51 protein-coding genes and 3 pseudogenes (1 of these 54 cut by a window edge) are annotated in these 57,671 nt (G+C 72.5%); 22 read left to right on the forward strand and 32 right to left on the reverse strand.

Annotation, left to right across the window (positions count from 1 at the left end):
* Window positions 1-59: 59 nt before the first annotated feature.
* The 4 genes from O7605_RS27030 to O7605_RS27045 form a co-directional block, all read right to left on the reverse strand.
* Entirely contained in the window at window positions 60-737 is a 678-nt protein-coding gene (locus tag O7605_RS27030) for a hypothetical protein (RefSeq protein ID WP_269741778.1), read from the reverse strand.
* Window positions 738-904: 167 nt separating this feature from the next.
* Window positions 905-1,729, reverse strand: a complete 825-nt coding sequence (locus O7605_RS27035) for a sugar phosphate isomerase/epimerase family protein (RefSeq protein ID WP_269741779.1) — start codon at window positions 1,727-1,729, stop codon at window positions 905-907.
* Window positions 1,726-2,883: a dihydrodipicolinate synthase family protein gene (locus O7605_RS27040; RefSeq protein ID WP_443083970.1), complete on the reverse strand. Its 1,158-nt coding sequence runs from the start codon at window positions 2,881-2,883 to the stop codon at window positions 1,726-1,728. Before O7605_RS27040 ends, O7605_RS27035 begins: the two co-directional genes overlap by 4 nt.
* Window positions 2,880-4,031 carry a Gfo/Idh/MocA family protein gene (locus O7605_RS27045; protein WP_269741780.1) on the reverse strand — a complete coding sequence of 384 codons (1,152 nt, stop codon included), beginning with the start codon at window positions 4,029-4,031 and terminating at the stop codon, window positions 2,880-2,882. Before O7605_RS27045 ends, O7605_RS27040 begins: the two co-directional genes overlap by 4 nt.
* Window positions 4,032-4,222: 191 nt before the next feature.
* On the opposite strand from O7605_RS27045, the gene O7605_RS27050 reads away from it, so the two are divergent.
* The 4 genes from O7605_RS27050 (at window position 4,223) to O7605_RS27065 (ending at window position 8,716) form a co-directional block, all read left to right on the forward strand.
* On the forward strand, window positions 4,223-5,062 hold the full coding sequence (locus O7605_RS27050) for a class I SAM-dependent methyltransferase (protein WP_269741781.1): 840 nt from the start codon (window positions 4,223-4,225) through the stop codon (window positions 5,060-5,062).
* Between the two features lie 95 nt (window positions 5,063-5,157).
* A complete protein-coding gene (locus O7605_RS27055; RefSeq protein WP_269741782.1) occupies window positions 5,158-6,174 on the forward strand; it encodes a LacI family DNA-binding transcriptional regulator in 1,017 nt (338 codons plus the stop codon).
* 113 nt (window positions 6,175-6,287) lie between these two features.
* Complete coding sequence (gene arfA, locus O7605_RS27060) at window positions 6,288-7,817, forward strand: arabinosylfuranosidase ArfA (RefSeq protein WP_269741783.1); 1,530 nt, start codon at window positions 6,288-6,290, stop codon at window positions 7,815-7,817.
* 32 nt (window positions 7,818-7,849) lie between these two features.
* Window positions 7,850-8,716, forward strand: a complete 867-nt coding sequence (locus O7605_RS27065; RefSeq protein WP_269741784.1) for an aminoglycoside phosphotransferase family protein — start codon at window positions 7,850-7,852, stop codon at window positions 8,714-8,716.
* Between the two features lie 27 nt (window positions 8,717-8,743).
* On the opposite strand, the gene O7605_RS27070 is transcribed toward O7605_RS27065, so the two are convergent.
* Complete coding sequence (locus O7605_RS27070) at window positions 8,744-10,450, reverse strand: NAD-binding protein (RefSeq protein ID WP_269741785.1); 1,707 nt, start codon at window positions 10,448-10,450, stop codon at window positions 8,744-8,746.
* Between the two features lie 130 nt (window positions 10,451-10,580).
* Between O7605_RS27070 and O7605_RS27075 the strand changes: the two genes are divergently transcribed.
* Together O7605_RS27075 and O7605_RS27080 are read left to right on the forward strand one after the other, a co-directional pair.
* Window positions 10,581-11,792: a hypothetical protein gene (locus O7605_RS27075; RefSeq protein WP_269741786.1), complete on the forward strand. Its 1,212-nt coding sequence runs from the start codon at window positions 10,581-10,583 to the stop codon at window positions 11,790-11,792.
* 181 nt (window positions 11,793-11,973) lie between these two features.
* Window positions 11,974-13,011: a phosphotransferase family protein gene (locus tag O7605_RS27080; protein WP_269741787.1), complete on the forward strand. Its 1,038-nt coding sequence runs from the start codon at window positions 11,974-11,976 to the stop codon at window positions 13,009-13,011.
* A gap of 96 nt (window positions 13,012-13,107) precedes the next feature.
* On the opposite strand, the gene O7605_RS27085 is transcribed toward O7605_RS27080, so the two are convergent.
* The 6 genes from O7605_RS27085 to O7605_RS27110 all read right to left on the reverse strand — a co-directional run bounded on the left by O7605_RS27085 (window position 13,108) and on the right by O7605_RS27110 (window position 19,781).
* Window positions 13,108-13,263: a hypothetical protein gene (locus tag O7605_RS27085; protein ID WP_210828710.1), complete on the reverse strand. Its 156-nt coding sequence runs from the start codon at window positions 13,261-13,263 to the stop codon at window positions 13,108-13,110.
* Between the two features lie 85 nt (window positions 13,264-13,348).
* Entirely contained in the window at window positions 13,349-15,151 is a 1,803-nt protein-coding gene (locus tag O7605_RS27090) for an IucA/IucC family protein (protein WP_269741788.1), read from the reverse strand.
* Entirely contained in the window at window positions 15,138-15,749 is a 612-nt protein-coding gene (locus O7605_RS27095) for a GNAT family N-acetyltransferase (RefSeq protein ID WP_269741789.1), read from the reverse strand. The genes O7605_RS27090 and O7605_RS27095 overlap by 14 nt, the downstream gene beginning before the upstream one ends.
* A complete protein-coding gene (locus O7605_RS27100) occupies window positions 15,746-17,026 on the reverse strand; it encodes a lysine N(6)-hydroxylase/L-ornithine N(5)-oxygenase family protein (RefSeq protein ID WP_269741790.1) in 1,281 nt (426 codons plus the stop codon). The genes O7605_RS27095 and O7605_RS27100 overlap by 4 nt, the downstream gene beginning before the upstream one ends.
* Before the next feature lie 35 nt (window positions 17,027-17,061).
* Window positions 17,062-18,606, reverse strand: coding sequence for a pyridoxal phosphate-dependent decarboxylase family protein (locus O7605_RS27105; protein WP_269741791.1), 1,545 nt, complete (start codon window positions 18,604-18,606; stop codon window positions 17,062-17,064).
* A 146-nt stretch (window positions 18,607-18,752) separates the two neighbouring features.
* Window positions 18,753-19,781, reverse strand: coding sequence for an ABC transporter substrate-binding protein (locus tag O7605_RS27110; RefSeq protein ID WP_269741792.1), 1,029 nt, complete (start codon window positions 19,779-19,781; stop codon window positions 18,753-18,755).
* Between the two features lie 234 nt (window positions 19,782-20,015).
* Between O7605_RS27110 and O7605_RS27115 the strand changes: the two genes are divergently transcribed.
* From O7605_RS27115 to O7605_RS27135, 5 genes are all read left to right on the forward strand, one after another.
* Entirely contained in the window at window positions 20,016-20,960 is a 945-nt protein-coding gene (locus tag O7605_RS27115; RefSeq protein ID WP_443084008.1) for a FecCD family ABC transporter permease, read from the forward strand.
* Window positions 20,957-21,979 (forward strand): FecCD family ABC transporter permease, encoded by a 1,023-nt coding sequence (locus tag O7605_RS27120; protein ID WP_269741793.1) that lies wholly within the window; start codon window positions 20,957-20,959, stop codon window positions 21,977-21,979. Before O7605_RS27115 ends, O7605_RS27120 begins: the two co-directional genes overlap by 4 nt.
* A 77-nt stretch (window positions 21,980-22,056) precedes the next feature.
* Window positions 22,057-22,866, forward strand: a complete 810-nt coding sequence (locus O7605_RS27125) for an ABC transporter ATP-binding protein (protein WP_269741794.1) — start codon at window positions 22,057-22,059, stop codon at window positions 22,864-22,866.
* Entirely contained in the window at window positions 22,863-24,905 is a 2,043-nt protein-coding gene (locus tag O7605_RS27130; RefSeq protein WP_269741795.1) for a penicillin acylase family protein, read from the forward strand. Before O7605_RS27125 ends, O7605_RS27130 begins: the two co-directional genes overlap by 4 nt.
* Entirely contained in the window at window positions 24,898-25,446 is a 549-nt protein-coding gene (locus O7605_RS27135) for a GNAT family N-acetyltransferase (protein ID WP_269741796.1), read from the forward strand. The genes O7605_RS27130 and O7605_RS27135 overlap by 8 nt, the downstream gene beginning before the upstream one ends.
* A gap of 66 nt (window positions 25,447-25,512) precedes the next feature.
* Here the strand turns inward: O7605_RS27135 and O7605_RS27140 are convergent, their stop codons facing one another.
* From O7605_RS27140 to O7605_RS27170, 7 genes are all read right to left on the reverse strand, one after another.
* The gene (locus O7605_RS27140; RefSeq protein ID WP_269741797.1) at window positions 25,513-26,229 is read right to left on the reverse strand and encodes a RibD family protein; all 717 of its coding nucleotides are present in this window, start codon (window positions 26,227-26,229) and stop codon (window positions 25,513-25,515) included.
* On the reverse strand, window positions 26,226-26,867 hold the full coding sequence (locus O7605_RS27145; protein ID WP_269741798.1) for a GTP cyclohydrolase II: 642 nt from the start codon (window positions 26,865-26,867) through the stop codon (window positions 26,226-26,228). The genes O7605_RS27140 and O7605_RS27145 overlap by 4 nt, the downstream gene beginning before the upstream one ends.
* Before the next feature lie 11 nt (window positions 26,868-26,878).
* Window positions 26,879-27,841 carry a lysylphosphatidylglycerol synthase transmembrane domain-containing protein gene (locus tag O7605_RS27150; RefSeq protein ID WP_269741799.1) on the reverse strand — a complete coding sequence of 321 codons (963 nt, stop codon included), beginning with the start codon at window positions 27,839-27,841 and terminating at the stop codon, window positions 26,879-26,881.
* A 62-nt stretch (window positions 27,842-27,903) separates the two neighbouring features.
* A complete protein-coding gene (locus tag O7605_RS27155) occupies window positions 27,904-28,728 on the reverse strand; it encodes a methyltransferase domain-containing protein (protein WP_269741800.1) in 825 nt (274 codons plus the stop codon).
* Window positions 28,725-29,759, reverse strand: coding sequence for a glycosyltransferase family 4 protein (locus O7605_RS27160; protein ID WP_269741801.1), 1,035 nt, complete (start codon window positions 29,757-29,759; stop codon window positions 28,725-28,727). Before O7605_RS27160 ends, O7605_RS27155 begins: the two co-directional genes overlap by 4 nt.
* Window position 29,760: 1 nt before the next feature.
* On the reverse strand, window positions 29,761-30,192 hold the full coding sequence (locus O7605_RS27165) for a 6-pyruvoyl trahydropterin synthase family protein (RefSeq protein WP_269741802.1): 432 nt from the start codon (window positions 30,190-30,192) through the stop codon (window positions 29,761-29,763).
* A gap of 3 nt (window positions 30,193-30,195) precedes the next feature.
* Complete coding sequence (locus O7605_RS27170; RefSeq protein WP_269741803.1) at window positions 30,196-31,176, reverse strand: zinc-dependent alcohol dehydrogenase; 981 nt, start codon at window positions 31,174-31,176, stop codon at window positions 30,196-30,198.
* A gap of 97 nt (window positions 31,177-31,273) precedes the next feature.
* Here O7605_RS27170 and O7605_RS27175 point away from each other — a divergent pair.
* Together O7605_RS27175 and O7605_RS27180 are read left to right on the forward strand one after the other, a co-directional pair.
* A pseudogene (locus tag O7605_RS27175) lies at window positions 31,274-32,029 on the forward strand (CDP-alcohol phosphatidyltransferase family protein); the annotation flags it as partial.
* Between the two features lie 302 nt (window positions 32,030-32,331).
* Window positions 32,332-33,960: pseudogene (locus O7605_RS27180) on the forward strand (sulfatase-like hydrolase/transferase); the annotation flags it as partial.
* 11 nt (window positions 33,961-33,971) lie between these two features.
* Here the strand turns inward: O7605_RS27180 and O7605_RS27185 are convergent.
* Complete coding sequence (locus O7605_RS27185; protein WP_269742765.1) at window positions 33,972-35,000, reverse strand: TRM11 family SAM-dependent methyltransferase; 1,029 nt, start codon at window positions 34,998-35,000, stop codon at window positions 33,972-33,974.
* Window positions 35,001-35,120: 120 nt separating this feature from the next.
* Window positions 35,121-36,389: a snapalysin family zinc-dependent metalloprotease gene (locus O7605_RS27190; RefSeq protein WP_332317154.1), complete on the reverse strand. Its 1,269-nt coding sequence runs from the start codon at window positions 36,387-36,389 to the stop codon at window positions 35,121-35,123.
* A 142-nt stretch (window positions 36,390-36,531) separates the two neighbouring features.
* On the opposite strand from O7605_RS27190, the gene O7605_RS27195 reads away from it, so the two are divergent.
* The 5 genes from O7605_RS27195 (at window position 36,532) to O7605_RS27215 (ending at window position 41,310) form a co-directional block, all read left to right on the forward strand.
* On the forward strand, window positions 36,532-37,110 hold the full coding sequence (locus O7605_RS27195) for an AMIN-like domain-containing (lipo)protein (protein ID WP_269741807.1): 579 nt from the start codon (window positions 36,532-36,534) through the stop codon (window positions 37,108-37,110).
* Window positions 37,111-37,208: 98 nt separating this feature from the next.
* Window positions 37,209-37,889 carry a response regulator transcription factor gene (locus O7605_RS27200; RefSeq protein ID WP_269741808.1) on the forward strand — a complete coding sequence of 227 codons (681 nt, stop codon included), beginning with the start codon at window positions 37,209-37,211 and terminating at the stop codon, window positions 37,887-37,889.
* Between the two features lie 13 nt (window positions 37,890-37,902).
* The gene (locus tag O7605_RS27205) at window positions 37,903-39,399 is read left to right on the forward strand and encodes a sensor histidine kinase (RefSeq protein WP_269741809.1); all 1,497 of its coding nucleotides are present in this window, start codon (window positions 37,903-37,905) and stop codon (window positions 39,397-39,399) included.
* Window positions 39,396-40,280, forward strand: a complete 885-nt coding sequence (locus tag O7605_RS27210) for a Gmad2 immunoglobulin-like domain-containing protein (RefSeq protein WP_269741810.1) — start codon at window positions 39,396-39,398, stop codon at window positions 40,278-40,280. Before O7605_RS27205 ends, O7605_RS27210 begins: the two co-directional genes overlap by 4 nt.
* Window positions 40,281-40,479: 199 nt before the next feature.
* Window positions 40,480-41,310 (forward strand): NPP1 family protein, encoded by an 831-nt coding sequence (locus O7605_RS27215; RefSeq protein WP_269741811.1) that lies wholly within the window; start codon window positions 40,480-40,482, stop codon window positions 41,308-41,310.
* Between the two features lie 29 nt (window positions 41,311-41,339).
* Here the strand turns inward: O7605_RS27215 and O7605_RS27220 are convergent, their stop codons facing one another.
* Window positions 41,340-42,497: an FAD-dependent oxidoreductase gene (locus tag O7605_RS27220; RefSeq protein ID WP_269741812.1), complete on the reverse strand. Its 1,158-nt coding sequence runs from the start codon at window positions 42,495-42,497 to the stop codon at window positions 41,340-41,342.
* 80 nt (window positions 42,498-42,577) lie between these two features.
* Here O7605_RS27220 and O7605_RS27225 point away from each other — a divergent pair, with 80 nt between their 5' ends.
* The 3 genes and pseudogenes from O7605_RS27225 to O7605_RS31985 all read left to right on the forward strand — a co-directional run.
* The gene (locus O7605_RS27225) at window positions 42,578-43,177 is read left to right on the forward strand and encodes a TetR family transcriptional regulator (protein WP_269741813.1); all 600 of its coding nucleotides are present in this window, start codon (window positions 42,578-42,580) and stop codon (window positions 43,175-43,177) included.
* Window positions 43,174-44,130 carry an NAD(P)/FAD-dependent oxidoreductase gene (locus O7605_RS27230; protein ID WP_269741814.1) on the forward strand — a complete coding sequence of 319 codons (957 nt, stop codon included), beginning with the start codon at window positions 43,174-43,176 and terminating at the stop codon, window positions 44,128-44,130. Before O7605_RS27225 ends, O7605_RS27230 begins: the two co-directional genes overlap by 4 nt.
* 38 nt (window positions 44,131-44,168) lie before the next feature.
* A pseudogene (locus tag O7605_RS31985) lies at window positions 44,169-44,377 on the forward strand (esterase family protein); the annotation flags it as partial.
* Between the two features lie 6 nt (window positions 44,378-44,383).
* Here O7605_RS31985 and O7605_RS27235 read toward each other — a convergent pair.
* Window positions 44,384-45,580: an MFS transporter gene (locus O7605_RS27235; protein WP_269741815.1), complete on the reverse strand. Its 1,197-nt coding sequence runs from the start codon at window positions 45,578-45,580 to the stop codon at window positions 44,384-44,386.
* Between the two features lie 183 nt (window positions 45,581-45,763).
* On the opposite strand from O7605_RS27235, the gene O7605_RS27240 reads away from it, so the two are divergent.
* A complete protein-coding gene (locus O7605_RS27240) occupies window positions 45,764-46,786 on the forward strand; it encodes a hypothetical protein (RefSeq protein WP_269741816.1) in 1,023 nt (340 codons plus the stop codon).
* Here O7605_RS27240 and O7605_RS27245 read toward each other — a convergent pair.
* The 10 genes from O7605_RS27245 to O7605_RS27290 form a co-directional block, all read right to left on the reverse strand.
* Window positions 46,776-47,975: an RtcB family protein gene (locus O7605_RS27245; RefSeq protein WP_269742766.1), complete on the reverse strand. Its 1,200-nt coding sequence runs from the start codon at window positions 47,973-47,975 to the stop codon at window positions 46,776-46,778. The two genes, O7605_RS27240 and O7605_RS27245, sit on opposite strands and share 11 nt — an antisense overlap.
* 488 nt (window positions 47,976-48,463) lie before the next feature.
* Complete coding sequence (gene mnhG / locus O7605_RS27250) at window positions 48,464-48,841, reverse strand: monovalent cation/H(+) antiporter subunit G (RefSeq protein WP_269741817.1); 378 nt, start codon at window positions 48,839-48,841, stop codon at window positions 48,464-48,466.
* Entirely contained in the window at window positions 48,838-49,134 is a 297-nt protein-coding gene (locus tag O7605_RS27255) for a monovalent cation/H+ antiporter complex subunit F (protein WP_269741818.1), read from the reverse strand. Before O7605_RS27255 ends, mnhG begins: the two co-directional genes overlap by 4 nt.
* Window positions 49,131-49,739, reverse strand: a complete 609-nt coding sequence (locus tag O7605_RS27260) for a Na+/H+ antiporter subunit E (protein ID WP_269741819.1) — start codon at window positions 49,737-49,739, stop codon at window positions 49,131-49,133. The genes O7605_RS27255 and O7605_RS27260 overlap by 4 nt, the downstream gene beginning before the upstream one ends.
* The gene (locus O7605_RS27265) at window positions 49,736-51,307 is read right to left on the reverse strand and encodes a Na+/H+ antiporter subunit D (protein WP_269741820.1); all 1,572 of its coding nucleotides are present in this window, start codon (window positions 51,305-51,307) and stop codon (window positions 49,736-49,738) included. The genes O7605_RS27260 and O7605_RS27265 overlap by 4 nt, the downstream gene beginning before the upstream one ends.
* Entirely contained in the window at window positions 51,304-51,774 is a 471-nt protein-coding gene (locus tag O7605_RS27270) for a Na(+)/H(+) antiporter subunit C (RefSeq protein ID WP_164449795.1), read from the reverse strand. Before O7605_RS27270 ends, O7605_RS27265 begins: the two co-directional genes overlap by 4 nt.
* Window positions 51,771-54,593, reverse strand: a complete 2,823-nt coding sequence (locus tag O7605_RS27275; protein ID WP_269741821.1) for a Na+/H+ antiporter subunit A — start codon at window positions 54,591-54,593, stop codon at window positions 51,771-51,773. The genes O7605_RS27270 and O7605_RS27275 overlap by 4 nt, the downstream gene beginning before the upstream one ends.
* A gap of 105 nt (window positions 54,594-54,698) precedes the next feature.
* Window positions 54,699-55,619, reverse strand: a complete 921-nt coding sequence (locus O7605_RS27280; protein ID WP_269741822.1) for an ion transporter — start codon at window positions 55,617-55,619, stop codon at window positions 54,699-54,701.
* Window positions 55,620-55,735: 116 nt separating this feature from the next.
* Window positions 55,736-56,767, reverse strand: coding sequence for an extracellular catalytic domain type 2 short-chain-length polyhydroxyalkanoate depolymerase (locus tag O7605_RS27285; RefSeq protein ID WP_269741823.1), 1,032 nt, complete (start codon window positions 56,765-56,767; stop codon window positions 55,736-55,738).
* Between the two features lie 172 nt (window positions 56,768-56,939).
* On the reverse strand, window positions 56,940-57,671 hold the 3' portion of the coding sequence (locus O7605_RS27290) for a class I SAM-dependent methyltransferase (protein WP_269741824.1). Its footprint extends 57 nt past the window's final position; only the last 732 of its 789 coding nucleotides appear in the window; the start codon falls outside the window, past its right edge — the gene reads right to left on this strand; it ends in the stop codon at window positions 56,940-56,942.

Consider the following 57,671-nt stretch of genomic DNA (forward strand, 5'->3'; position numbering starts at 1 on the left):
GCCGCGATCACCGGAAGCAGGTGTACCGCGGGTCGGCCTGACGGATCGGCCACCCGGCCCTACCGGACGGTCCCCTCCCGGTGCGACCCGTCGGTCTCGGACGGCACCAGCGGCGCCTCCAGGACCAGGAAGCAGACCAGCAGCTTGAGGTAGAACAGCAGCGGGAACCAGGCGTAGGCCGGGGCGAGCGGCAGGAAGGTGAGATTGACCAGGACGGCGACCAGGTAGAGCGCCATCGCGATCAGGCGTTTGACGTCGACCGGGGCAGACTCGACCACGACCGCCGCGACCAGCAACAGCGCCGCGTTGGCCAGCAGCCAGGCCGGGTCGGCACCGGCCACCGGGAGCAGGGTCACCACCACCGGGTACGCCAGGTGAGCCGCCACGAAGCCCAACCGCCGAGCCCGCCGGCCGGGCCGGTGATACCAGCGCTTCGCCGCGTTCGTCGCGTTTGTGAGCACGCCACCGACGAGGTCCACGGCGATCACCGCCGTCACGACGATCTCGACGACAGACCAGTGCTCGCCCCGCGCCTGACGCAGGACGTACCCGGCCAGCAGCGACAGCACAAGCAGGTGCGCTCCCGCCTCGGCGAGATTCTCCCGCCGGCTGCGCCCCGGCCCGAAGAACCGATCGGCAGCCCCGGCCAGGCCCGGTCGCGGCGACGGTACCCGCCAGTCGACGCCCACCCCCGGCGGCGCGTCACCGGCCTGGTCCTCGCCGGCCCCGCGTTGCACCTGCCACCCACCTCCCGACCTGCCCCGCGCCCACTTCGGACCCGGCCACGCCGGATCGTCTATGTTTCCGTCTGCGCAGCACGTTAGCTGTCCGAGCATTTGTCGGACCCGGCGGGCGGTCCGGCATCAGTGCCGGCACCGGGAGGCAGCGGCGTTGGCACCGCGGCTCAGGTGACGTGGCGGAGGTAACCGTCGATGGCGGCGGCCAGGATCTGCTCGCCGGGACGCCCCCAGAGCTCGGCGTTGAAGACCTCCACCTCGATCGGGCCGGGGTAGCCGGCCGCGTCGACCGCCTCGCGCAGCCGGCGCAGCTCGATGCAGCCGTCGCCGGGCAGCGCCCGGCCGAGCAGCACCCCCTCCGGCAGCGGGGTGACCCAGTCGCAGACCTGGAACGCGGCGATCCACTCCCCCGCGCGGGCGATCTGGTCGTGCACGGTGTCGTCCCACCACACGTGGTATGCGTCCACCACCACACCGACCACACCCGGGTCGAACCGTTCGGCGATGTCCAGCGCCTGACCGAGGGTGGCGATGACGCACCGGTCGGCGGCGAACATCGGGTGCAGCGGTTCGATGGCCAGGGTCACCCCGGCGGCGTCGGCGTGCGGAGCGAGTTCGGCGATCGCGTCGGCGACCCGGGCGCGGGCGCCGTCGATGTCCCGGCTGCCGGCGGGCAGGCCGCCGGAGACCAGGACCAGCACCGGGGCGCCGAGAGTGGCCGCCTCGTCGATGGCCCGCAGGTTCTGCTCCCGCCAGTCGTCGGCGGTGAAGAACCCACCCCGGCACAGGGTGGTGACCGTCAGCCCGGCGTCGCGGACCAGCTTCGCGGTACGGCCGAGACCATACTCGGTCACCGGCTCCCGCCACAGGCCGATGCTCGGCACCCCGGCGGCGGCACAGCCGGCGACCACGTCGCGTAGCGGCCAGTGCTGGGCGGTGGCCTGGTTGAACGAGAACCGGCGCAGGGCCGCCCGACTCGCCGGGCCGGTCACTGGGTCACTCCGGCCACGGTGAAGAAGGCGCGGGCGCGGGCGGCGGCCAGCTCGGCGTCGGGCAGCAGGCCGGCGGCGTCGGCGAGGGTGAGCAGGGTGCCCAGGTGCTCGGGTGTCCGGCCGGACTGCAACCCACCGACCATCGTGAAGTGCTCCTGGTGCCCGGCGAGCCAGGCGAGGAAGACGATGCCGGTCTTGTAGTACCAGGTGGGTGCGGCGAACAGGTGCCGGGCCAGCGGCACGGTCGGGGCGAAGATCTCGTCGTACCGGGCCAGGTCACCGTGGTCGAGGGCGGCGAGCGCGGCCGACGCGGCGGGCGCGATGGCGGCGAAGACCCCGAGCAGCGCGTCGGAGTGGCCGGACCCGTCGCCCCGGATCAGCTCCGGGTAGTGGAAGTCGTCGCCGGTGTAGAGGCGTACGCCCGCCGGCAGCCGGCGGCGCAACGCCACCTCGCGCCCGGCGTCGAGCAGCGACACCTTGATGCCGTCCACCCGGCGGGCGTGGGCCTTCAGCAGCTCGACGACGGTGTCGGCGGCCAGGTCCAGGTCGTCGGTGCCCCAGTAGCCGGACAGGGCCGGGTCGAACATCGGACCGAGCCAGTGCAGCACCACCGGCTGGTCGGTGGCGTGCAGCAGTTCGTCGTACACCCGCAGGTAGTCCTCGGGGCCGCGGGCGGCGGCGGCCAGGTGCCGACTGCACATCAGCACCGGCACCGCACCGGCGGCCCGCACGTCGTCGAGCTGTTCCCGGTAGGCGGCGGTGACCTCGGCGAGCGTCGCCGGGCCGGGCGGCAACTGGTCGGTGGCGGCCCCGGCGACGATCCGGCCCCCGACGGACCGCGCCTCGGCCGCGCTGCGGCGGATCAGCTCCCGGGTCGCCGGGTAGTCCAGACCCATACCGCGCTGCGCGGTGTCCATCGCCTCGGCCACTCCCAGGCCGTAGGACCACAGGTGGCGGCGGAAGGCGAGGGTACGGTCCCAGTCCAGCACCGCCGGGGCGCCGGGGGTGTTGTCGCCGGCCGGGTCGGCCACCACGTGCGCGGCGGCGTACGCGACGCGGGTGCGCGGCGGTCCCTCGGGGCGCGGATGCCCGCTGCCGCCGGACAACCGGATCCGCCGGCCGCCGGGCAGGGTCACCTCGCTTCGCTCGCTCACAGGGTCAGCTCCGGCACCTCGACGCGGCGTCCCTCGCGGGCCGACAGCAGGCCCAGCTCGGCCAGCTGCACGCCCCGGGCACCGGCCAGGAAGTCCCACGGGAACGGCTCGCCGGTGGCCACGTGCCGCAGGAACGCCTCCCACTGCACCTTGAAGCCGTTGTCGAAGTCCTCGTTGTCCGGCACCTCCGTCCACTGCGACCGGAAGTCCTCGGTGGCGGGCAGGTCCGGGTTCCAGACCGGCTTGGGGGTGACCGCCCGGTGTTGCACCCGACAGCGCCGCAGCCCGGCGACCGCGCTGCCCTCGGTGCCGTCGACCTGGAACTCGACCAGCTCGTCGCGGTGCACCCGGACGCACCAGGACGAGTTGAGCTGGGCGATGACGCCGCCCGCCAGCTCGAAGACGCCGTAGGCGGCGTCGTCGGCGGTGGCCTCGTAGGGCCGCCCGGCCTCGTCGACCCGCCGCGGGATGTGCGTGGCGATGGTGGCGGAGACGGCGCGTACCTCACCGAACAGTTCCGCGAGCACGTAGTGCCAGTGCGGGAACATGTCCACCACGATGCCGCCGCCGTCGGCGGCCCGGTAGTTCCACGAGGGGCGTTGGGCGGGTTGCCAGTCGCCCTCGAAGACCCAGTAGCCGAACTCGCCGCGCACCGAGAGCACCCGGCCGAAGAAGCCGCCGTCGAGCAGCCGCTTGAGCTTGCGCAGCCCCGGCAGGAAGAGTTTGTCCTGCACCACGCCGGTGCGTACGCCGGCCGCCCGGGCGGCACGCGCCAGGTCCAGGGCGGCGGCGGTGTCCTCGGCGAGGGGCTTCTCGGTGTAGATGTGCTTGCCGGCGTCGATGGCCTGCCGGATCGCCTTCTCCCGCTGCTGGGTCACCTGCGCGTCGAAGTAGACCTGGGTGTCGTCGCGGGCCAGGGCGGCGGTCAGGTCGGTGGTCCAGTCGTCCAGGCCGTATCGTTCGGCGATCTCGCGCAGCTTGGCCTCGCTGCGGCCGACGAGGACGAGATGCGGCCAGACGGTGGTGCCGTCGGCCAGCGGCACCCCACCGGCGGACCGGATGGCCAGCAGGGAGCGCACCAGATGCTGCCGGTATCCCATCCGGCCGGTGACGCCGTTCACGATGATGCCGATCGACCTGCGGGTCATGGGGGTCCTTCCGTCGTACGCGCTCGGACCGGGCGAGGTAAGCGCTTTCCCGCCCAGATTAGGCCGCACCTCGGAAGTCAGGCAAGGGCTTACCTGACGACGGTGCGTCCGGCCTCGGCGACCGACGCCGGGCCGCCGCGGCCGGAGCAAATCGCTGGCCACCCCGCCACCGGAACGACGACCATCAGTGGATGGATCGCCAGTCCGACGAGATCGTCGCGTACTACACCGACCGGTACCGCGAGGACCTGCGGCTCGCCGCACGGCCGCAGGCCCGGCTGGAGCGGACCCGCACGGTGGAACTGCTGCGCGAGTACCTGCCCGCACCCCCGGCCCGGATCCTGGACGTCGGCGGAGGCACCGGCGAGTACGCCCGGGCCCTTGTCGCCCTCGGCCACCGGGTACGCCTGCTCGACCTGGTGCCCGCGCACGTCGCCCAGGCCCGCGCCGGCCACCCCGCCGTCGACGCGGACGTCGCCGACGCCCGCGCGCTGCCCGAGCCCGACGCCAGCTACGACGCCACCCTGCTGCTCGGGCCGCTCTACCACCTGCCCCGGCGCGCCGACCGGTGCCGGGCCCTGGCGGAGGCGGTCCGGGTCACCCGGCCCGGCGGTGCTGTCCTCGCCGCCGCGATCTCACGATTCGCCGGGCCGCTGGACTTCGCCGCCACCGGTCGGCTCGACGCCCGGATGGTCGAGGAGGCCGCGGTGCTGCTCACCGACGGCCGGAACGACGCGAGTCTCGGTTTCACCCACGCCTACTTCCACCGGGTCGAGGAACTGCTCGACGAATGCCGGACCGCCGGCCTGTCCGACCTGGCCGTCGACGGCATCGAGGGACCGGCCTGGATCGCCGCCGAGGCGGCCGCGCACGGGCCGATGGCGGAGACCGTGTTCACCGCCGCGTTGCGGCTCGCCCGCGTCTACCGACGCGAACCCGCCCTGGTCGCGGCGAGCGCCCATCTGCTCGCCCGGGGCATCGTCCGCGATCCGTCCGACATCGCGCGGGACCGGCCGGACCGGCCGGCCTGACCTGCGCTAACCGCGCCCCGGAAAAGACCCCGCCCTGCGGTACGGTGTCGCTGGTCGCCGCGACAGCGGCCGGCGCGACGCGTGAGGGGGCGGGTGTGGCGACGCTGTCCGATGTGGCCCGACGGGCCGGTGTCTCACCCGCCACCGCCTCGCGCGTGATCAACGGCAGCAGCAAGCCGGTCACCGAGGAGCTGCGCGAACGGGTGCTGCGCGCCGTCGCCGAGTTGCAGTACGTGCCCAACGCCCACGCCCAACTGCTGGCCCGGTCGCATCGCGGCGCCGTCGGGGTGATCGTGCACGACGTCTCCGACCCGTACTTCGCGGAGATCACCCGGGGCCTGCAACGCGTCGCCACCGACCAGGGCCGGCTGTTGATGATCTGCAACAGCTACCGCGACCCCGAGCGGGAACTGGAGTACGTCGAGCTGCTGCGGGGCCAGCAGGTCGCCGCCATCATCCTGGCCGGTTCCGGGTACCACGACGCCGACTTCACCCGGCTGCTCAACGGCAAGCTCGCCGCGTACGAGGCCACCGGCGGGCGGGTCGCGGTGATCGGCCGCCACGAGCACTCCGGTGACGCGGTGATGCCGGACAACCGGGGCGGCGGCGAACTCCTCGGTCGGGAACTGTGCCGCCTCGGCCACGAACGCATCGGTGTGGTGGCCGGTCCCCGGGTGCTGACCACCATCACCGACCGGCTCGCCGGGCTGCGCGCGGCGCTCGCCGACCACGGCCGGGAACTGCCGGAACACCGCGTCCGGTACGCCGACTTCGACCGCGACGGCGGCGCCGAGGCCACCGCCGCGCTGCTCGACGCCGAGCCGGGACTGACCGCGATCGCGGCGCTCAACGACTCGATGGCCATCGGCGCGCTGGCGCTGCTACGCGCCCGTGCGGTGCCGGTACCGCAGCAGGTGAGCGTGTTCGGCTTCGACGACATGCCGGTGGCCCGGGACGTCACCCCGGCGCTGACCACGGTCCGTCTGCCACTTGTCGAGATGGGTGCCCGCGCGATGGCCCTGGCCCTGGACCCGGGAGCCGCAGGTCCCCGGATCGAGTCGCTCGCCGCCGAACTGGTCCGTCGGGACAGCGCCGGTCCCGCCCCGGGCTGAGCCGGCGGGCCGGTGGCCGACCGGTGCGTACCCGCGCGACGTCGACGACCTGCCGAGGGCTCGTCCATCGGCACCGAAAACGTTATCGTTGCTGATCATCGGTAAGGAGTCTCATGCCCCGCGCGCACCTCACCATCAACCCGGCGTTCACCATCGGGCCGGTCCGTCGCCGGCTCTTCGGCGGTTTCGTCGAGCACCTCGGCCGGCACATCTACGACGGGATCCACGAGCCCGGGCATCCGAGCGCCGGGCCGGACGGATTCCGACGTGACGTCATCGAGCTGGTCAAGGAACTGGGCGTCAGCACGGTCCGGTACCCGGGCGGCAACTTCGTCTCCGGCTACAACTGGGAGGACGGGGTCGGGCCGGTGGCCGAGCGACCGCGTCGGCTCGACCTCGCCTGGCACTCCACCGAGACCAACCAGGTCGGCCTGCACGAGTTCCAGCACTGGCTCGACCTGGTGGGCAGCGAACTGATGTTGGCCGTGAACCTCGGCACCCGGGGCCCTAAGGAGGCCGTCGAGCTGCTGGAGTACACGAACCTGCCGGCCGGAACCGCCCGTGCCGAGCAACGGGCCGCCAACGGTCGGGAGAAGCCGTTCGGCATCGCCATGTGGTGCCTCGGCAACGAGATGGACGGTCCCTGGCAGCTCGGCCACCGCGACGCCACCGACTACGGCAAGCTCGCGTCGATGACGGCCAAGGCGATGCGCCAGGTGGATCAGAACCTGGAGCTGGTCGCCTGCGGCTCGTCCGGCCGCGGCATGCCGACCTTCGGTGAGTGGGAACGCGTCGTGCTGAGTCACGCCTACGACGACGTCGACTACATCTCCTGCCACGCCTACTACCAGGAACACGACGGTGATCTCGCGAGCTTCCTCGCCTCCGGGGTCGACATGGACACCTACATCGAGTCGGTGGTCGCGACCGTCGACCACGTACGCACGGTCAAACGGTCGGCCAAGCGGGTGGATCTCGCGTTCGACGAGTGGAACATCTGGTACATGAGCCGGTGGCAGGAGAAGGCACGTACCTTCACCATCGACGAGTGGCCGGTCGCACCACGCCTGCTCGAGGACCGCTACACCGTCGCGGACGCCGTCGTCCTCGGCGGTCTGCTGATCTCCCTGCTCAACCACGCCGACCGGGTCACCTCGGCGAACCTCGCGCAGCTCGTGAACGTGATCGCACCGATCATGACCGAGCCCGACGGCCCAGCCTGGCGGCAGACGACGTTCTTCCCGTTCTCGGTGACCTCGCACGCCGCCCGGGGCGACGCGCTGCGGGTGCTGGCCGACGCCGACGAGACGACCACCGCGACCTTCGGCTCGGTGCCGGTGGTGGCCGCCGCGGCGACCAGCGACGGCACCGGGCTGTCGGTGTTCCTGCAGAACCGGCACCTCAGCGAGACGACGACGGTGACGATCGACCTGCGCGCCTTCCGGCCGACCGGTGCGGTCTCGGCCCGGGGCGTCTGGGACACCGACGTGCGCGCCGCCAACGACCTGCGCGACCCGCACCGGGTCGGGCTGCGCAACAACGACACCGCGCGGCTCTCCGACGGCCTGCTCACCGTCGAGCTGCCGCCCGTGTCCTGGACCGCGCTGACGATCCCGCAGGCAACCGGGTCCGGCGAGTCCTGACCGTACCCACGGTCGGCTTGTATCCTCCCGCGGTGACCTCGGCGCTCGGGAAGCTGACCCGCCAGCAGCAGACGCTGCTGGCGCGGTGGCTTCCCGGGGCGAGCGTCGAGGCCGATCACAGCTGGGGGTTGGTGGCCACCACGGTCCTCGAGGTGACCTGCGCGGGTGCGCGATTCATCGTCAAGGCAAGCGCCGGGGACGACCACGGCATCCGGCGCGAACTGGACGCCCACGCCAACTGGTTGCGGCCCTGGACCGATGGGGGCCGCGCGCCGATCCTCGTACACGGCGACGCCGACGCGAAGCTGCTCGTCACCCGCTACCTGCCCGGCCGGTTGGTGCTCGGCAGCGAGCACGCCGACGATCCTCGCCTCTACCGGCAGGCCGGCGAGTTGCTGGCGCTGCTGCACGCCCAACTCGTCGTCACCGACGACGACCACGAGCGACGCGAGAACGAGAAGGCCCTGGCCTGGCTGCGCCGACCACATCGGATCGCCGCGCCCACCGTACGGCGGCTACGCGCCGAAATCACCTCCTGGCCGACCCCGTCGGCGTCCCTGGTGCCCACCCACGGTGACTGGCAGCCCCGGAACTGGCTGGTCCACGACGGCGTGCTCGGTGTGATCGATTTCGGTCGCGCCGCGTTGCGTCCCGCGTACACGGACTTCGGTCGGCTGGCCGCCCGGGAGTTCCGTGGTGATCCGAGGCTCGAGGCAGCCTTCCTCGACGGGTACGGGCCCGACCCCCGTGAGCCGCACGCGTGGCACCGCACCCGGATCCGCGAGGCGATCGGCACCGCGGCATGGGCGTACCGGGTGGGCGACGAGGCGTTCGAGGCCCAGGGCCACCGCATGATCGCCGAGGCGCTGCGCGACGTCCCGGGCGTACACCGCCCCTGACCGGGAGTCGCATCATGATCGCCGGGATCACTCGTGCGGCACGATGTGCCGGAGCGCGTCGGGGCGGGCCGCCGCCTCCGCCATCAGCCGGGCCAGCCCGGCCCGGGTCGCCACCACCGTGATCTTCTCTCCGGGACGCAACCGCCGTCCGTCCGCGACGGTCGCCGGTAGCTGACTGCCGACGAGGTTCGTCAACCGCAGCAACCATGCCTCGCCCGGCCGACGCAGATCACCGACGGTCATCCGGGCCAGCAACGAGCGCTCGCCGACCGTCGTCTCGGCGACCAGCAACACCCGCCGGGCGACGGGAATCGCCTCCAGTTCGTGACCCAGCATCCGCGCGACGAACGACGGCACCGCGAGATAGCTGACACTGCGGGAGATGGTGAGGTCGAAGGCGCGCTGCACCTGGTCGGCGAAGTCGCCGTCGAAGAGCCGCAGCACCACCCGCAGATCGGCCCGAACGGCGCGGCCGACCAGCGCGGTCTCCAGATTCGTCACATCGTCCGCAGTGAGTACGACAAGTGCGCGGCTGGTCGCCAGCGAAGCAGCTAGCAGCGTCTCTCGGCGACTCGCGTCCCCGACGATCAGCGGAATCCGCAGTTCCCGCACAGCCGACACACCGCGCGCGTCCGCCGAGCGGTCGATGGCGATCACGTCGACCCCGAGGGCGTGCAGACCTTCGACCACGTGGCTGCCGACCCCGCCCAGCCCGACCACGATGACGTGTCCGCTGGCCCGTCTCGGCAGGGAACCGTCCGCCACCTCCAGTCGTACCTTGATCACTGCGTCCACCACGGCGCCGGTGAGCAGCGGAATCAGGGCGATGCTGGCGATGGTGAGGACAACCAGCGTCACCTTCTCCACCCCGGTGGCGGTCGGCTCGACGTCCGCGCCACCCAAGGTAGCCAGGACCGCCTCGAAAAAGGCCTGGGACCAGGTGGTCGCCGGACGACTCAGGGCGAGCACGGCCGCAGCGACGAGCAGCAGTCCGAGGAAGACGCCCAGGACGACGCGGATCCGGCGCCAGACCCGGCCCGCGATCGTTCCGAGCGGGTAGCCGTGGGTCATCGGACGGCGGCGGGACGTCTCCGGCCGCCAGGGTGCCACGGCGGCGAGCACCAGGTCGGCCTCGTGCTGGCGGGCCGGCAGTACCTCGACCTCGTCGCCGTGCCGGCTGATCGCCAGGCCACAGACCACCTCGTGCTCACGCACCTCGTCGCGTCCGGCGACGAACATCGTGCCGTCGCGTAGGCCGTGCCGAGGAGTGGCCTGGCCGACGGCGGCGGAGACGAAGGCCGGCGCGGCCAGCGCCCCGTCGGACAGAACGGTGCAGTAGGGCAGTTGGTCGAGCCCTCGGCTCAGTCCGGTGTTGAACATCCGCACCACGATCCGCAGCGTCGGGTGCAGGTCGTGGGCCTGGAGCGCGGCCTCGATGTTCGCCACGTCATTGCGGTCGACCAGGGCCAACGCGTCGGCCGCGCCCAGCCCGGCCGTCTGGTAGGCGTCGGCATCCGGTCGCTCCGCCACGATGAACCGGACGCCGGGCAGCCGGGCGATGCGTCGACCGTACCGGGATGTCCGGGACCGCAGGATCACCGTGACCCGACCGCCGTGCCGGTTGGTGAGTTCGTCGGCGAGCCGGTAGGCCAGGCTGTCGTCGCCGCAGATGACGAAGCGACGTGGCTCTTCCGGCTCCGGCTGAACCGGCGATCCGGACTCCGGGACCAACACGCCGCCGAGCGTATCGACCACCCGCCAGGCCAGGCGCTAGACACATCGCGGAACCCGGCAGCCGCCGCACGTCGCACGCATGGGACAGACGTGGTCGCGTGCATGGATTGGCGGTGCGATCATCAGGGCCATGCGCAAGATTGTCGTGGCGACGGCCGCCGTCCTGCTGGTGTCGGGTTGCACCGGCGGAGCGGCGGACACGAGCACCTCGGACCCCTCCGACGGACCACCCGACGCCGTCGCCGCCGACGCGCCGGCACCGGGTTGGCGGCTGGCCACGCTGCCGGAACTGGCCGGGCCCACAAGCGTGCTGTGGGACGTGGTGTCGGTGGACGCGAGCCACGCGTGGGCCGTCGGTAGCGAGGCCTACTCGCCGGACCAGCCGGACGACACCGGTACCCCGTTGGTCCTTCGGTGGGACGGAACGAACTGGACGCGGGCGGCCGTGCCGGCGATCTCCTGGCACGGCCGGCTCGACCTCGTCGCGGCCGACTCGCCGTCGAATGTCTGGGCGGTCGGCAGCACGGCCGCCGCCTCCCCGCAGGAGCAGGTGACGCACGTCCTGCACTACGACGGGAGTGCCTGGCGCGAGGTGCCGTTCGCGCGGGGCGACGGCGAGACCCGGGCACTGATCACCGGACTTGCCGTCCTCGGCGAACAGACCTGGTTGGTGGGCAACGACGGCAGCAATGTGATCATCAAGCAGTGGGACGGACGATCCTGGCGGTCACACCAACCGCCCGCCGAGTGCCGCACCGGCGGCACGTCCTTCGGCGGAATGCCGAACTTCTGCACCGTCACCACGATCAAGGCCATCGGGCCGAATGACGTCTGGGCCGCCGGCAACGGCGCGTGGCAGGACTTCAAGGGCCCGTTGCTCTTCCACTGGAACGGCTCGGGCTGGCGTACGGTCCAGGTGGGCGTCAACAACGACGAGTCCTCGTTCCGAGCGCTGGCGGGTCGATCCTCCAGCGAGCTGTGGGCGGTCGGCGACGGTGGGTTGGCCGTGCGCGGGGGCGGCGGATCGTTCGAACTGCTCAGGTACGCGCCGGGTGGCGCGATGCCCGACGTGGTCACCGAACCCGCCGGACAGCCGTGGCTGATCGACAACTCGTCGGCACCGAGCGCTTCGCTTGTCACGTACCGGACGGGCGGGTGGGCCGGCGTTGCGGCGCCGCAGCCGCCGGACGCGGTCGGCCTGAGCCTGCACGGGATCGCCGGGACCCCGGGCCACCCCCTGATGTTCGCGGTGGGCGCGGCGGATCTCCCCACCACCCCGCGCTACCTGCGGGGGGTGGTGCTCGAGTACGTGCCGGACGCGTCGACCGGAGCACGCCACTGACGTCGACCCGGAGTGGTTCGGACAGCTACAGGTCCACAACCCCGTCGACGGGCCGGTGCCGGAGGTGGTGCTGACCGGGGTGGTGACCGACGGCTGACCCGTACCGGCCGCCGGCCGCACCCCCGGTGCGGCCGACGGGCACGGGACGGACAGCGCGCGGAGCGCCCCCTACGCTGTCCGGGTGGCGCCGGTCAGTCCAACGCAACGGGTCCTCTCCCCCGACGACGTGGTCGACCTCGTCCGGTCCTCGTTCGGGCCGGACCGGCGGGTGACCGACTGCGGGCCGCTGTCCGGTGGTGGCTTCGCCGCGGTGTGGTGGGTCCGTCTCGACCGCGCGCGCCCGGGAGCGGGCCGCACGCCACCAGGTCACCGGGACGTGGTGCTGAAGGTCGCCCCGCCGCCCACCGCGCGGCTGCTGCGCTACGAGACCGACCTGATCGCCGCCGAGGCCCGCTACTTCCGGCTGGTCGCCGAGCGGGCACCGCGGGTGCCGGTGCCGCCGGTGCTGCACCACGGCCGGGACCGGCGGCTCGGCGAGTGGCTGGTCACCGGCCGACTGCCCGGCCGGTCACTGCCCGACCTGGACGGTGACGACGGGCCGGTCCGCGCCAACCTGGGTGCGGCGACTGCCGCCCTGCACCGGATCACCGGCGAGCGGTTCGGCTACGACGCCGGCCGCACCGGCGGACCGACCTGGACGGCCGCGTTCACCGCGATCATCGACGACCTGCTCGCCGACGCGGCCGACTGGCAGGTGGCGTTGCCGGTGCCGCCGCAGCGGCTGCGCGCCCTGGTGGCCCGGCACGGCGAGGTGCTCGACACGGTACGCCGGCCGGCGCTGCTGCACTTCGACTGCTGGGACGGAAACGTCCTCGCCGACCGGGACGCCGACGGCGCGTACCGGATGTGTGGCCTGGTCGACGGCGAGCGGTTCCTCTACGGTGATCCGCTGCTCGACCTGGTCTCGCCGCTGCTGTTCCGCCGTGCCGAGGACGAACCCACGCACCCGTTCCTGCGCGGGTACGCCGAGGCCACCGGGCTGCCACTGGTCTTCGACGACGGGGTCCGCCGCCGCCTCGCGCTGTACCGGATGCACCTGCACCTGCTGATGACCGTGGAGATGCCCAGCCGGGGCATCACGCCGGACAACGACCCCGGCCGGCACGCCCTGCTGGCCGAGCTGCTCGACCGCGACCTCACCGAGCTGGCCGCGCGGTGAGCACCGAACCGACCAGTCGCAGGGCGCGGCGAAAGGTCGGCCAGGTGTGGCGGCCCGGATATTCCAGGGTCATCGAGTCAGGGGCGCGCTGCCCGTTCAGGGCCGGCGACCGCTGCCCTTTCCCCTTGCAATGAGCCGCCGGAGCTTCTCCTGATTGCCAGGTTTCGCCAACTCGCGCCGTCCCCGATCAACAACCTGGCGGCCCTTGGGGCTGTTGAGGAACGACATGATCCGCTGCACGATGGATGCCATTTCCACAGCCTAGCTCGATCTTGACGTCGGTCGACGCTTGTCGTGATGCGGTGCCTCGTTCGCGGCCACCGGGGTTCGCCGAGGGTCAGGACGGTGCGAACCGGGCGAGCGGATTGGTCAGGGCGCCGACCAGTTGCAGGGCCGCCGACGGGTCGGACAGGTCGACCATCTGCTGGTTGTCGCGCAGTTGCAGCCGGTTGAGGCAGGACAGCGCGAACTGCGGGGCGAACAGGTCGTAGCGGGCCAGCCGGTCGGCCAGGTGCGGTACCCGGCCGGCGTACTCGGTGGCGCAGTCGGCCACGGTGCGCCAGAACTCCTCCTCGCCGAGGACGCCCTGGCCGGCGAGGGTCGCGCCGAGGAACCGGAAGAAGCAGTCGAAGACGTCCGTGAAGATCGACAGCAGCTTCATGTCCTCCGGGATGTCGGCGCGGATCCGCTCGACCGCCGGCGGCAGTTGCGCCTCGGCTCCCATCACCACGATCTCCTCGGCGATGTCCTTGAAGATCGCGCGCTCGACGACGCCGTCGCGCAGCACCAGGATGACGTTCTCGCCGTGCGGCATGAACGCCAGGTCGTAGGCGTAGAAGGCGTGCAGCAGCGGGGTCAGGTAGGCGGTCAGGTAGCGGCGCAGCCACTGCGCCGGCGCCAGCCCGGAGGCGGCGATCAGCTCGGCGGCGAACGACCGGCCGTCGGCGTCGACGTGCAGCAACGACGCCATGGTGGCCAGTCGCCGGCCCTCGGCCAGGTCGGGTACCGGGCTCTCCCGCCACAGCGCGGCGAGCATCTTCCGGTACGGGGAGTAGCGGTCGGTGGCGGCCTCGTACTGGCGGTGCCGGTAGCCGACCGCGGCCCGCTCCCGGATGATCGTCAGCCCGGTGGCCCGGAACACCTCGTCGCCGTCGATCAGGTCGGCCAGCCAGTCGTTGATGGCCGGGGTGGCCTCCATGTACGCGGCCGACAGGCCCCGCATGAAGCCCATGTTCAGCACGGACAGCGCGGTCTTGACGTAGTGCCGCTCGGGGTGGCTGACGTTGAAGAAGGTGCGGATGGACTGCTGGGCGAGGTACTCGTCGGGGCCCTCGCCGAGGCAGACCAGCCGGCGCCGCGCCACCTCGCCGGCGAAGGTGACCGACAGCTTGTTCCACCACTGCCACGGGTGCACCGGGATGAGGTGGTGGTCGGCGAGGTCGAGGCCCAGTCCGGTCATGGTGGCGGCGAACCGGGCGAGGGTCGCCTCGCCCAGTTCGGTGCGCAGCAGCGTCTCCCGGTCCAGGTCCGCCGAGCTGGTGAAGGTGGCGTGGTCGCGGTGGGCGGCGAGCCAGATCAGCCGGACCGGGTGGGCCGCCTCGGGGGCGTACCGGTGGTACTCGTCGACGCCGAAGCCGAGCCGCCCGTTGTTGGCCACGAAGCAGGGATGGCCCTCGGTCATCGAGGTCTCGATGGTCTGGAAGTCGGCCGCCACCAGCTTCGCCGCGCCGGGCAGCGCCCGGTCCAGCTTGTACGCCAGGCCGGCGAGGGTGGACGTGATCTCCTCGAGGTAGACCGGCAGGATCCGGTCGGTGAGGCCGAGCGCGTCACGCAGGTCGAGGCAGAAGTCGACCGCGTCCAGCGGCAGCGACTCACCGTCCCGGTGCCGGCTGATGCTCTCCGGGTCGATGTCCCAGTGCTCCAGGGTCATCACCCGGGCCGCAAACCGGTAGCGGACCGCGCCGGAGGCGGCGGTGACGGCGTACCAGCGACGGCCGGTGGAGTCGGCGGCCGAGCCCTCCGGCTCGGGGGTGAGCAGCCGCTCGTGGCTGAATTCGGCCAGCGCCTTGCGCACCAGCAGGCGGTTGGCCCGCTCCCAGGTCTCCGGGCGCAGGTGGGCGACCGGGTCAGGCGTGGTCACGGTGATGCTCCTTCGTCTCGGTGCCGGCCGCCGCGATCACGTCGGTGGCGGCGCGGAATCCCTGCCGGGTGCAGATGCTCAGCAGGGCGGTCTTCTCCGGCTTGGTGACCGGTCCGACCACCTCGAAGCCGACCGCCGCGTTGAGCGCCTGCACGGCGGTGTTGCGCACGTCCGGCTCGACCACCACCCGTTCGGTGGCGGGGTCGGCGAACAGCCAGGCCATCACCGTGGTGATGACGGCCCGGGTGAACCCGGACACCGGGGTGTCGGTGGGTGCGCAGAGGAAGTGCATCCCGACGTCGCCGGGCCGCGCGTCGTGCAGGCCGACCAGCTCGACGTGCGCCGGGTCGTACCGTTCGGCGAGGAAGGCCGGCTCGCCGCGCCACAGGCCGAGGTACGCCTCGTGGTGCGGGTGCTCGGCGATGCGGCGGTACTCGGCGGCCACCGCGTCGAGGTCGGCGTCCTGCATCAGCCAGAACGCCGCCTTGGGATGGGTCACCCACCGGTGCAGCAGCGGCGCGTCGGCGGCCACGTCGATCGCACGCAGGGCGAACTCGCCGAGTCGCCGATCGTGGCGGACGTGGACGAGCTGGGTCACCCCGGCACCCCGAAGTCCTGGAAGGTGATCGACTTCTCGATGGGGTACGGCTCGCGGCCGAGCAGTTCCCGGATGATCCAGCTGTTGCGGTACGGACCCATGCCGAGGTCGGGCGAGGTGACGCTGTGGGTGTGGGTGCCACCGTTCTGCAGGAACACGCCGCGCCCGGTGGAGTCCACACTGTAGTTGCGGGCGACGTCGAGCCGACCGTGGTCGTCGAAGCGCAGCCGGTGCCGGATCGGTTCCAGGAACGCGGGCATCTCGTACCGGTAGCCGGTGGCCAGCACCAGCCCCTCGGTGTCCAGGGTGAAGTCCCGCCCCTGCTCGACGTGGCGCAGCCGAAGGGTGTGCGATCCGGCGCTCTCGTCGTACGTCACCCCGGTCAGCTCGGTGTTGGTGAGCAGCCGGGTGTTCACCGGGCCGTCGACGCTGCAGGCGTAGAGCAGGTCGTAGATGTCGTTGACCAGGTCGGCGGAGATGCCCTTGAACAATCCCTTCTGCTCGGCCTCCAGCCGGTACCGGGTGGGCTCCGGCAGCGCGTGGAAGTAGTCCACGTAGTCCGGCGAGGTCATCTCCAGCGTGAGCTTCGTGTACTCCAGCGGGAAGAAGCGCGGCGAGCGGGTCACCCAGTTCAGCTGGTAACCGTGGGTGCCGATGTCGCCGAGCAGGTCGTGGTAGATCTCGGCGGCGCTCTGCCCACTGCCGACGATGGTGATGCTCCGCTTGGCCCGCAACGCGTCCCGGTGCGCCAGGTAGCGGGAGTTGTGCACCGCGTCGGAGGTCAGGCCGGCGCAGGCGGCCGGCAGGTGCGGCGGGGTGCCGGTGCCGAGCACCAGATGCCGGGCGCGGTGGGTCACGACGGCACCGTCGACGGTGGCGGTCACCACGTAGTGGTCGTCGGCCGGGTCGTACTCGACGGCGGTGACCTGGTGACCGAAGCGCAGGTTGGGCAGCTTGGCAGCGGCCCAGCGGCAGTACGCGTCGTACTCCACCCGCAGCGGGAAGAAGTTCTCCCGGATGTAGAAGGGGTAGAGCCGGCCGATCTCCTTGAGGTAGCTCAGGAAGGAGAAGGGCGAGGTGGGGTCGGCGAGGGTGACCAGGTCGGCCAGGAACGGCGTCTGCAACCGGGACGACTCCAGCAGCATGCCGGGGTGCCAGGAGACGTCGTCGCGGGCCTCCAGGAACAGCCCGTCGAGTTCGGCGATGGGTGCGGTCAGGCAGGCCAGGCCGAGGTTGTACGGCCCGAGGCCGATCCCGATGAAGTCGTGGCTTCGCATCCGGCCCTCCAGGCTCGGGTTGGCAGCTGGCACGGTCAGCCGACCGGGCAGGTCAGGTCGGCGGCGGGCACGTGTTCGTGCAGGTAGCGGCCGGCCTGCTCGGCGATAAGGTCCAGCACGTAGGCGACGTCGGCGACAGTGGTGGCCGGGTTGAGCACGGTGAACTTGAGGTACTGGCGGCCGTCGACCTTGGTGCCGGCGACCACGCCGAGGCCGGAGGCGGCCAACGCCTCGCGGGCGCGCAGGTTGGCCGCGTCGGTCAGGTCCGGGCCCGGCCCGCTGGGCCGCCAGCGGAACACCACGGTGCTCAGCTGCGAACGGGTCAGCACCTCGAAGCGCGGGTCGGCGGCGACCAGCTCCCACGCCTGCGCGGCCCGGTCGCAGACCTCGTCGAAGAGTTCACCGACCGCGTCGGGCCCCATCACCCGCAGGGTCAACCAGAGCTTGAGCGCGTCGAACCGGCGGGTGGTCTGCAGGCTCTTGTCGACCTGGTTGGGGATGCGCTGGGCGACCGTCCGGGCCGGGTTGAGGTAGTCGGCGTGCCAGGTGGCGTGCCGCAGGGTCCGCCGGTCACGGACCACCAGGGCGCTGGAGCTGACCGGCTGGAAGAAGGACTTGTGGTAGTCCACGGTCACCGAGTCGGCGCGCTCGATGCCGTCGAGCAGGTGCCGGCGGGTCGGCGAGACCAGCAACCCGCAGCCGTACGCGGCGTCGACGTGCAGCCACACCCCGGCCGTGGCGCACACCTCGGCGATCTCGTCGAGCGGGTCGATCGTGCCGAAGTCGGTGGTGCCGGCGGTGGCTACCACCGCCATGACGGTCAGGCCGGCCCGCCGGCAACGGGCGATCTCGTGCCGGACCGCGCCCGGACGCATCCGCCGGTCGGGGCCGGTCTCCACCACCACGACCGCGTCCGGCGCCAGGCCGAGCAGCTTGGCCGCCTTCTGCACGCTGAAATGACCGGCCGCCGAGGCGATGATCCGCAGCTGGGGCAGCAGGATCCGCCGGTCGGCCGGGGTCGCGGCGGCCAGCGCCTCCTCCCGGGCCAGCAACAGGGCGTGCAGGTTCGACTGGGTACCGCCGCTGGTGAAGACCCCGTCGGCGGTCGGACCGAGGCCGATCCGGTCGGCGGTCCACTCGACGAGCCGGCGCTCGATCAGGGTGCCGCCGGCGCTCTGGTCCCAGGTGTCCATCGAGGAGTTGACCGCGCTGAGGACCGCCTCGCCGAGCAGTGCCGGAATGACCACCGGGCAGTTGAGGTGGGCCAGGTACCGGGGGTGGTGGAACCAGACCGCGTCGCGCAGGTAGACGTCCTCCAGCTCGTCGAGCGCGGCGGTGGTGTCGCCCAATGGCCGGTCCAGGTCGATCGCCTCCACCTGGGGGGCGAGCTCGTCCGGGCGTACGCCGGTGAACGGTCCGGTGGCGTCGGCGATCCGCCGGGCCACCCGGTCGGTGCCGGCGGCCACCGCCCGGCGGTACTGCTCGACCGTGTCGTCGCTGAGCAGGTGGGCCCGGGCTGGTGTGTGGCCGGGTCGTGGGCGGGTCGGCGTTGCCTCGGCGGTGTGCACCGGCAGGGTCATGGACGTGTCCTCCACGCTCGGCGGTTCGGTTTTCGGGCAGCCGGAACTTCCCGCACGACAGGTGAGCGGCGGGCGGATCGGGTCCGGGAGGGCGGTGGCGGGGCGGCCGGTGCGGTGCGGGACCGCGACCGGCCGGCCCGCCGATGTCAGGTCAGTTTCCTTGCGCCCTGGATCGCCTTGGCGAGGTTCTCCAGCAGCGGCGCCGCGCCGGCGTACGAGAAGCGTGGCACCGCGTCCCACGGCGTGACCTGCCCGGCCTGCACGGCGGGCAGCTGCTTCCAGGTGGGCTTGGCGGCCAGGTCGGTGGGTTGCAGGGCGGTGCCGCGGTTGTCGAGCAGGATCAGGTCGGCGGCGAACTTTCCGGCGTTCTCCCAGCTGAGCGCCTCGAAGTAGTCACCGGATTCCAGCTTGGTCGGCACCACGATGTCGACGCCGAGCTCGGCGAAGTACATCAGGTCGGTGCTGACCTTGGGGTTGGAGACGTAGAACAGGTCGGGGCTGCCCGAGGCGGCCATCACCTTGATGCCCGGGTTGGCGGCGACGGCCTGGCGTACCGCCTCGGCCGCGGCCTCGAACCGCGCCTTGGCGTCGGTGACCTTCGGCGCCGACAGGTCGGCGCCGAGGGACTCGGCGAGCTGGGCGTACCGCTCGATCGGCTTGGTCATCGGCACCCGGGCGGTGGTGATGGTCACCACCGGCGCCAGCGGCAGGATCTTGTCCTTGCTCTCGTCCGGGACGTACCAGTAGGCACCCGGGTCGTACATGTGGGTGACCAGCAGCTCCGGGCGCAGGGCGGCGTACTTCTCGACGCTGAACTCGCCCCAGACGTTGCCGAGGATCTCGACGCTCTCCACGTCCAGGTCGCCGGCCTGCGGCTCGACGCTGCCGTCGGCCTTCCTGGTCTCGCCGAAGACCCCGACGATCTCGCTTCCGAGTCCGAAGTCGACAAGCGCGGCGGCGGAGCCGGTGAAGGCGACCACCCGGTCGGGCCGGGCGTCGGCGGTCACCGTCTCGGGGCGGTCGTCGGTGAACGACCAGGGCCCGGAGCCGTTGTCGGTGTCGGTGCCGGAGGTGTCGTCACGGCCGCAACCGACGAGCGCGGCGGCCATGGCGGCGCCGCCGACGGCGAGCAGCCCCCGGCGGGAGAGGCGACGGACGGAGTGGTGCTCAGACATGCGTGTCGTCTTTCGATCAGGGTCTCGGACCATGGACAGCCGGGGTTAGGCTAACCTAACCTAACTTCCTGCCTACACTCGGCTCCTGTCAAGCCCCCGACGGCGTTTCGCCCCACACTGGAGTTCACCCTGTCCGTCATCGAGTCGCCACCCCGCGAGAAGCCGACCCGGTCGACCACGGCACCTCGGCACCGCCGTACCGCCCTGCGGACCGGCGGTCTGCTCGTAGCCGTGCTGGCCCTGCTCGCGGTCGTGGTGCTGAGCATCGCCGTCGGCGCCAAGCCGATCCCGGCGTCCGAGGTCTGGCACGCCCTGACCGACCGCGACGCCGCCGAGTACACCGTCGTCCGACAGCTGCGGCTGCCCCGTACGCTGCTCGGTCTGCTGGCCGGTGCCGCGCTCGGCGTGGCCGGCGCGGCGATGCAGGCTCTCACCCGCAATCCGCTCGCCGACCCCGGACTGCTCGGCATCAACGCCGGGGCCGCCGCCGCCATCGCCACCGCCACCGCCCTGTTCGGCCTCGGCGGCGGCACCGGTCAGGTGTGGTTCGCCCTGCTCGGTGCCGCCGCCGTCACCGTCGGGGTGTACGCCGTCGGCGGCGGTCGCGCCGCCACCCCGGCCCGGTTGGCGTTGGCCGGCGCGGCGCTCAACGCGGCCCTGTACTCCTACGTCAGCGCGGTGATGCTGCTCGACGCGGCCGGCCTGGAACGGCTGCGTTTCTGGACCGTCGGCTCACTGGCCAGCGCCGACACCGGCACGGTGCTGCGGGTGCTGCCGTTCATCGCGGTCGGGCTGCTGGTCGCGCTGGCCGCCGCCCGTCCGCTCAACGCGCTCGCCCTCGGTGACGACGCCGCGCAGGCCCTGGGTGCCCGACCGGCCGTGGCCCGGGCCGGTGTGATCATCGCCATCACCCTGCTCTGCGGGGCCGCCACCGCCGCGTGCGGACCGATCGTCTTCGTCGGTCTGCTCGTGCCGCACCTGGTCCGCGCCCTCACCGGCCCCGACCTGCGCTGGCTGCTGCCCTACTGCGCGCTGCTCGCCCCGGTGCTGCTGCTCGGCTCCGACGTGCTGGGGCGAGTCCTCGGCCGCCCCGGTGAACTCCAGGTCGGGCTGATCACCGCGGTGGTCGGCGGTCCGCTGTTCCTGGCGCTGGTGCTCCGGACGAGGACGGTCCGATGATCGTGATCCGGACGCCCGCCCGGCTCTCGGTCCGGCTGCGTCCCCGCGTCCTCGCCGTCGGCACGGTCTGCCTGCTGCTCACCGTCGGCGTCGGCGTACTGGCCATCGGGCACGGCGAGTACCCGATGTCGCCGACCGACGTGTTGCGCACGCTGACCGGTGGCGGCACCCCCGCCGAGGGGTTCATCGTCACCCAGCTGCGGCTGCCCCGGTTGGTCACCGGCCTGGCCGTGGGCGCCGCGCTCGGCCTGGCCGGAGCGGTGTTCCAGGCGCTGGTCCGTAACCCGCTGGGCAGCCCGGACGTGCTCGGTTTCACCCAGGGCGCGGCCACCGGCGCGCTCGTCGTGGTCGCCGTCGGCGGCAGCAGTGCCGCCCTCGCCGGTTCCGCGGCCCTCGGCGGAGTGGTCACCGGCCTGCTCATCTACCTGATCGCCTGGCGGCGCGGCGTGCACGGCTACCGGCTGGTCCTGGTCGGCATCGGCATGTCGGCCATCCTCACCGGCGTCAACGGCTACCTGATGACCCGGGTACCGCTGATGAGCGCCTCCCGGGCGATGCTCTGGCTCACCGGCAGCCTCGACGGTCGCGGCTGGTCCGACGCCGCACCGCTGCTGGTCGCTCTCACGGTGCTGCTGCCGGCGCTGCTGGCCTGCGCACCGGCGCTGCGGATGACCGAGTTGGGCGACGACGCCGCCAGCGGGCTGGGAGTCAGCGTGCACCGGCTGCGGATGCTGCTGCTCGCCGGGGCGGTGCTGCTGGTGGCGCTGTCCGCGGCCGCCGCCGGACCCGTGCCGTTCGTCGCGCTCACCGCCCCGCACCTGGCCCGACGGCTCACCCGGGCGCCCGGGGTCACCCTGCTACCGGCGGCGGTCGTCGGCGCGCTGATCACCGTCCTCGCCGACCAGGTCGCGCTGCGCGCACTGCCCGGCCAACTACCGGTCGGCGTGGTGACCGGCGTGATCGGCGGCGGCTACCTGGTGTGGCTGCTGGCCACCGAGCGCCGGGCGGGCCGGCTGTGACCGCCGGGCAGTCCGGCGGACCGGGCCGGACCAGCGGATCGGTCCTGACCACCACCCCTCAGAACGGAGCAACAAGCATGTCGACCTCCCGGCTCGGTGGCCACGGGCTGCGGCTCGCCTACGACCGACGCGTCGTCGCCGAGGACCTCACCGTCGCCGTGCCCGACCGCTCCTTCACCGTCATCATCGGCCCGAACGCGTGCGGCAAGTCCACCCTGCTGCGGGCGCTGTCGCGGCTGCTGAGGCCGACCGCCGGGGCGGTGCTGCTCGACGGGACGGACATCCACCGGCTACCAGCCCGCGCCGTGGCCCGTACGCTCGGGCTGCTCCCCCAGTCGCCGATCGCCCCGGACGGCATCGACGTGGCCGAGCTGGTGGCCCGGGGGCGCTACCCGCACCAGGGGCTGCTGCGCCAGTGGTCCCGCGACGACGAGCGGATCGTCGCCGAGTCGATGGCCGCCACCGGCGTCGACGACCTCGGCGACCGGCTGGTCGACGAACTCTCCGGCGGCCAGCGGCAGCGGGTCTGGCTGGCCATGGCGTTGGCCCAGCAGACACCCCTGCTGCTGTTGGACGAGCCGACCACGTACCTCGACATCGCCCACCAGATCGAGGTGCTCGACCTGTGCGCCCGGCTGCACGAGGAGCAGGGTCGCACGCTGGTCGCGGTGCTGCACGACCTCAACCACGCCGCCCGGTACGCCACCCACCTGATCGCGATGCGTGACGGACGGGTGGTGGCCGCCGGCGAACCCCGCCGGATCGTCACCGCCGAACTGGTCGAGGAGGTCTTCGGCCTGCCCTGCCGGGTCATCGACGACCCGGAGACGGGTACCCCGCTGGTGGTGCCGGCGGCCCGCGCCCGAGCCGGTACGGTGCCGCGGTGAACGCCCGCCGGTACCGCGACAGCTATGGGGTCCCCCACCTGCGCGCCGACGACCACCCGTCACTGGCCTACGCCCAGGGTCGGGTCACCGCCCTGGACCGGGCCTGGCAGATCGAGGTGGAACGGCACCGGTCGCAGGGCACCTCCGCCTCCTTCCTCGGCACCGAGGCGGTGGCCTGGGACAGCTTCGCCCGCCGGGCCCGGCTCGACGACACCGCGCGACGCTGCCACGCCGCCCTCGACCCGGCCACCGCCGAGTGGGTGGGGCGCTACGTGGACGGGGTCAACGACGGGCTGTCCGCCGGTGCGGCACGGGCCCCGGAGTTCGCCGCCACCGGCCTGCGGCCGGGGCGCTGGCAGCCGTGGACGCCGCTCGCGCTCTGGCTCGGACACCACGTGCTCTTCGCGGGCTTCGGTACCAAACTCTGGCGCGACCACGTGGCCCGCCGGCTCGGCCCGCGGGCCGCCGGCCTGTTCGCCGTCGACAACCAGGTCACCTCGGGCAGCAACGGCTGGCTGCTCGCCGCCGACCGCACCGCCACCGGCGCCGCCCTGATCGCCGGTGATCCGCACCGGTTCATCGAGGCGCCCGGCATCTACCAGCAGATCCGGCTGGCCTGCCCGGAGTACGACGTGCTCGGCTTCGCGGTGCCCGGCGTCCCGGGCATCCCGCATTTCGGCCACGCCGGGGAGGTGGCCTGGGCGATCACCAACGCCATGGCCGACTACCAGGACGGGTACGTCGAACGGCTGCGCCGCCGGGGCGACCGGGTCGAGGCGTACGGGCCGCACGGGTGGCGACCGGCGCACCGGCACGTCGAGACGATCGAGGTGGCCGGCGCCGCGCCGGTCGAGGTCGAGGTGATCGAGACCGAGCGGGGGCCGCTGGTCTCCGGTGGACCGGACGACGACCCGGCCAGCACGGTCAGCCTGCGATATCCGCCCCGGGTCCTGGGTGAGCTGGGCTTCGGCGTCCTGCCGGCGCTGCTGCGGGCGCGCACCGTCGGCGACGTCGACGCGGCACTCGACGGCTGGGTCGAACCGGTGAACGTGGTCCTCGCGGCCGACACCGCCGGCGGGCTGCTGCACCGGGTGGCCGGTCGGGTGCCGCGCCGCCACCCCGACAACGGGCTGCGGGTGGTCCCCGGTTGGGAGGCGGGCCACGCCTGGCAGGGCTGGCACGACACGCCGAGCAGCCCGGTCGGTCAGGTGGCGGTGATGGCCAACGAGCGTGGCCTCGCCGCCGGGCTGGGGGTGGAGTTCGCGCCGCCGTACCGGGCCGACCGGATCCGCCACCTGCTGGACACCGCCGACGACTGGCGTGCCGAGCGGCTCGCGACCGTGCACACCGACACCCACCTGGCCGCCGCCGGCCCGCTGCTGGACCTGCTCGCCCCGCTGGACGGGCTCGAGCCGGCCGCCGCCGAGCTGCGGGAGCGGCTGCTGACCTGGGACCGCCGGATGGACGCCGACAGCGTCGACGCCGCCGCCTTCGCCGACCTGCGGGCCGCCGTGACCCGCCGGCTCGCCGCCCACCCCGCCCTGGCGGCGCTTGCCGAACCACCCCCCTACCCGGAGGTGTTCCGGCCGTGGCTGGGCCTGCCGGCCCGGGTCGGGTACGCGGTGACGCCGCTGCTGTACGCCGACCTTCCTGGCGTGGAGCGGGCCCACCTGCTGCGCGAGGCCCTGGCGGAGGTGGCCGCCGCCGGCGGCACCCACCGATGGGGCGAACGGCACCGGCTCCTGCCGTGGCGGGCCCTGCCCGATCCGGCCACGCCACCGGGGCCGCGACTGTCCGGCGACCACGACTGCGTGCTGGCCACCTCGAGCGTCCCCGGCGTCACCGACCTGTGCCTGCGCGGGCCGGCGGCCCGGTACGTGTGGGACCTGGCCCGGCGGGACGACAGCCGCTGGGTGGTGCCGTTCGGGGCCGCCGGCACCGGGCCGCACCGCGACGACCAACTGCCGCTGTGGTTGCGCGGCGACCTGATCCAGACCTGCGGCGACTGGGACCGGCTGACCGAGGAGCACCATGACTGACCGCCACCACTTCGAACGTCACGTGCCCGGGTTCGGTGTGGTGGCGTTCCGGCCGGTCGAGCCGGACGCCGACGCCGAGGTGATCCACTCCTGGGTCAGTCAGGAGCGGGCCCGGTTCTGGGGGATGCGCGACGCCGACCGGGAGCGGGTCGCCGAGATCTACCGGTACGTGGACTCGCTGTCCACCCATCACGCGTACCTCACCCTGCGCGACGGGCACCCGGTGGCGCTGTTCCAGACCTACGAACCGGAGCACGATCCGGTCGGCAAGTGCTACCCGGTACGCCCCGGCGACCACGGTGGGCACCTGCTGATCGGCACTCCGGTACGCCCAGAACCCGGCTTCACCGGCACGCTGCTGGCCGAGTTCGTCGCCTTCGTCTTCACCGACCCCGGCCGGCTACGGCTGGTGATGGAGCCGGACGCCCGCAACGACAAGGCCATCGCCCGGCTGCGCCGGGCCGGCTTCGTCGACGGCCCCCTGATCGACCTGCCCGACAAACGCGCCCGGCTGATGTTCCTCGACCGCCCGTCGGCGTAGCCCGACATTCGGCGTGTCGCGCCCTCCCACCGCTCGGACACCGCGAGACGCCGCCTCCGGCGACCGTCAGTCGGACGGCGGCGGCTCGCAGCGCTCGGACAGGGCGTAGCGGGTGAGTACCACGTCGCCGATCTGGCGCGCCTCCATCACCTGCGCCCGCCGCCCGGGGTGCCACGGGAAGTGACCCTCGCCGACGAACCTCGGCGCCCGCCGGTCACCGACGAAGAACGGGGCCACCACCAGGTGCAGCTCGTCGGCCAGCCCGGCGGCGAGGAACTGGCCGTGCACGCCCGCGCCGCCCTCCACCAGCAGGCGGCCGACACCCCGCTCGGCCAGGTCTGCCAGCATCCAGCGCAGGTCGACCGGATCACCGGCGTCGACCACGGTGGCCAGCTCACCGAGCCGGTGCCGGGTCTTCTCGACCGCCGCACTGGCGCTGTAGACGATCCGGTCGGTGTCACCCACGGTGAACAGCCGGGCCTCGGGGTCCAGGTCGCCGCAGCCGGTCACGGTCACCCGGATCGGCGATGCCGGCAGGCCACGGGCGACCCGTTCGGCCCGGCGGCGCTCGCAGCGCACCAGCAACCGCGGGTCGTCACGGCGAACGGTGCCGGCACCGACCAGGATCGCGTCGCAGCCGGACCGGACCTCGTCGACCCGGTCGAGATCCGCGTCGTTGGACAGCAGCAGCCGCTCGTCGGTGGCGTCGTCGATGTAGCCGTCGATCGAGGTGGCGCAACTGAGCAGCACGTACGGCCGGGCCGCCCCGGACGGGCCGGTCACCGGACGAAGGGAAGGTCGGCGGCGCGGGCCGCGCGGCTGGCCTTCGCCGCGAGGTAGTCGGCGTTGGCCGGGGACAGGAACACGCCGGTGGGCACCTGCTCGGTCACGGTGATCCCGAGCCGCCCCAACTGCTCGGTCTTCTCCGGGTTGTTGCTCAGCACCGCGATCGGACCGACACCGAGCGCGGCGAGCATCTGCGCCGCCACGGTGTAGTCGCGTTCGTCCTCGGCGTGACCGAGCGCGACGTTGGCCTCGAAGGTGTCCAGCCCCGCGTCCTGCAACGCGTACGCGTCGAGCTTGGCGTACAGCCCGATGCCCCGGCCCTCCTGGCGCAGGTAGAGCAGGTAGCCGCCGACGTCGGCGATGCGCTGCACCGCCTCGCGCAACTGCGGCCCGCAGTCGCAGCGTTGGCTGCCGAACACGTCGCCGGTGAGGCATTCGCTGTGCGGACGGACCAGCGGCACGTCGCCGGCGCGTTCCGCCGCGCCGGGATCGCCGAGGCCGAAGGCGAGGTGCTCCCGGCCGTCGACGAGCCCGTCGAAGGTGAACAGCCGGGCCGTGGTGGTGTAACCGTCGGGAAACCGCAGCGGCACGGTGACCTGCGTCCGGATGGTGGCGACAGGCAGTGATTCGGACATGGGTCTCCTCGTCAGACGGTGGCGGGTACACGGACACGTCGGGCCAGGAGCACGGCGGCTCCCGGCAGGCTCGCGACGAGCACCAGGGCGCCGTACACCGTCGCGGTGGCCACCCCCTCGGCGGCGGTCAGACCCGCGGCGGCGAACGCCCACGCGGCCACCCCCTCACGGGGGCCGAACCCGGCGACGTTCGCCGGCACCCCCATCGCGAGCAGGGCCAGCAGGGTCAGCGGCAACAGCAGGGTCAGCGGAGCGGTCGAACCCGCCGTGCGTGCGGCCACCAGGAAGGTCGCGAGGTGCCCGGCCACCGCCAGCGCGGAGGCGAGCAGGACCCCCGCCCAGGTCCGCCGGCCGAGCAGCCCGAGCCGTACGTCCGACACGGCGGTGCCCAGTGCGCGGGCCCACCGGGAGGCACCGGACTGCGGCAGCAGCCGGGCCGCCACCACCACGGCGACCAGCACCGCCACCGCCACGGCGGTCGCCACCGGCAGGAACGGGCGCACCGGCGACGGGAAGGCGAACAGCAGCACCGCGGCGAACGCGACCAGCACCACCTGCCCGGCCATCCGTTCCCACACCACCGCCCGGATGCCGCGTCCGACGTCTCCCACGTCGCGGCCGTGCCGCACCGCGCGGTGCACGTCACCCAGGATGCCGCCGGGCAGCGTCGCGTTGAGGAAGATCGCCCGGTAGCAGTGGGCGACCGCCTCGCGTAGTGGTAGGCGCACGCCGAGGCCACCGGCGACGAGGCTCCACCGCCAGGCGGCGCAGACGGTGGTGAGCACGCCGATGGCGAGCGCGGCGGCCAGCGCGGGCGCGTCGATCAGCCGCAGCCCGGCCAGGAACGGCCCGGTGCCCAGCCAGCAGAGCAGCCCGACGAGGACGGCCACTCCCAGTGCCAGCCGGGCCCAGCCCCAGAACGACCGGCGCGCAGAGGTCGCCGTGGGTGCGGCGCCGCCAGCTTCATCCCCCACTCGTGCCTCCCCGGCATGACGATCTTCCCTGACTGTACGCACGTAGCTGATCGGCTGCCGGTTCAACGGCGCAGGGCCAGCAGGTCGACGTGACCGACCAGTACCCCGAGGCGACCGCTTTCAGCCTCCGCCAGCCGACGTCGTGCGTACTCGTCGGTGTGGGCGGTCAGGTCGGGGCGTTGCTCGCGGGCCGCGTCGAGCCAACCGGTGAACCACTGCGCCGTCAGGGCGGCCTGCTCCGGCCCGAGCCGCCAGGGGCTGGGCCGCAGTTCCACGTCCACGCCGTGGCGGGCGAAAGCGGCGACGCAGGTGTCGACGGCGTCCGGCCCGAGCAGCCGCCGGCCGCCGACGGTACGACGTTGGTGGGCGTTGAAGGCGGCGGCGACCTCGTCGTCAAGCGAATCGGCCGGGGTCAACCGCACCGCGCCGGTCACGGAGATCAGGAACAACGCCGGACAACCGGCCTCGGCACAGGCGGCGACCAGGCGGTCGAGTTCCTCGACGGTCAGCATGTCGAGCAGGGCCGAGGCGGTGACCAGGGCGGCGTCGGCCAGCTCGGCGGCGGTCAGCCGGGTCAGGTCGCCCTGGCGGGTCTCGACGGTGATCGGCGCCCCGTCGGCGGCGGTGGCCGGCATGCCGGCGCACGCCCGGCCCAGCAGGTCGGGATCCTGGTCGTACAGGATCCAGTGCTGGGCGCCGGGCAGCAGCGGGGCCAGCCAGCGGCCCAGCGAGCCGGTCCCGGCGCCAAGATCATGCACCACCAGGGGGCCGTGACCGGGCAGCGCCGCACGCAAGGTGTCGACGAGTTCGGTGGACCGGGCCGCCACGTCGGCGGGTTCCCGCAGCGCGAGCCACTTCGCGAAATCGGGCGGTAGGTCGATGCTCATGCCGACGCCTCCTTCAGGGCCGTGGTGATCCGGGCGAGCGTGCTGCTCCAGTCGGCGAGGGTGTCCCGTCGCTGGAGCGCGGCGTGCCGCAACTGCTCGCGCAGGGCCGCGTCGTCGAGCCAGCGGCCTAACGCCGTGGCGAGGGCGATCGGGTCGTCGGGCGGCACCAGCAGACCCGGTCGGTCGCCCGCCGCCGTGCGACCGAGGGCGTCGGGCAGTCCGCCGACGGCGGTGGCGAGCACCGGTACGCCGCGCGCCAGCGCCTCGGTGACCACCATCCCGTACGTCTCGCCGCGCGAAGGGTGCACCAGCAGGTCGGCGGCGGCGTACGCGGCGCGCAGCCGGTCACCGGCCAACGCTCCGGTCAGCCGGATCCGGTCGCCGAGCCGTCCGGCGGTGATCCGCTCGCGCAGTCGGCGCACGTACTCCGGCTCCCGGTGCAGCGGTCCGACACAGGTGAGCGTCCAGCGCCGGTCGGCCACCGTGGTCAGCGCCTCGACCAGCACGTCGTGTCCCTTGTGCCGGGCGACCGCGGCGACGCAGAGCAGGCCCGACCCGGTGGCCGACCCGGGCGCCGATGGGGCCGGGTCCACCCCGGGCGGGGCCACGTGCACCCGCTCGGCGGGCAACGCGTACCGCCGAAGCAGCGCGTCGCGGGTCCAGGCGCTGGTGGCCACCACGGCGGTGACCGAGGCCAGGGCGCTGGCCTCGGTGTCGTCGTCGCGGGGCAGGTGCACCAGCGCGACCAGCCGCAACCGCCCGCGGTGGGCGGCGAGGACGTCCGGCACCACCGAGGCGACCAGGCCGTCGACGAGCACCAGCGCACCGTCCGGCGTACCGGCCAGCACCCGGGCCAACGCGGCCCGCGCCGGCGGGGACGGTCGCGGCCAGTCACCGGCCACGGCGTGCTCGCGGACCGACCAGCCGGCGGCGGTGAGCCCGGCGCAGATCCGTCGGTCGTAGCCGTTGCCGCCGCTGGGCGACGCCGGATCGTCGATGTCGCCCGGCAGGATCACGTGCAGGATCGGCACGTCAGGCGGTGCCCTCGCCGACGGCGGTCGAGCCGGGCAGCGCCCGCTCGTAGCTGGCCCAGGCCACGTGCGACTCGTGCAGGGTGACCGTGATCCCGGTCAGACCCCGGGCCCCGCCGCCCAGTTGACCTGCGGCCACCCGGTCGGCGAGCCGGTCGGCGATGGTGCGGGCCAGCACCTCGGTGGTGGTGTTCTGTCCGGCGAACGCGGGTTCGTCGTCGAGGTTGCGGTAGTTCAGCTCGCCGAGCACCGCCTTGAGCTGGTCGGTGGCCAGTCCGATGTCGACCACGATGCCGTCGTCGTCGAGGTCGGGGCGGCGGAAGGTGGCGTCGACCACGAACGTCGCGCCGTGCAGCCGTTGGGCGGGGCCGAAGACCTCGCCGCGGAAGCTGTGGGCGATCATGATGTGGTCACGGACGGTAACGCTGAACACGGTTCACTCCCCGTCGTAGGTGATGAGATGGCACAGCGCGGGCAGGTCGCCCCCACTGAGTCGGGCGAGCACGTCGGGCAGTTCCGCGAACGGCGACCGGCCGGTGATCAGCGCGTCGAACCTCGGATCGGCGAGCAGGTCCAAGGCGAGTGCCATCCGGTCGGCGTAGCTGCGACTGCCGCGTCGCGCCGGAGCCACCATGCCGACCTGGCTGCTGCGGATGGCCAGCCGTCCGGAGTGGAACGCACCACCGAGGGACAGTTGCACCGGCCGGTCGCCGTACCAGCTCAGTTCGAGCAGGGTGCCTTCCGGCGCGAGCAGGTCCAGGCCGCGTTGCAGGCCGGCGGCGCTGGCGCTGGCGTGCACCACCAGGTCACGGCCGTCGCCGGCGGTCTCGGGGGTGGCGAAGTCGACGCCCAGCGCGGCGGCCACCTCGGCGCGGGCCGGGTCGGTGTCCACCAGTTCCACCCCTACGCCCGGGAAGCGGGCCAACAGGGCGGTCACCGCGGAGCCGACCATGCCACCGCCGACCACGGTCACCCGGTCGCCGACCAGGGGCGGGGCGTCCCACAGCGCGTTGACGGCGGTCTCCACCGTGCCGGCCAGCACCGCGCGGGCCGCCGGCACCCCGGCCGGCACGACGGTCACCGCCTCCGCCGGCACCACGTACGCGCTCTGGTGCGGGTGCAGGCAGAACACCGTACGCCCGAGCAGGTGCGCCGGCCCCTGCTCGACCTCGCCGACGTTGAGGTAGCCGTACTTGACCGGGGCCGGAAAGTCACCATCCTGGAACGGGGCGCGCATCGCGGCGTACTGGCTGGCCGGCACGCCGCCGGTGAAGACCAGCGTCTCGGTGCCCCGGCTGACCCCGGAGTACCGGCTGCGCACCAGGACCTCGTCGGTGCCCGGTTCCGGCAGCGTCTCCGGGCGGAGTTCACCCACGCCGGGAGTCCGGAGCCAGAAGGCGAGGGCGCTACGCGTCACCGGTTTTTTCTCCTTACCTGCGTCCAGACCGAACCGATCCGTCGTATTTTCCGTAGTTCCCAGTCGGGGGGTCGTCGATCATAAACACGGAGGCACGGTGTCCACAGTTCGAACCGGTCCACGAATCGGGCTGATCGTCCAGATCGTCCTGCTGGCGGGGCTCGCCGCGACGGTCGGTCTCGGTGTCGCGGGCTGGCTGTCGGGCCTGGCGTACGGGGCGGTGACCTACCTGGCACTCGTGCGTGGGCTCCGCCACGCGGGCTCGGACCGACTGGGACCGGCCGACTGGGTGACCATGGGCCGTGGGCTGCTGGTCGGCGCGGTGACCGCGCTGATCGCCGACGCGCTGATCGACGGTCGCCCCGCCCCGGTGGTACCGCTGGTGGCGATGACGGCGGTGGCGCTGGCACTGGATGCCGTCGACGGCAAGGTGGCCCGGCGTACCGGGACGACGAGCGCCCTCGGCGCCAGGTTCGACATGGAGGTCGACTCGTTCCTGGTACTGGTGCTGAGCCTGTACGTCGCGCCGTCGGTCGGTGCCTGGGTGCTCGCCATCGGCCTGATGCGGTACGTCTTCCTGCTCGCCGGCTGGGTGCTGCCCTGGGTCAACGCGCCGCTGCCGCACCGGTACTGGCGTAAGGTGGTCGCCGCGGTCCAGGGAGTCATGCTCGCGGTCGCCGCCGCCCAGGTGCTGCCCGGAGTGCTGACCACTGTCGTGCTGGTGGTCGCGCTGGGGATGCTGGTCGAGTCGTTCGGCCGCGACGTCGGCTGGCTGTGGCGCCACCGGCAGGCCCGGCCCGTCGCGGCCGTGGTGGCACCGACCGTGCCGACCGTGCCGATCGGCGTGCGGCGGGTCGATGAGCGTGACCTGCCCACCGCCCCCGTCCTGTCGCTGCGCTGACCCCGGAGACCCAGTTGCCGATCGCCGACCGGGCGTCCACGCCCGACGCCGAGCAGAACCCGAGCGCCACCACCGAGCGGCGCACGCACACTGTCGTGGCAGGCCCGCCCGAAGCCGGCTCCGCACCCGAGACCGCGATGATCGACGGACACTCGACCGACGTGGCCGACGGGCATCCGACCGGAACTGTCGGGGCGCGTCGGACCGGAACCGGGGAGACGCACGGGACCGACCCGGATGACGCCGCGTCCCGGCCAGCGCCGGTCACCTTGCGCCGACGGATCGTCACACGGGTGGTCACGGCGCTCGCCGCGCTGCTGGTGCTCGTCACCTTCACCCTGCCCAACCGGCCGTGGCAGCTGGAGCCCGGCGCGTTCCTGCGGATCCCGTTGGAGGGGCTGCTGCTGGCCGCGCTGCTGCTCGCGCTGCCCGGTCGGCCCCGCCGGGTGGTGGCCGCGCTGGCCGGTGGGCTGCTCGGGCTCGTCGCCGTGGTGAAGGTCGGCGACCTCGGTTTCTACTCGTCGCTGGGTCGCCCGTTCGACCTGGTGCTGGACTGGTCGCTGCTGGACGAGGCGTTCACCTTCGTGGCCGAGTCGATCGGCCGACCCGGCGCGATCGCCATCGCACTCGGAGTCGGGTTGGTCCTGCTGGCCGTGCCGGTGCTGACCGCCCTGTCGGCGGTGCGGCTGTCCGGGTCGCTGGCCCGACACCGCACCGGCAGCACGCGCGCGATCGCCACGCTGGTGCTGGTCTGGGCGGTGCTGGCGGCCTTCGGGGCGCGGATCGTGCCCGCCATGCCGATGGCCGACACCAACGCCACGATCCTGGTGCAGGAGCACGCCGCCGAGGTCCGGGACCGGCTGTACGACCGCCAGGCGTTCGCCAACGAGGTGGGGGTCGACCCGTTCCGGGACGTGCCCGGCGACCAGCTGCTCACCGGGCTGCGCGGCAAGAACGTGGTGATCGCCTTCGTGGAGAGCTACGGCCGCGACGCGGTCACCGACGCCGAGTTCGCGTCCATTCCCCGGATGCTCGACGAGAGCGCCGATCGACTGGCCACGGCCGGGTTCGCCACCCGCAGCGGCTTCCTCACCTCACCGACCATCGGCGGGGCGAGCTGGTTGGCACACGCCACGCTGCTCTCCGGCCTGTGGGTGGACAACAACCAGCGCTACCGGAACCTGCTCGCCACCGACCGGTTCACCCTCGGTGACGCGTTCCGGCGCGCCTCCTGGCGTACGGTCGGGGTAATGCCGGCGGTCAACCAGGCCTGGCCGGAGGGCGCCTTCTACGGCTACGAGCAGTTCTACAGCGGCCCCGACCTGGGCTACCAGGGCCCCAAGTTCGCCTTCGCCCCGATGCCGGACCAGTTCGCCATCCACCAGTTCCACGAGCGGGAGCTGACCGGGCAGCAGGACCGTCCGGTCATGGCCGAGCTGGCCCTGGTCTCCAGCCACTCCCCCTGGACGAAGGTGCCGTCGCTTGTCGACTGGGACACCATCGACGACGGCGAGGTGTTCCGGCGGGGCATCATCGGCACGCCGACGGCGCAGGCCCGCACCGGCTACCGGCACTCGATCAGCTACACGCTGCGTACCCTCATCTCCTACGTGGAGCGCTACGGCGACGACGACACGGTGCTGGTCTTCGTCGGCGACCACCAGCCCGCGCCCGTCGTCACCGGCGAGAACCCGAGCCACGACGTGCCGATCCACATCGTGGCGAAGGACCCGGCCGTGTTCGAGCGGATCAACGACTGGGGCTGGCAGGACGGCCTGACCCCGGACGCCAACGCCCCGGTCTGGCCGATGCACGAGTTCCGCGACCGCTTCCTGACCGCCTTCGCCCCCACCGGATCCCGTCCCCAAGCCCACCCCCGCTGACCCCGACGGGGTCAGGTGGGTTTTTGGGCTACCAGGACGTCGCGGACTATGGCCTGGTCGACGCGGTGGGTCAGGGTGCGCCAGGGGCCGGTGTCGAGGACGGTGAGGCCGGCGGCGGTGAGGCGTTCGGCGGCGGCCTCCCGCCGCGCGACGTTGGTGTTCCACGAGATGCCCAGCGCGCCGCCGGGGCGTAGCACCCGGGCCCAGCCCGGCGCGGCGGCGGTGAGCAGGGCGAGCGGGTCGCGGGTCAGTCCGGTTTCGGCGGTACGGCTGCCGTGCTGCACACCGTACGGCGCGTCGGCCACCACCACGTCGATCGTCTCCGGGCGGAAGAACTCACCGACCCGGGTGGTGTCGGCGTTGACCACGTCCACGCACTGCACGTCACCGGCCTTGTGGGCCTCCTTCGAGGCGGCCACTTCCACCCGTAGCCGACGGCCGACCACCTTGCGCTCCCGGCGGATCGGCCCGGACTCCAGCACCCGGTGCTTGATCCGCTTGCGCTTGAGCCAGGTGCTCAGGAACGTCTGGTACGCCTCGAAGTCCTTGCTGTCGCGGTCCACGCCGGCGGCGTCGAAGCCGTACATCATCGCCTGGTTGAGCGTGGTGCCCCGGCCGCACAGCGGATCGAGTACCCGGAACCGTCGGGTCAGCAGCTCCCCGGCCCCGTCCGAGGCGAGCAGCGTGACGTTGAGCAGCAGCTTGGTGAACTGCTCGTTGGTCTTGCCCGGGTACTTCTGGATGGTGAGCAGGTCGTCGTCGAAGCGGTCCAGCCGGGTCAACGGCACCGGGCGCAGCAGGTCGCCGACGAACTCGAAGATCGCGTACGCGCTGGAGAGGTTGCCCAGCAGCGCGGCGTCCCGCTCGCTGAGGCCACCGACGGCCTCGAACGTGACGTAGCGCGCTCCGCCGATGGTCGCGGTGGACACGTCACCGACGCGCCCGCCGAGCACCGCCTCGCCGAAGATCTCCAGCTCCGCCCGGGTCAGCTCCACCGCCGCCCCCGAGTACACCCGGTTACTCGACGGCAGACTCAACACCCCATACCTCGCCACGACCGCCCACTATCCCACCCCGCCGCCCGGCCCCCGCACTCCCCTGCCGATCAGGCAGTTGTGGCACCCGTGGGGCACCACAACTGCTGATCGCGACGGTGCGGGTCAGGAGGGCAGGCCGCCGACCTGGGAGTTGATCCAGGAGCGGATCGAGGGCAGGTCACCGTAGATGGACGGGGCGGTGGCGCAGGTGGAGCTGTTGTTGCCCGCGCGGCTGGTCGCGCCGATCACGTTCCACACGCCGTTGATCCGGCGCACCTGCGGGCCGCCGGAATCGCCGTAGCAGGCGCCGGCGTTGCCGTTGGTGTTGTTGGTGCAGATCTCGTACGGGCCGTTGATGCCGCTGCACCGGCTGTCGGCCACGATCGAGGTGTCCAGCTCGTGCGCCACGGTCGGCGCGGAGCCGCAGCCCCGGGGTGCGCAGGTCTGGCCCCAGCCGATGATCCGGGTGGCCGTGCCGACGGCGCCGGAGGTGGTCGGGATGGGCGCGGGCGCGTAGCTGACCGAGCTGGCGAGTTGGAACAGCTTGACGTCGATGCTCGGGTGGTTGACCGCCCGGCTGACCCGGACGACAGTGCCGCCGCTGGTGCGGTTGATGCTGCCCACCCGCACCGACGACGGGGTCGGGCAGTGCCGCGCGGTGACCACCCAGTTGGCCTTGATCAGGGTGCCGGTGCAGCCGGAGGTGTAGACCAACCACGGGTAGTTCTCGGTGGCCGGGCGACCGTTGACCACGAGGATCCCGACACCGGTGTCCTCGGTCCAGGTGTAGCTGCCGGCGGCCGACGCGCTCCTGCTGCCGGCGAAGAGCTGGTTGACCCGGCTCGCCTCGGCGGCGCTGGGGTAGGCGTTGGTGCAGGAGACGGGCGCGCTGCTGCCGGACATGAGGTCGGAGCAGAGCCCGGTGCGCCGGTCGGGCAGACCGAGGATGTGACCGAACTCGTGGGTGGCGATCCGGGTGCGGTGGTAGCCCTGGTCGACCGCCTGCCAGCCCATCCAGATGCGTCCGGAGCCGAGCCCGGTGACCTGTGCCCGGGGCCAGCCGCTGTCGACGTAGATGGTGACGCTCGCGGGCGTGCCGGGCACCAGCCGCACGTTGCTGACCCGGCTGTTCCAGATCTGCGCGGCCTGGTCGAAGTTGGTCCGGAACTCGCCGGCCCGGCTGGCGTCGTAGTAGACGGTCCGGGCCGCCGAGGCGCCGGCGGCGGTGGCCACCTGAAGCCCCGTCGCCGCCAGCACCGCCGCCAGCGCGGCGGTGGCCGCGCGCAGCAGTTGTCGTCGGATCATCACGCACTCCCTGCGGACTGAGCGGCGCGCCGACACGCCGCAATCGATGTGCGTGAATATTAATGGGCGCCCTTCGCTGGTTGTCATCGCGAAAGCGTCATACCGCCCACCGCTGTTACCCGCGCGTTACGCCACGGCGAAACTGCCGTGGCGAAGCGGCGCGACGGTGGGACTTCACCAGGTCGAGCCCGCACGTCCCAGGAATCGGCGGGCCGGAAGGGAGCAGAAGATGAGGATCAGAAGGACCGTCACCACGCTGGTCGTGGCGCTCGCCACGCTGATCGCCGCGACCGCCACAGCCACACCCACCGCCGCCAGGCAGGCGGCGACCGGCTCACCGTACTGCGGGATCACCTGGGGCAGCGGCGACAAGACCGCCGGGGCGCTCAGCTCCGCGCCGCTCGTCGACGTACGAACCGGTCGGCACGACTGTCACGACCGGGTGGTGTTCGAGTTCGACGGCCCGGTCACCGGCTACTCGGTCGGCTACGGCGAGACGTACACCGAGGGCGAAGGGTTGGCGCTGTCGCCGTACACCGCCGGTGACGCGCTGCTGCGGGTCTCGCTGCGCGCCCCCGCGTACGACGACGAGCACCTCGCGACGGTGCCGTACCGGACCGGCGAGCACGTGGCGAACGTGCTGCGCTACCAGACCCTGCGCGACGTGGTCTTCGGCGGCAGTTTCGAGGGCTACAGCACCTTCGCCGTCGGCGTCCGCGCCCGGCTGCCGTTCCGGGTGTTCGTGCTGGCCGGGCCGGGCAGCCACAGCCGGATCGTGCTCGACGTGGCGCACCAGTGGCAGGAATGACCGACCGCTGCGGCGGGGGTCCGGCGCCGACCGGCCCCCCGTCGCCGCCCGTCACGCCGAGCGACCTGCCGACCGCCCGGGACTACCCTGGGTGCGTCATGGACGGCCGCGTGCTGGTGGTCGAGGACGACGCCTCCATCCGGGAGGTCATCGCCCTCGGGCTGCGCCGCGCCGGTTTCCGGGTGGCGACCGCCGCCGACGGCCGACAGGCCCTGGCCACCTGGCGGGCCGGGACCGTCGACCTGATCGTGCTGGACGTCATGCTGCCCGGCGTCGACGGCCTCGAGGTCTGTCGGGAGATCCGACGCAGCAGTGCGGTGCCGATCCTCATGCTCACTGCCCGCACCGACACCATCGACGTGGTGGTCGGCCTCGAATGCGGCGCCGACGACTACCTGCGCAAGCCCTTCGACCTGCCCGAGCTGGTGGCCCGGGTCCGTTCGGTGCTACGCCGGGCGGTGGTGCCGCCCGAGCCCGGGCCGCTGCGGGTCGGCGACCTCGAGATCGACCCCGGCGCGTTCGTGGCCCGCCGGGACGGTACCGAGCTGCCGCTGACCACGACCGAGTTCCGGCTCCTGCTGGAGCTGGCCCGCCGACCCGGCCAGGTGTTCACCCGGGAGCTGCTGCTGGACCGCGTGTGGAACCACAGCTACCTCGGCGACAGCCGGCTCGTCGACGTGGCGGTGCAGCGGCTGCGCGCCAAGGTCGAGGCCGACCCGGGCAACCCTCGGCTGATCCGCACGGTACGCGGCGCCGGATACAAGCTCGTCGCCGGGTGAGCGGGCGACGGCGATGGGCAACGAGCCGCCACCGGCGACGACAGCGGACCGGCAGACGGTCCGCCCCGCCCGGCTGCGCCGCCGGCTGACCATCGCGTTCGTGCTGGTCGCCGGGATCTCCGCCGGGGTGCTCGCCGGTGGGTCGTACCTGCTGCTGCGGCAGGCCCGCTACGACGCGTCGCTGCACGCCGCGGCGGCCGACGCCCGATACCGGCTGGTGCTCGCCGGGCAGTTCCTGCCGCTGACCGAGCAGCGCCGCACCGAACTGTTGACCAGCTTCGAGGGCAGCGGCCGGCACGTGGTGCTGATCGCCGAGGACAGCTGGCCCTCGGACCCGGCGTACGCGCCGCCGCTGACCGAGCGGCTGCGCAACACCGTCGCGGCCGGTCAACTCGGCTACCAGCGCAGCCTCGGACCGACCCGGCTGCTCGTGGTGGGTGGACGGATTCCCGGCTCGACCGCCGAGTTGTACGTCATCACCGACGAGCGGGACCTCGCCGCCGGACTGGAGCAGCTACGCAACGCGCTCGGCGCCGGCTGGGTGCTGGTGGTGCTGCTGGCCGCCACGGTCGGGCACACCCTCGCCCGACGCACCCTGGAACCGGTGGGGCGGGCCAGCCGGGCCGCGCGAGCCATCACCGAGGGTCTGCTCGCCACCCGACTGCCGGTGGCCGGGCGGGACGAGTTCAGCGGGTGGGCCGCGTCGTTCAACGAGATGGCCGAGGCGCTGGAGGCGAAGATCGCCGCGCTGCACCGCGCGCAGGAACGGGAGCGGCGGTTCACCGCCGACGTGGCGCACGAGCTGCGTACCCCGGTGACCGCGCTGGTGGGGGCGGCCTCGCTGCTGCGCGACCACCTCGACCAGCTGCCCGGCGACGCCCGGCGCGCCGGTGAGCTGCTGGTCACCGACGTGGTCCGGCTGCGCCGGTTGGTGGAGGACCTGATGGAGATCTCCCGGCTGGACGCCGGCCGGGAGGCGCTGAGCGTGACCGACGTCGACGCGCCGGCCCTGGTGCGCGCAGTCGTGGCCGCGCGCGGCTGGTCTGATCGGGTGACAGTCGACGGCGGCCCACTGCGGCTTCGTACCGACCCGCGCCGACTGGAGCGGGTGCTGGGCAACCTGATCGCCAACGCGGTGCAGCACGGCGCCGGTGCGGTCCGGGTACGGGCGGCCCGGGCTGGTGACCGGGTGCACCTCGACGTCGACGACCAGGGGCCGGGCATCCCCGCCGAGCACCTGCCCCGCCTGTTCGACCGGTTCCACAAGGTCGACCCGGCGCGCGCCGGCGGAGGCAGCGGGCTCGGTCTGGCCATCGCCCTGGAGAACGCCCGGCTGCTCGGCGGCCGGTTGACCGTGCACAGCACCCCCGGCGTCGGCACCCGCTTCCGCCTCGACCTGCCCGACGCCGCCCCGTCGGCGCGTACCCGGGCGGAGGACGCCGGGTCCGCCCGGGCCTGCGCCGAGCTGTCCGGGGAGCGCGGGGCCGAGCCGACCGGCGGCACCGGATGAGCCGCCGCCGACTCGCGACGCTGCTCGCCCTGGTGCTGCTGGTCGCCGCGTGCGCGCCGGCCCGGTCCGGCTCGCTCGGCCCGGCGCCGACCGCCGCCGCGCCGGCCGTGCCAGCCCCCACCAGCGTCGGCCCGTCCGCCACCGTCGCGTCGCCGCCCACAGTCACCCCCGCACCAACCACGCCGCGCACCGGCACCACCGGCGTCGCCCGGCCGGCGACCCTCACCCTGGAGCTGTGGTACGTCCGGGACGGGCGGCTCGTGCCGACCCGGCGGACCCGACCCGCCACGGTGGCCACCTCCCGGCTGGCCCTGGCCGAGTTGGCCGCCGGGCCGACCCGCCCGGAGGCCGACGCCGGTCTGGTCACCCTGCTACCCGACGGCGCCGAGGTGAGCCGGATCGCCGACGGCGTCGCCAGCGTCCGGCTGGCCGCCGTGGCCGACCCGGTCACCGCCCGACTACGCGAGGCGCAGGTGGTCTACACCCTCACCCAGTTCCCCACCGTGCGACAGGTCGACTTCGGCACCGCCGCACCGACCGGCCGTGCCGATCACGTCGACCTGCTGCCACCGATCGTGGTCACCGGACCGGCCATCGGCGACCGGGTGACCAGCCCGGTCACCGTGACCGGCAGCGCCGACGTGTTCGAGGCGACCGTCACCGTCCGGGTGCTCGACGCCGCCGGCCGCCAAGTCGCCACCGCCTTCACCACCGCCACCTGCGGCACCGGCTGCCGGGGCACCTACCGGGTCGCCGTGCGATACCGGCTGCCGACGGAGCAGGCCGGCACGATCGAGGTGTACGAGGTGTCGGCGGTCGACGGTTCCCGCACGAAGGTGGTCGCGGTGCCGGTGACCCTGGCCGCCGCTGCGCGGAGCTGACCGGCGACGGGGTGCCGACGCTGCTCGACCGCTGTGCGACGCCGTAGTTCACCGGCTCGGTGACGCCGGCGCGACCGGCCCCCCACCAACCGTTAACGAGTCTGCCTCGTGTTCTGCGTTGACCGGCCTCCCGTCGGCGTGAGATATAGATGCTCACGTATCGGTGCCCACCAGGCGCTCCGGCCCAGGAAGGCGACGAATGGATCCCGTGTCATCGCCGTCATCTCCCCCACCGACACTGACCACCGGCCGGCCACCGAGATCCGACCGGCGCTGGCTGGCCCGGCTCGGCGCCGGGCTGGCCGCACTCGGCATCCTGGTCCCGGCGGCACCGGCACACGCGAACTCCTTGCCCAACCTGCCGCACAACGCCGGTGGTTACGAGTCGTCGTTCTCGCCCGCCTACGACTACGACACCGACGGCTGCTACGCCGTGTCGGCGATCAGCCCGGACGGCACGATCAACGGCGGACTGAAGACCACCGGGGCGATCAACGGCAGCTGCCGGGACCGCTCCGATCTGGACATGTCGCAGACGTACGCGCGCGCCAAGTGCAACAACGGCTGGTGCGCGATCGTCTACGCCAGCTACTTCGAGAAGGACCAGGCCGTGCACGGCAGCGGCCTCGGCGGCCATCGGCACGACTGGGAGCACGTCATCTCCTGGGTCGACCAGGCAGCCAACCGGGTCGAGTACGTGAGTACCACCCAACACAGCAGCCGGCGCACCTACCCGCGCTCACAGGTGCGGTTCGACGGCACCCATCCGAAGGTCGTCTACCACAAGGACGGCGCGTCGACGCACTTCTTCCGGCTCGCCAACAACAACGACGAGCCGCCGGAGAACCACTACCACGTCTGGCACTACCCGCCGGTGGTCGACTGGAACGGATGGCCCAGCACGCAGCTGCGCACCCGACTGATGGACGCCGACTTCGGGGCCGCCACCATCAAGATCAAAGATGGCTCGTTCGAGTACCTGCTCAATGCCGCCAAGCCCGCCGGAATCCCCTTCGACCCGTACGGCTGACCGACCGCGCGCCGAGATCGACCACGCGGTCACCGGTTCTGCCGTTCGATGCCGCGACGGACGAGGCCTCGGATGCCGGGCAGGGTGACCGCCCGGATCGCGACCTCGTTCAGCCAGACGTGCAGGCCACTGGGCGGCGCGTACTGGTACATGCCCCGGCGGGCCAGCGCCTGCCGCTTGGCGACCTCGGCGCGCAGGCCCGCCTCCCACCACGTCAACGCCGACCGGACGTCGTCACCGTGCCGCGTCAGGGCGGCGCCGAGCCGGTCGGCACCGGCGAGCGCCAGGGCAGCACCATGCCCGGCGAAGAGGCTGACGCACCAGGCAGCGTCACCGAGCAGAACCGTCCGACCGACGCTCCACTGCGGCACCTTGACCTGGCTGACCCGGTCGAAGTAGGCGACGGCCGGATCCGCCTCCAGGTCACGCAGCGCCTCGGGTACGCCGCCGGCCAGGTCGCCGAAGGCGACACGTAACGCGGGCACCGGCCCGCGCGCCAGTTCCCGGTCCGGGGTCGCGCAACGGTAGGTGACAAAGGCCGAGGAGCGCCCCGGACCCAGGTTGACCAGCGCCGCCGTACGTCCCGGACCGATGAACGTGGCGGCGGACGAGGCGGGCACGGCCTCGGGTGGGTGGGCGAGCGGAAAGGCCGCCACCACGTACGGCAGGTCGACCCGATGACCGGCACCGAACAGTGTCGTCCGAGTCGTGGAGTGCACGCCGTCGGCGCCGACGAGCAGGTCGGCCTTCTCGGTGGTGCCGTCGCTGAGGGTGACCACCACCCGCTCGGCGTCCTGGGCGACGCAATCGACGGTGGTGCCGAAGCGGATCTCGACCCGGTCGCGGACCGCCTCGTACAGCACGTCCTCCAGGTCGCCCCGGAACACCGTCATGGTGCGGGGGCCCAGTGCAGCCTCGGCGACGACTGAAGGCACCGTGAGCTTCGGCCTACCGTCCGCTCGGACCAGCACGGTGGTGAACAGGCCCAGCGCGCGCTCGGTGAGGGCTGGAACCAGACCGAGCCGCTCGGCGGCGGCATATCCCGCGCCGAGCAGGTTCACCAGGTAGCCGCCACTGCGCCGGGCTGGGGCACGTTCCACGACGATCGGCCGCCAACCGTCGTTCGCCAGTCGCAGGGCGGTGGCGAGACCGGCTATGCCGGCACCGACGATCACCGTTCGCTTCATTCGGACCCCCAGGTATGAGCGTTTGCTCAACCATGATGAGCGCATGCTCATTTAGACGCAAGGGTGCGTAGACTGCCGGTATGCCCCGCGGAGTCGCCATCACCGAGCCTCGGCAGCACCTCTTCGCCGCCGCGGAACGCGTGATCGCGGCAGTGGGGCCCAGCCAGCTCACCAGCCGAGCCGTGACCCGGGAGGGTGGCGTCGCCACCGGGCTGCTGTTCGCCCACTTCGCCAGCTTCGACGAGTTCCTGACCGGCTACGCGGTCGACCGCAGCTTCCAGATCGCCACCACCACGGCCGGGCTCGGCGAACGCGCCGGCACCGGCACCGTCGACGCGAACCTCGGCGAGGCGCTGCTCGCCACCCCGATGATCACGCTGCTCGCCGTCACCCGGCTGTTCGCGTACCGGCCGACCCTGACGCAAGCCGTCGAAGCGGTACTGGGCAGCGGAAGCGCCGCGCTGCCGGCGCTCGAACGCACCGTCGCCGGCTACCTGACCGCCGAGCGGCGCATCGGACGGCTACCCGCGGCCGCCGACACCGAGGCGCTGGCGGTGGCGGTGGTCGGGGCGCTGCACCACGTCGCCCTCACCGACGGTGCGGACCCGGCGGCGGCCAGCCGCGTCCGCCGCGCCGTCACCGCCCTGACGGCCACCGCGCTGGTGAGGGAGTCTTCATGACCGTACGTCCTGACGTGGTCGTCCTCGGCGCCGGAGTTGCCGGCCTCAGCACCGGCGTCCGGCTGGCCGAGGCTGGTGCGCGGGTCCTCATCCGTACCGCGGCACCGCCCACGCGGACGACATCGGCGTTGGCGTCCGCGCTGGTCGGCCCGAACCTCTCGCCGCCGGGTGACCCACAACGCGGGTGGACCGACGAAACCCTGCGGGTCCTGCACGGCGAGGCCATGCCGGGTGTGACCCTGCGCGAGGGCACCCTCGCCGCCCGCCCCGCCGGAGCCACGCCGCCCTTCGCGGAGCGCACACCCGGCTTCCGGCCGCTCGGCGACGACGAGCTGCCCGCCGGGTTCGGCACCGCGTTCGACGTCCGCCTGCCGTTGGTTGACATGCCCGTTTACCTGGCCTATCTGCTCGCGCGTTTCCGCGACGCGAGCGGCGAGTTGCGCGAGCAGGCGGTGGCCACCCTCGACGAGGCGGCAACCGTGGCGCCGATCGTGGTCAACTGCACCGGGCTTGGCGCGCGGGCCCTCACCGGCGATGCCGATCTGTATCCGCTACGCGGTCCCAGGATCGTGCTGCGCAACCCCGGTATCGAACGGTTCTTCCTCGAAGCACCGATCACACCGACCTGGGCGTCGATCTTCCCGCACGACGACCACGTGGTCCTCGGCGGTGCGCAGCGGCGTAGCGACGACACCACGCCCGACCCGGCGGAGGCAGCCGACATCGTCGCACGGTGCGCCGCGATCGAACCCGCACTCACCGACGCCGAGGTGATCGAGCACACGGTCGGACTCCGTCCGGGCCGCCCGGTGCCCCGGGTCGAGGCCGAACAGCGCGGCTCCATCCTCGTCGTGCACAACTACGGCCACGCCGGGAGCGGAGTGATGCTGTCCTGGGGCTGCGCACGCGACGCGGCGGCACTGGCGCTCGGCCAGAGCACACCACCGGCCTGAGGCGCCGCCCGACGCGGAATTGTCGTTGTCCGGTCCGACGACGGCTCATGCAGGCCGGTCATCGGGATCTGCACTGGAACGAGCCGCGCCACAACTGGCTCTCCCACAACCTGCGGGTCGCGGCCGCCCTGGCCGAGGCTGGCTACGACTTCCGGCTCGTGCTCGGCGACGGTGGCCACAACCCAACCACGGTGGCGTCCTGCTGCCCGATGCGCTGCGGTGGCTGTGGCGGTCGACCGACACCTGACCTACGTCATTGTCCTTTCGGGACGTCGGGCGTCGCGGCCAGCAGCAGCGCCGCCCCGGCCGCGAAGACGGCCGCGCCGAGATAGACCGAGCCCGGTGACGCGTACGTCAGCGACCAGCCGAACGCCACCCCGGCCGTGATCGGCACGACGGTTTCCGCGACGGCGCCGATGCCGGTCAGCGCGCCCTGCACGGTGCCCTGCTCGTCGGCGCGTGCGGTGCGGGCGATCCAGGCCTGCGCGGCGACGCCGGCGAGCGAGCCGAGCACCCCGACCCCGCACAGGAAGTACAGCAGCCACGGCACCGACACGAACGCCGTACCGCAGAGCGAGGCGAGACCGAGGAGGCTGCCGAGCACTGCGGCGCGCTTCTCGCCGAGACGCCGCACCAGCGGTCCCACGGCCCGGGCCTGGTAGAGCGCGCCGGCTAGCGCGCAGACGGCCAGCACGACCCCGATCTGGGCGGTGTCGAAGGTGAACTGGTGGGTGAGGAAGAACGTCCAGGTCGACTGGTGGGTCATCCGGGCGATGTCGGCGCAGAATCGGGCGCGGGCGAGGCGGCCGAGCACCGGTCGGCGCAGGACGGCGGCGATGGCACCGACCGGGTTCGCCAGCCGCAGGGTCAACGGGGTGCTCGGGTCACCGGGACGCGACTCCGGCAGGACGAACCAGCCGTAGGCGGCGTTGGCGAAGCAGAGCGCGGCGGCGACCAGGAACGGCAGGCGTACGTCGACCGCGCCGAGCAGGCCACCGAGGAGCGGACCGGCGACGAAGCCGAGCCCGAAAGCGGCACCGATCAGCCCGTACGCGTGCGCCCGCGCCCCGGGTTCCGTGACGTCGGCGAGGTAGGCGTTGACCACTGTGTACGTGCCCGCGCAGGCACCAGCGACGGCATGGAACGCCAGCAGCGTCCACGGGCTGGGCGACGCCGCGTGGGCCAACCAGTCGACGCCGAGGCAGGTGAGCGACACGAGCAGGACCGGACGGCGGCCGTAGCGGTCGGACAGCCTCCCGAGCAGCGGCGCGACCACGAACTGGAGCAGCCCGTAGACCGAACCGAGCAGGCCGGACCAGAAGACAGCGGCGGCGACGTCCTCGGTGACTGACGTCATCAGGGCCGGCACGATCGGCACGATCAGGCCGAGCCCGAGCATGTCCAGTACGACGGTGCCGAGGAGAACGGTGACGGTGGGTGCCCGGCGCATTGCGGCTCCTGAGTGTCGAGAGGGCAGGGCCCCCTCGCGACTCACGGTCTGCCGAAGGCACGGAGGATCAGAATATGTGCGCCGTCAAACCGTTTTCGGCGTTCGTCTCGGGTGTTCCACGCGGGGACGTCCTCGGGTGTAACCGTGGGGCGGCCGGCGGTCGTGGTGATCGATGATGGGTCCGTGGCCGAGACCAAGTCCGCAGTGCGCCGGACGAACCTCCCCGCGTCGAGCGCGCAGGGGGCGTGGGCGGCGCTGGTTCTCGACGTCGGCGAACCGACGCGTCCCGCCCTGCGAATGGAGGCGGCCGGGCGCGGCCTGCTCGTGCTGCGGCGTGACGACGCGGTTCTGCTGCTGGCACGGGTGGCTGACGACCACTTCGGCGTCGCGTACGCCTCGACGGGCCACCACCGCCCGCCGGTGCCACCGATCCGCGCGGCTCGGGCGGCGGCCTTCGGCACCGCCGACACGGGCGGTGCCTGGCACGCGCGGTGGGCCCATCACTTCGCTACCGCGCTGACCGGGACCGACGCAGGCCCGCTGCATGCCGGCCGCTGGGTGATCGGCGGCGACGTCGAGTACCTGAACGTCGGCGTGACACGGCCACCGGCGCCGGTGCCGCTGCGGCACGACCGGGGCTGGATCGACTGGTTCAGCGGGGATCGGCACCGGCAGGTCCTGCCGCTGCGCCCGCTGGCGAACCCCGACGACGGACGGGTCAAGGCGTATCGGAAGCAGTTCCGGGAGGGCGTCCTGCCGCCGGTGCTGCTCTGGTGGATCAGCGGCCTCGACTGCCACGTCGTGCTGGACGGTCACGATCGGCTGGCCGCCGCGCTCGCTGAGGACGGACCGCCGCCACTGCTCAGACTCTCCTCGGTGAGCCAGCGCCAGGTCGACGCCGACACGGACACCGCCGTGCGCCGCTACGCGACGACCACCGAGGCCGTCCGACACCAGGTGGCCGCCGGCACGCCCGGCGCGGCGGAGGCCCTCGCCGCCACGCACCGCCGTTTCGCCCGCGAGCTGGGCGGCGTCGGCACCGGTTACGGCACCAGCCGCGCCTGGCCCCTGCGGGGCGGCCCGGCCACGTGGCACCGGCTCGCCGAGGCGCACGCCCCGGACTGGCCCGCGGAGATCACCACGGCGGACGACGGGTGCGGCCGGCGCCCGCCCCCCGACGGGCGCCGACCGCACCTCAGCCCTTGACGCAGATCACCTGCTTGAGCTGGGCGACCACCTCGACCAGGTCCTCCTGCTGTGCCATCACCTCGTTGATGTCCTTGTACGCGCCGGGGATCTCGTCGACCACCCCGGCGTCCTTGCGGCACTCCACACCCGACGTCTGCGTCGCCAGGTCCGCGGTGCTGTACGTCCGCTTGGCCTGGGCCCGGGACATCCGCCGGCCCGCCCCGTGCGAGGCCGAGCGGTAGCTCCAGTCGTTGCCCGAACCACGGACGATGTACGAGCCGGTGCCCATCGAACCGGGGATGATGCCCAGGTCACCGAGACCGGCCCGGATGGCACCCTTGCGCGTCACCAACACGTCCACCCCCTCGTAGGTCTCCTCCGCCACGTAGTTGTGGTGGCAGCTGATCGGTTCGTCGTAACTGACCTGCGGGAACCGGTCCCGGATCAGGTTCATCAGGACGGCGAGCATGACGGCGCGGTTGCGCCGCGCGTACTCCTGCGCCCACCACAGGTCCCGGCGGTAGGCGTCCATCTCGGGGGTGCCGGCGAGGAACACCGCCAGGTCCCGGTCGGGCAGGTCGGCGTTGTGGGGCAGCCGGCGGGCCACCGCGATGTGCCGCTCGGCCAGTTCCTTACCGATGTTGCGGGATCCGGAGTGCAGCATCAGCCAGACCCGGCCGGCGTCGGCGCCACCCTGTTCCAGGCAGACCTCGATGAAGTGGTTGCCACCACCGAGGGTGCCCAGCTGCCGCTTCGCCCGCGTCTCCAGCTGCGCCACCCGCCGGTCGAGGTCGGTGAAGCGCCGCCAGAAGTCGTCCCAGCCGCGCTGTTCCAGCCCCCGTACCCGGCGCGGGTCCACCGGCTCGTCGCGCTGGGCGAAGCCGACCGGAATGGCGTCCTCGACGGCCCGGCGCAGCCCGGCGAGGTCGTCGGGCAGGTCGGCGGCGGTCAGCGAGGTACGCACCGCCGACATGCCGCAGCCGATGTCGACTCCGACGGCCGCCGGTGAGACCGCCTGCCGCATCGCGATGACCGAGCCGACCGTGGCGCCCTTACCGAAGTGCACGTCGGGCATGACCGCGACGCCGTGCACCCACGGCAGCGCGCCGATGTTGCGCAGCTGCCGCGCGGCCTGCGGCTCGATGGCGTACGGGTCGGTCCACACCCGCACCGGCGCCCGCGTTCCCGCGAGCAGGCTGAAACCCATGGTGATGTTCTCCTGGTTCTGCGGCGAAGCCCGCCGATCATGCACCTGCGGTCGGTCGAATGCAGCTTTTGTCCTTGTTTGGCCTGACCACAACTGCATGATCCACGGCCGCGCGGGGCGCGCGTGGCGGGTTGGTGTGAGAGATGCCGGGGCAGCCCCGGATCGGTTGGGCGGTCGCGGAATCGTCGGCGAATCCGTGCCGGTCAGGGTCTGCCCTGCGGCGACGTGCCGAGCGCCGGGACTACCTGCTGGTCGTCAGGAGGGCGGATCTGCCGGCGAGCGCGACGGCGGGGCACCACGAACAACGACCGACCTGGCTGCGGTTCAGTTCTCGCACGGCATACTCCTTCCGGCTCCCGTCGTGATCGACCTGATGCCGGAAAGGCTAGGGAGGATTCGCCGCGCCCGCAATGGATATTGGCCGGCGACGCCGTCCCGGCTGGCGCAGTCGTGCGCAGGGCGAGGCCTGCCGGCCGTCAAAGGACTGGTCAGGCCGGTGCCGAGTGCTCCCGCTCCTCGGCGACACGGTCCAGGTGGGCGGCGAGTTCGTCGGTGACCAGCAGGTCGGTGCGGATGTCCTCGTGCGGGTACGCGGCCCGACCGACCATGTGTGCCGCGACCGGGGCCGTGGCGAGGGAGAAGGCACCGACCAGCACCAGCGTGGTGATGTCCACCCCGGTGCGCAGCCGCAACGCGCAGCCGACCAGCACCAGCAGCAGCCCGAGCACCTGTGGTTTGGCCGCGGCGTGCATCCGGGTGAGCAGGTCGGGAAAGCGCACCAACGCGATCCCAGCGGCCAGGCTGAGCAGCGCCCCGGCGATCAGACAGATCGAGGCCGCGACGTCGAACGCCACGTCCAGGCTCATTCGCGGCTCCCGTCCGACGGACCCGAGGTGGACGTGTCGTCGCGTCGGGCGGCGAACCGGGCGACGCTCACCGAGCCGACGAAGCCGAGCACGGCGAGGACGACGAGCACCGGCAGCGCGGTGGCGTCCCGGCTGTAGGCCGCCTCCGTGGCGATCGCCGCGACGATCACGGCCAGCAGCACGTCGGTGGCCACGGCCCGGTCGAGGATCGACGGCCCACGGATGACCCTGGTGAGGGTGAGCCCGCCGGCCGCGGCGAGCAGCACGGTGACGATCACGGCGACCGCGCTCATGCGGGTACCCCTTCCCGGTCGGCCGGGGTCTCCCGGACGCGACGCAACTCCTCGGGTGAGCCGATCGCCTCGATGATGCGGGCCTCCAGTTCCAGCACGCCGCGGCGGAACCGTTCGACCTCGTCCCGGCTGGTCACGCCCAGCACGTGGATGTAGAGCGTGCCGGTTCGCCGGTCGGCCTCCAGGATCAGGCTGCCCGGCAGCAGCGACAACGCCTCGGCGGTGAGCGTGAGGTTGAGGTCGGTGTTGACCCGCAGCCGCGCCGCGATGATCGCGCTCCGTGGGGTGTGGCCGACCCGCACGGCCAGCCAGGCGACCTGCGCGGAGGCCACCACGAGGTCGCGCAGGAAATGCAGCCAGAAGCGGAGCAGCGGCAGCGGACGGAGGCGGCCGGCGAAGGTCACCGGCGGCAGCGGGAAGACGGCCAGCAGGACGGCGGCCACCACCAGGCCACCGATGATGTTGGCCCAGGACAGGGTGCCCCAGAGCAGCACCCACACGGCGACCAAGGCGGTCACCGCGACGACCTGGTTGCGTCGCCGGGCCGTGCGGCTCAGCGGCGGACGTGCCGGGTCGGTCGACTCCGTCGACGGATCGGACCTCACGGCGCACCTCCCGGGAAGACGGCGTCGACGTAGGGGGTCCGCCGCAACAGGTCGTCGGCGGCGTCGGTGCTGAGGTCGAACAACGGACCGGCGACCACGGTCAACGCCAGCCCGAGCACCACCAGCGCGAGCGTCGGCGCGATCATCAGGCCGGGCAGCACCGCTCCCGACCGCCCACCGCTCCGGTCGGGCTCCATCGCGCCCTCGGTACGGGCCGCCTCCGCGGCGTCGTCGTCGGCCGGCATGTCCGCGTGCGGCGTCCGCCAGAAGGCCAGATTCCACACGCGGGCGATGGCGTAGAGAGTGAGCAGGCTGGTGACCAGGCCGCCGGCCACCAGGATCCAGGCCAGCGCACCACCGTCGTCGACACCCGCCTGGATCAGGCCGAGCTTGCCGAGGAACCCGGAGAACGGCGGTATGCCGGCGAGGTTCAGCGCGGGCACGAAGAACAACACGGCGAGCAGCGGAGACAGCCGGGCCAGGCCGCCGAGTCGATCCAGGGCGGTGCTGCCGCCCCGGCGCTCGACCAGACCGGCGGCGAGGAAGAGGGTGGTCTGGATGGTGATGTGGTGCACCACGTAGAAGATCGCCGCGGACAGACCGAGCGACGAGGTGAGGCCCACCCCGAAGAGCATGTAGCCGATGTGGCTGATCAGCGTGAACGACAGCAACCGTTTGATGTCCGACTGCGCCACCGCGCCGAGGATCCCGACCACCATGGTCAGCACCGCCGTCACCAGCAGCAGCGTGGCCGTGCGTCCGCCGGGGAACAGCAACGTCTCGGTGCGGATGATCGCGTACACACCGACCTTGGTGAGCAGACCGGCGAAGACCGCGGTGACCGGGGCCGGTGCCGTCGGGTAGCTGTCCGGCAGCCAGGCGGACAACGGGAAGACCGCCGCCTTGATCCCGAAGGCCAACAGCAGCATGCCCTGCAACACCAGGCGCAGGTCGTCCGGCAGGGTGTCCAGCCGGTCGACGAGTTGCGCGAGGTTGAGCGTGCCGGTCGCGGCGTAGACCAGACCGATCGCGATCAGGAAGATCACCGAGGAGAGCAGGCTCACCACCACGTAGGTGGTGCCGGCGCGGATCCGGTTCTCCGTACTGCCCAGGGTCAGCAGGACGTAGCTGGCGACCAGCAGGATCTCGAAACCGACGTAGAGGTTGAACAGGTCACCGGAGAGGAACGCGTTGCAGACACCGGCGGTCAGCACCAGGTAGGTCGGGTGGTAGACCGACAGGGGCGTCTCCTCGTGGCCGTCGGCCATACCCTGCCCGATCGAGTACACCAGCACGCAGAGCGTCACCGTCGCCGAGACCACGAGCATCAGTGCGGCCAACTGGTCGGCGACCAGCACGATGCCCAACGGGGCGACCCAGCCGCCGACCTCCACCACCAGCGGGCCGTGCAGGCTGGACTGCACCAGCAGCGTGGCGGACACCGCCACGGTGGCGGTGAGCACGGTGAGGCTGACCCAGCGCTGGGCCTGCGGCCGACCGAGCAGCAGCAGCGTCAGTGCCGCGCCGAGCAGCGGCATCACCACCGGCAGCGGAACGAGGTACGTCATCCGGCCCGACCCGCCTCCACCACGTTGGCGACCGGCCGGGGATCGCCGGTCGGCTCGCCGTCGCCGTCGTCGGTGCCGCCCTCGGTGTCGGCGGTGCCCGGACCCTCGTCGCGGATCGCGAGATCCATGATCCGACGGTCCTCGACGTCGTCCTGCACCTCGTCGTGCCCGTTGAGATGCCAGCTGCGGTAGGCCAGCGCGAGCAGGAACGCGGTCATGCCGAGGGTGATGACGATGGCGGTGAGGATCATCGCCTGGGGCAGCGGATCGCTCATCTGCTCCGGCTCGGTGGTGCCGACGATCGGCGCGCCACCGGCCCGCCCGCCGGTCAGCAGCAGCAGGTTGACGCCGTTGCCGAGCAGGATGACCCCCATCAGCACCCGGGTGAGGCTGCGTTCCAGCAGCAGTGTCACCCCGGCGGCGACCAGCACGCCGACCACGATCACGTAGGTGAGGTTGGGGGTCACACCAGCTCCCTTTCCCGGATCTCGGCATCCTCGGTCTCACTCTGCCGGTCCATCTCCGCGCCGAGACTGCGCAGGATGTCCAGCACCAGACCGACGACGATCAGGTAGACACCGACGTCGAAGAAGACCGACGTGACGAAGTGGACGTGCCCCAGCACCGGCAGGTGGAAGTCGAGGACCGCGCTCTGCAGGAACTCGCCGCCGAGCAGCATCGCGCCCACCCCGGTGCCGACGGCGACGAACAGCCCGGCGCCGAGCACCACACCGGCGTCGACAGGTGCCGCGCCGTTGAGTTCGGTACGCCCGCCGGCCAGGTAACGAACGGCCAGCGCGAGACCGGCCACCAGGCCGGCGGCGAAGCCGCCACCCGGGGCGTTGTGGCCGCTGAACAGCAGGTAGATGGAGAAGAGCACGATGGCGTGGAACAGCAGTCGGGTCACCACCTGGAGGACCACCGACTGGGCGCGGGTGGTGGCACCGGTGGTCAGCCAACGCGGCCAGGTCGACCCGGCCCGGCCGCCACCGGGAATCTCGGCGCGCCGGTGCAGGTCACCCGAACGCCGGAAGATCAGGCTGGCCACGCCGGTGGCGGCCACCACCAGCACGGCGATCTCACCCATCGTGTCCCAGGCTCGGATGTCGACCAGGGCAACGTTCACGATGTTCTTGCCGCCGCCGTACGACACCGCCTCGTCGGGGAATCCGACGGAGATCGGGACGGCCTGACGGGAGCCCGTGGCGACGTACGCCATGCCGGCGGTGACCGCGCCCACCGCGATCCCGATCGCGACGCGACCACGCCGGCTGGACCGGATCGGCCGCTCCGAGAACGTCACCGGCAGGCGGCGCAGCACCAGCACGAACATGACGATGGTGACGGTCTCCACCAGGAACTGGGTGAGCGCCAGGTCGGGTGCGCCGTGCAGGATGAACAGCAGCGCGGTGCCGTAGCCGGCGACGCCGACCAGAATCATCGCGGTGAGTCGGCGCAGGGCCCGGGCCGCCAGCACCGCCGACACGATCACCACGGCGGCGGCGACCCCCTGCAGGGGGCTGTCCCAGACGTGGAACCGCTGCGGCCAGGGTGCCCCGATCAGCAGCGCCCCACCGGGCAGCAGCACCAGCACCACCAGGATGACGCCGAGGTAGAACGGCAACGAGCCACGTTGGGTGGCACCGGTCAGCTCCACCGCCAGCCGGTCGACGGCACCGACGACCCGCGTGTAGCCGGTCGCGCTGTCGAAGGGCAGCCGCAGCGTGGCCCGCACCCGTTCCCGGCGCAGCAGGTGGAACAGCGCGGCACCGCCGGCCACCGCCAGCACCGACAGCCCCAGCGCCGGGGTCAGCCCGTGCCAGAGCGCCAGGTGGTAGCCCGACTCGGCGCCGGGAAACCGGTCTGCGTACGGGGCGAGCAGCCGGTCCACCGCCGGGGCGAGCAGTCCGGCCGCGACACCGGCGACGGCCAGCGCCGCCGCCGGGGCGAGGAAGGGCCAGGACACGGCCGTCACCTCGGCGGGCGGGACGCCCGGCTTGCCGGCGAAGGCTCCCCAGAGGAACCGCAGCGTGTACGCGACGGTCAGCGCGGAGCCGAGGACCACACCGGCCAGCACCACCAGCTCGGGCCCACCGCCGTGCAGCAGCGCCTCGACGGCGGCTTCCTTCGCGACGAAGCCGGCCATCGGCGGCAGGCCGGCCATCGAGGCCGCCGCGAGTCCGGCGACCACGGCGAGCGCCGGCGCCCGTCGCCCCAACCCGCTGAGTTCGCGCAGGTCCCGGGTGCCGGCGGCGTGGTCGATGATCCCGACGGTGAGGAAGAGGGTGGCCTTGAACAGCGCGTGGGCGAGCACCATCGCCGCACCGGCCAGGGCGGTGTCGCGGGTGCCGGCGCCGAGGATCACCATCAGCAGGCCGAGCTGGCTGACCGTGCCGTAGGCCAGCAGCAGCTTAAGGTCGGTCTGCCGCAACGCCGTCCACCCACCGAGGAACATGGTGATCAGGCCGGCGGTCAGCAGCACCGGCCGCCACGGGGTGGCCTCGGCGAGCGCCGGCCCCAGCAGGGCGACCAGGAACACGCCGCCCTTCACCATGGCGGCGGCGTGCAGGTAGGCGCTGACCGGCGTCGGTGCCGCCATCGCACCCGGCAGCCAGAAACTGAACGGGAAGATCGCCGACTTGCTGAGGGCGCCGAGCAGGATCAGCACCACGGCGACGGTCAGGTAGCCGCCACCGGGCAGGTTCCCGGCGATCTCGGACCAGCGGAAACTGCCGGCGTGCCGGCCGAGCATGACGAACCCGGCGAGCATGGCCAGGCCGCCCAGCGTCGTCACCAGCAGGGCCTGCATGGCGGCCCGCCGGCTGGCCCGCTTCGCCGGGTCGCTGCCGATCAGCAGGTAGGAGAAGACGGTGGTCAGTTCCCAGAACACGTACAGCAGCAGCAGGTCGTCGGAGACCACCAGGCCGAGCATCGCACCGGCGAAAGCGACGAAGACGGCGGCGAAGCGGCCGAGGCCGGGGGCGTCGGTGCGGAAGTAGCGGGCGCTGTAGGCCAGCACCAGCGCGCCGACCCCACCGACCAGGACCACCATCAGCCAGGACAGCGTCCCCATCCGGAGAGCGAGTTCCAGCCCGAGTCGCGGCACCCACGGCACCGTCTCGACCACCGGCACACCGTCGCGTACGCCGGTGGCGCGGGTGAGCGCCCAGATCAGCGTCGCGCCCGGTGCCAGCGCCACCAGATAGAGCGCGTTACGCCCCCAGAGTCGCACCAGACCGGGAGCGATCACGGCTGTCAGCGCATGGACCGCCACCAGTGCCAGCACGCACCCTCCCCAGAGATCATCAGCCGGTGTAACGACCCTATCCGGTGACGCCCGTTATCCGCATGCGTCGTGATCCTGGTCAAAGGCGGACGCGCTGGTCGGCGGTCACTCCCTGCCGACGCGGCGGAGTCGTCGGTCGTCACGGTCGATGCGCAGCTCCCGTTCGAGTTCGACGATGAGGGTCCGCAGGTCATCGAGACGTTGACTGATCGCGATCCGGTCCACCTCGTCGGGCACACCGTCCCCGTCGGAGTCGTAGCCGGGGTCCAGCCCTTCGGTCATCTCCAGCCGTCGGGCCTCCTCCATCGAGTTGACGAAGACCGCGACCAGGATGTTGAGCAGCAGGTTGACGGTGATCACCACAAAGCTGGCGTAGTACAGCACCGTCCAGGGCGAGAACTCCATCCCCTGCTCGATGAGGTCGGGCAGCGTCTCCAGCGACAGCAGCACGAACAACGTCAGCAGCGAGCGGCCGATGTCTCCGTACTGCTCCGGATATGCCTCGCCGAAGATCAACCAGCCGGCCATGCCGTAGACGTAGAGCGTCACCACCGCCAGGGCGAAGAAACCACCGATGCCGGGCAGGCTGCGCCACAGCGCGGAGACGATCGTGCGCAGGCCGGGTGAGAACCGCACCAGCCGGACGATCCGCAGCACCCGGATCACCCGCAGCAGCGCCGAGTCGCCGTGCAGGCCGGGGATGAAGATCGCGGCGATCACCAGGAAGTCGAAGACGTTCCAGCCGTGCCGGAAGAAGTCCTGCGGGCGGCGACCGTAAGCCAGCATACGGATGCTGATCTCGACGACGAAGACCGCTCGGAAGGCCCACTCCAACGCCCGCAACGCGGTGCCCGCCGGGCCCAGGTCGGGGTAGGTCTCCAGGCCGAGCACGACGCCGTTGGCGAGAATGACCCCGACCATGGCGATCTCGAAGGAGCGGGACGCGGCGAGTCGGGCACAGCATCCGAACAACCTGCTGGTACGCGCCCGTCCACCTCGCGGAGCCGGCACCGGTGCACCGCTCATCGTGCGACCGGCCCCGGTGCGGACACCGGGGCCGGTGCGGCCGCCCACCGTGCGTCGGCGGTGTGCTGACGTACGGCATTCATGAACGACAGCGTACGGGCCGACGCCGGCCGCGCTCAGCCGCCCAACCGGCGCACCATGTTCATCACCGTCTCCACCTGGGCACCACCCTTGATCGGGTAGTTGGTGGCGCCGAGGTAACCCCACCAGTCCCAGCACCCGTTCGGGTTGCCGGGACTGGTGATGGCCTGGGGGTACAGCACGATCGTGGCGTTGGTGTCGGCGTACTGGTTCAGGTTGGCCCGGTCCACGAAGGCGGTGCCGACCCGGCTGTGCCCCTGGAGGCAACCGTGCAGCGCCACCAGCAGCCGGCAGCTCGCGCCCGAGGCGCAGGAGGACGGGACGTAGGCGAAGCCGTTGGCGTCCATGCTCAGGCCGTTGGCCCAGCCGTTCACCGCGAAGCTGTTCTGGTTGAACCGCACGAGCGTGCCGCCGAGCGGTCCGGTGTTGGGCGACTGGACCGACCCGAACAGTTTGCGCAGGAAGGTGCGCTGCGGGTCGGTGCCGCAGTCGTTGAGGTACGGCGCGGTCGTGGCCGTGCAGCCCACCGTCCCGTAGGGCGTGACCCAGCCGTGCCCGGCCGAGGAGCCGCTGTCGTACTGCACGCTGGCACCGAAGTGCTGCTGGTAGCGGACCAGGTCGTCACTGACCGACCGCTTCACCGTGCCGTCGGATCCACCGTGGAACACGTAGACCGGCTCGCCGGACAGCCCGCTGACCGGGTCGACCCAGCCGTATCCGGCCCAGGTCCGGGTGTACGACTGCAACGCGCTCAGATACGTCGGGTAGATGTTGTCGCCGCAGCCGTACAGCGCCTGCGCGACGTTGTTCTGCGCGCAGTAGTAGGGGCCGGCGGCGAACAGCGCCGCTCCCCTGATCCGCTGCGAGTAGGCCACCTGGAGCTGGCCGGCCAGGTAGGCGCCGGAGGAGACCCCGGCGACGTACACCCCCGAGATGCGATAGGTCGACAGGCTGCCGGACACGGGGGTCTTGGTGTGCGGGGTGGTGGCGGCCTGGGCCGGCATCGAGGGCGTGAGCAGCAGGGCCGCGACGGCGGCGGCGAGCAGACGCGAGACAGGTCTGATCATGACGCTCCCTGTGGTTCGGTGAGCGCCGGCGGTGGTGTCGGCGTACGGCGACGCTAACGTGACCTGCGTCACCGCCGACATGACCGCGACCCACACGTCACCGGGCCGCACAGTGGTGCCGATCGCTGTCGACGGCCCCTCCTTCGGCTTCCGCTGCGCCCTGTCGCCGCGATCAGTCCACGACGCCGAACTGCGACCACACCTGGACGCGCTCGGTGACGTGGTCCCGCCCGCCGAGAGCACCACGCACCTCGGCGGTGAACTCGGCCCGGCCCGACGCCGAGGGCAGCCGCTCGGCCGACATGGCGGAGAAGACCCCGCCGACCATGTCCTCGACGGTGAGCTGCGCGTCGTACCGCACAAACGACTCGGCGTACCGGTAGCCGGCCCGGACGAGAGCCTCCTGGTTGAGCCGGCGACCTGTCTCGTCGGTCTGACAGGTGGCGGTGACCGGATGCCCGAGCAGCCGTTGCAGACAGTCGCGCAGCACCACCGACCACTCGTCGTCCTGCGCCCACAAGGGAGCGCCGTTGGTGATCACGGCGATACCGCCGCCGGGACCCAGCAGGTGACGGGCGTCGGCGAACAGCGTGTCGCGGTCCATGAAATGGACGGCGACGGCGACGGTCAACGCACCGATCGTCCGCGCACCGAGCAGCCGGCCCAGCGTGGGCAGATCCCGGTCAGCGCCGAGCACCCAGGTGACATTGACGCGCTTCTCGCGGCGGGCGGCTTCGCGGGCCTTGGCCAGCATGTCCGGCTCGGGGTCCATGCCGATGACAGTTCCCACCCTGGCGGCGAGCGGGAGAGTCAGCTGGCCGGTGCCGCAGCCAAGGTCGAGCACGGTGTCGTCGACGTCGAGCCGGCATGCGGCGATCAGGGCGTCGAGCACCTGGGGCGGGTA

This window comes from Verrucosispora sp. WMMA2121 (genome assembly GCF_027460185.1).
Lineage (GTDB): Bacteria > Actinomycetota > Actinomycetes > Mycobacteriales > Micromonosporaceae > Micromonospora > Micromonospora palythoicola.

Coding starts and splice junctions, on each gene's coding strand:
- O7605_RS27190 (WP_332317154.1), bottom strand. CDS start 36,389: ATGACAACCAGCGAAGGGCGCCCATTAATATTCACGCACATCGATTGC.
- O7605_RS27280 (WP_269741822.1), bottom strand. CDS start 55,619: ATGAGCGGTGCACCGGTGCCGGCTCCGCGAGGTGGACGGGCGCGTACC.
- arfA (WP_269741783.1), top strand. CDS start 6,288: ATGCCCCGCGCGCACCTCACCATCAACCCGGCGTTCACCATCGGGCCG.
- O7605_RS27220 (WP_269741812.1), bottom strand. CDS start 42,497: ATGAAGCGAACGGTGATCGTCGGTGCCGGCATAGCCGGTCTCGCCACC.
- O7605_RS27110 (WP_269741792.1), bottom strand. CDS start 19,781: ATGTCTGAGCACCACTCCGTCCGTCGCCTCTCCCGCCGGGGGCTGCTC.
- O7605_RS27100 (WP_269741790.1), bottom strand. CDS start 17,026: ATGCGAAGCCACGACTTCATCGGGATCGGCCTCGGGCCGTACAACCTC.
- O7605_RS27050 (WP_269741781.1), top strand. CDS start 4,223: ATGGATCGCCAGTCCGACGAGATCGTCGCGTACTACACCGACCGGTAC.
- O7605_RS27085 (WP_210828710.1), bottom strand. CDS start 13,263: ATGGCATCCATCGTGCAGCGGATCATGTCGTTCCTCAACAGCCCCAAG.
- mnhG (WP_269741817.1), bottom strand. CDS start 48,841: ATGAGCCTGGACGTGGCGTTCGACGTCGCGGCCTCGATCTGTCTGATC.
- O7605_RS27125 (WP_269741794.1), top strand. CDS start 22,057: ATGTCGACCTCCCGGCTCGGTGGCCACGGGCTGCGGCTCGCCTACGAC.
- O7605_RS27195 (WP_269741807.1), top strand. CDS start 36,532: ATGAGGATCAGAAGGACCGTCACCACGCTGGTCGTGGCGCTCGCCACG.
- O7605_RS27105 (WP_269741791.1), bottom strand. CDS start 18,606: ATGACCCTGCCGGTGCACACCGCCGAGGCAACGCCGACCCGCCCACGA.
- O7605_RS27245 (WP_269742766.1), bottom strand. CDS start 47,975: ATGGGTTTCAGCCTGCTCGCGGGAACGCGGGCGCCGGTGCGGGTGTGG.
- O7605_RS27200 (WP_269741808.1), top strand. CDS start 37,209: ATGGACGGCCGCGTGCTGGTGGTCGAGGACGACGCCTCCATCCGGGAG.
- O7605_RS27285 (WP_269741823.1), bottom strand. CDS start 56,767: ATGATCAGACCTGTCTCGCGTCTGCTCGCCGCCGCCGTCGCGGCCCTG.
- O7605_RS27205 (WP_269741809.1), top strand. CDS start 37,903: ATGGGCAACGAGCCGCCACCGGCGACGACAGCGGACCGGCAGACGGTC.
- O7605_RS27045 (WP_269741780.1), bottom strand. CDS start 4,031: ATGACCCGCAGGTCGATCGGCATCATCGTGAACGGCGTCACCGGCCGG.
- O7605_RS27135 (WP_269741796.1), top strand. CDS start 24,898: ATGACTGACCGCCACCACTTCGAACGTCACGTGCCCGGGTTCGGTGTG.
- O7605_RS27215 (WP_269741811.1), top strand. CDS start 40,480: ATGGATCCCGTGTCATCGCCGTCATCTCCCCCACCGACACTGACCACC.
- O7605_RS27225 (WP_269741813.1), top strand. CDS start 42,578: ATGCCCCGCGGAGTCGCCATCACCGAGCCTCGGCAGCACCTCTTCGCC.
- O7605_RS27210 (WP_269741810.1), top strand. CDS start 39,396: ATGAGCCGCCGCCGACTCGCGACGCTGCTCGCCCTGGTGCTGCTGGTC.
- O7605_RS27230 (WP_269741814.1), top strand. CDS start 43,174: ATGACCGTACGTCCTGACGTGGTCGTCCTCGGCGCCGGAGTTGCCGGC.
- O7605_RS27145 (WP_269741798.1), bottom strand. CDS start 26,867: ATGTCCGAATCACTGCCTGTCGCCACCATCCGGACGCAGGTCACCGTG.
- O7605_RS27255 (WP_269741818.1), bottom strand. CDS start 49,134: ATGAGCGCGGTCGCCGTGATCGTCACCGTGCTGCTCGCCGCGGCCGGC.
- O7605_RS27075 (WP_269741786.1), top strand. CDS start 10,581: ATGCGCAAGATTGTCGTGGCGACGGCCGCCGTCCTGCTGGTGTCGGGT.
- O7605_RS27155 (WP_269741800.1), bottom strand. CDS start 28,728: ATGAGCATCGACCTACCGCCCGATTTCGCGAAGTGGCTCGCGCTGCGG.
- O7605_RS27120 (WP_269741793.1), top strand. CDS start 20,957: ATGATCGTGATCCGGACGCCCGCCCGGCTCTCGGTCCGGCTGCGTCCC.
- O7605_RS27265 (WP_269741820.1), bottom strand. CDS start 51,307: ATGACGTACCTCGTTCCGCTGCCGGTGGTGATGCCGCTGCTCGGCGCG.
- O7605_RS27235 (WP_269741815.1), bottom strand. CDS start 45,580: ATGCGCCGGGCACCCACCGTCACCGTTCTCCTCGGCACCGTCGTACTG.